The organism is Novosphingobium fluoreni (genome assembly GCF_014196615.1).
Lineage (GTDB): Bacteria > Pseudomonadota > Alphaproteobacteria > Sphingomonadales > Sphingomonadaceae > Novosphingobium > Novosphingobium fluoreni.
On the sequence record NZ_JACIDY010000002.1, the window covers coordinates 509316 to 566734 of the forward strand.

Here is a 57419-nt window from a genome sequence, read left to right on the forward strand (position 1 = left end):
GCCAGCCCAAATGGCGTTTGCGCCGGCAGCAGACCGGCTTCGGGGAATGTCTGCGCGAGATAGGCCATGATCGCCACATTCTCGGTGATGGGACCTTCATCGGTCACAAGAACGGGGACGAACCCGCGCGGACTGATCGCCAGGAATTCGGGCGTGCTGGTATCACCCTTCAGGACATTGACGGCGATGCCTTCGTATTGCGCGCCGCACTCTTCGAGCGTGATGTGCGAGGCCACCGGACATGCACCCGGCGCGTAGAAGAACTTCATCGGCATGGTTTTTCGCTCCGGCAATCTGGCTCGCCGCAAGGTATTCCTGCTCGATCACGGCTCGACAATGGCGGGCAGGGGCCGGCCACGCTCACATTTCACATGTGATGGCTTGCCGGCTCTATTGGATCGGCTCGACACGATAATCCGCCACGTAGCCCAGGTGATCTGACAGCTTGAAGCCGCCCGCCGCGATACCGAACGGCACGCGCACGTCCGTCAGCGTGAGCGAGGTTCCCGAAGCCGCGCGAAAGAACTGTTTGTCCTTGCCGCGTTTGATCACTGACTTGAGGTCGGCGTTAACGGGTCGGGGCGGGGCGGCGCCCGTTTCCTGCGCGATGACTTCCTGGCCGCCCGGCACCAGCGGAGCAGGACCCGTGGTCAGCGCGATCCGATTGGCGAAGTGGCCGATGTTGAAGTCTCCCCCGAACACCAGAGCCGTGTCGCGGTTGACCACGCGGCCCAGGAAAGCCCGGACTTCGCGGCATTGTTCGGCATAGGCCATGTCCGCGCGGGCGATGGAGACGCCGGTCGCCTTGCGTGAGTTAAGGTGCGTGTTCGCGATCGCGACCGGCTTTGACGCGCCGGGCACCCTGATCCACGTGACCAGCACGCCCTTGGCGGCAAGGCAATCATACCCGGCGCAGGCGTCGGGCGCGAAGGCCATCTTGGCGGTGCGCACGATCGGAAAGTCCGACAGGACGACCAGGCCGCTGTCCTGCCACTTGCCGATGGTCTCCCCCTTGATAAAGCTGGCGGCGCTGCGGAACACGCCGGGCATCGCGGTGCGATCGGTCTCGTTCGCGTCCGCCGCCGCCGGGCCGAAGGCGACATAGCGATATCCAGCCAGGGTCGCGATGGACTTGGCCTCGGGGGTGAAAGCTTCTTGCAGCAGCACCACGTGCGGCTGCGTTCCCTGTTCGCGCAGGTTGGCGAGGCGCAGGCCGATCTCTTGCAAGGAGCTTGTGCGATTTAACGCCACGGGGAAGGGCAGGCCGGCGACGTTGTACGTCATCACCGAAAGCGCGCCGGGGATCGCCTGGGGTATCGCGCCGCGTGGGATCGACACCTCCGCCGGAGCGGGCCCGGCGATGTTGCCCCCCAGAACCGCCAGAAACGCAGCCGCCATCAGCCAACGCGCACCAGACATGTGCAACTCCCGATATCCCCGCAGCAAAGCACCCACCTGCTTCGACGCCGCGCCCCGATAAAAGCCGCATGTGAAAGTTTGATGTGCGGGTGGTGACAAGCGGCGGCGTCACAGTGATGTCCGTGGCTTATTGCGCGGACGTGGGATGGAAACGGTGATGGAGCGCAGCCTGGCCTTGCATGACATAGCTGACAGCGGCTTGCGCACGTCATCCGCCGATGTGGGGCTGGCCGCTTGAGCGTGCGTGGCTCCCCGGCCGGGTCACCGGCACTTGTCGTCCCGGGCGCGACACGGCATGGGTCGCCGACGATGACGTCTCATGGTCAGGATATGCCGGCCCAGTCCGGCCTTCAACAGCTCAGCCTGGCGATGCGGCCAGAACTGCGGCGGTTCCTGCGCGCGCGTGGTTGCAGCGAGGCGGATGCCGAGGACCTGCTGCAAGAGCTGTTCATAAAGATCGCCACGACTACCACTGGACCGATCCGCACACCCAAGGCGTATCTCTTTCAGATACTCAACAACATGGCGCACACGCGCCGCCGCACCGAGATGCGGCGGCAGGCCCGCGATGCCGAATGGATCGGAGAGCGCCGCTTCGGCGATGATGCGGACGCTGCGCCCGATCCCGAAACCGCGCTCGCCGGACGTGACGAACTGGAGCGGGTGGAAGCGCAACTGGCTGATCTGCCCGAGCGGACGGCCTTCGTATTTCGCCAGTATCGCGTCGAAGGGCATTCGCAAAAGGCGATCGCGCTGGAACTGGGCATCAGCCTCAGCGCGGTCGAAAAGCATCTGCAGCGCGCTTACAAAGCCGTTCTGGTCATTCGGAACAGACAGGAACAGGGCGGCCTTGCGCCGGCTTCAAGCAAGGGAGGGATCGGAGATGCGGTTGACTGACGATCTCGTCCACGAGCAGGCGATCGCCTGGCACTTGCGCCTTACTGAAGATGGCTTCGACGAATGGGACGGCTTCGTGTCCTGGTTGGAAGCGGACGCTGCCCACAATAGCGCCTATGAGGCGGTGAGCGATGCCGATGCGGGGCTGGGGGAGCTTGCTGCTCCTGCCCCGTCGGTGGCTACGCATCCCGTTTCCTGGCCTGCCGCCTGGTCCGCGAACGACGAGCCTGACTCAGCCCCTGTGCAGCGGCGGCCTGGCAGGCTGATGGCAATGGCGGCCACGGTCGCGCTGGTTGCGATCGGTTCATGGGTCGGCTTTGGCGCGATGAACCAGACGTACGAAGTGCGCACGGCCCCGGGCGAGACGCGCACCCTGGCGCTGGCGGACGGCACCCGCATCGCCCTGAATGGCTCGACCGAGATCATGTTGGACAGGCAGGACCCGCGCTTCGCCGAATTGAAATCGGGCGAGGCGAAGTTTTCGGTCCACCATGATGCTGCCGATCCCTTCGAGCTGACGGTGGCGGACCAGAAGATTGTCGATGTCGGCACCGTCTTCAACGTGAAGAAGAGCCCGCAATCCCTGAAGGTCGAAGTGGCCGAAGGCGCGGTTCGCTACGAGGACGGACAAGTCCGGATGCGATTGGATGCGGGCGATACCCTGCAGGCCAGCGGCGCGAACGTCGTCGAAGGCACTTGTCCGCCCGAGGCGATCGGTAGCTGGACCAACGGGCGGCTGGTCTACGAAGGCGCACCTCTGGTTGAGGTAGCGGGCGATCTGGCGCGGGCGCGCGGTATTGCGGTTGAGCTTGCGCCTAACTTGGCGCAAGAGACCTTCTCTGGCGTGATTCAGCTCGACGGCGATGGAGACACGCTGCGGCAACGCGTAGCCCAACTGCTGAGGCTGAAGGTTTCCAAGACGTCCGATGGCTGGTCGATATCGAGGTGACATCGCGGCAGCCGTAAGTTGTGTAATGGCGCTCGGCGCACTCATCGCAACTCCCGCGCAAGCGCGCAGCGTTCGCCAGTTCTCCATCCCCGCGGGCTCGCTGTCCGGCGCGCTGTTGGTCTATGCCCAGCAGGCAGGCGTCTCGATCTCCATCAGCGATGCGCTGAAAATATCGCAGCGCACGGGCGGGCTGAAGGGACGCTACGAGATCTCCGATGCGCTTCGGCGGCTACTCAAGGGCAGCGGCCTGACGTTCACCTTTGTTGATCCCACTACAGTACGCATCGGCAGGATTTCTACCCCGCCGCCCAGACCGGCGGTGCGCCCAGTCGCCCCTGCGCCTTCTAAGCCGCCGCCGATGGTGAGCGCGCCCGACATCGTCGTGATCGGCACCAAGCAGCGCGCCACGCTGGCGGACTATCCGGCCAGCATATCGATCCTGCAACTGACTCCGGCCGACACCGCGCGGGGCGGGGCCGATGGTACCAGCGCCGTGCTGAATCACGTGCCGGGCCTGGCGTCCACCAACCTGGGCCCCGGACGCAACAAGGTGTTCATCCGCGGCATCGCCGATTCCAGCTTCAATGGTGAAAGCCAGGCCACGATCAGCCAGTATCTGGGCGATGCGCGGCTGATCTACAGCGCGCCCGATCCCAACCTGCTGCTCTACGATATCGAGCGGGTGGAGGTGCTCGAAGGTCCGCAAGGCACGCTATATGGCGCGGGCACGCTGGGCGGGATCATCCAACTGGTGCCGCGTGCCCCCGATCTGGAAAGCGCATCTGGCGCGGTCTCCGCTGGGCTCCGCCTCACGCAGCATGGCGCTCCGGGCTTCGATGCTTCGGCGGTGGCGAACCTGCCGATCGTCAGCGACCGGCTGGCAGCGCGGGTGGTGGCTTATGGATCACAGGAAGGCGGCTATATCGACGATACGTTGCGCCGACTGTCCAACATCAACCGCAATCGGATAACCGGCGTCAGGGCCGGGCTGCGCTGGAAGCCGGCTTCTGACTGGACGATCGACCTGGGATTGGTCAGCCAGAATATCTCCTCTCGCGATGGGCAATATGCGGATACTGCGATCGGTACCCTTTCGCGCGCATCCGCGATCGCCCAGCCGTTCGACAACGATTACCGCATGGTCAACTTCGCCATAAAGCATGCTGCCGGTGCGACGGAACTGGTTTCCTCCACCAGCTATGCGCGCCAGAATTATGACACAACGTTCGATGCCACGCGCATTCCCGGCGTCAGCGCGCCGCGCATTTACAGCGAACTGAACGACATCAGCCTGCTGGCGCATGAAACCCGCGCGTCTGGCCAGTTCAACGGTCGCGGGCGATGGATCGTAGGGGTGAGCGCGCTGTTCAACCAGGATCGATCCTCGCGCGAGCTGGGCCTTGTGGACCGGCCGCAGATGCTGGCCAGCGTCACCAACGATACTGTCGACACCGCCTTGTTCGGCGAGGGCACTTGGCCGCTGTTCCGGCATCTTGACGTCACACTGGGTGGCCGCCTGAGTTATGTGCGCCAAGTCAGCAAGCTTGCGGGCGCGGAAGATCGCAATTCGGAATCGCGTCGCACCCAGTTCCGGGGGTTGCCCAGTGCCGCGGTGTCCTGGCGACGTAACAACTGGCTGATCTACGCCCGCTATCAAGAGGGATACCGCCCGGGAGCCTTGCAGATTTCCGGTCTTGGCGGCCGATTGGCGGCGGAGCGGTTTGAGCGCGATCACATCAGCACGGTGGAACTGGGCATGCGCTTTGGCGTCCGTCCGGGGTCCCGGTTAACCGGCTCCATAGTTGGAGCGAACGCGTCGTGGGACGATATCCAGGCTGATCTCGTCAATCTGCAAGGGTTGCCCTACACGGCGAACATCGGTTCGGGGACCGTCCACACGCTGTCCGCGCAACTGGCGTGGAAGCCGCGACCGAACGTGTCGATCGACGCGTCGGGCTTCGTGACGGCCAGCAACTTGTCAGAGCTTGCGCCCGATTACGCCAGCGTGCGCAATCGCGACTTGCCTAATATCGCCGACGCCGGTTGGCGCCTGGCCGCCACGTATGACCACGACCTTGGCCGGGCACATCTGTGGCTGGATGCGGCGGTGCGGTACAACGGGAACTCGCGATTGGCCGTGCGTGAACCTTTCGACTTGCCGCAAGGCGGGTTCTACGATGCCTCCATCGGCGGCCGGCTGGCGCTGGGCAATCTTGGCTTCTCGCTGGATTTCAGCAACTTGTTCGATTCCCGGGCCAACACCTTCGCCTTTGGCAATCCCTTCTCCCTGGCGGGTGGCACGCAGACCACGCCGCTGCGTCCGCGTTCGGTCCGGTTCGGGATCGACGCTACTTTTTGATCGCAGGACCCGCCTGATGAAACGACTGCTGCTTTCCGTGCACGACGTCGCCCCCTGCTTCGAAAGCGAGGTGGATCGGCTGGCGGACCTGCTTTCCGGTCTGGCCGGTGGCCCGCGCCTGGCGATGCTAGTGGTGCCAGACCATTGGAGCCGTGCGCCGGTCGGCGCCGCACCCGCGTTCCAGGCCCGCTTGCGCGGCTGGGCCGATGCAGGCGTGGAAATGTTCGTCCACGGCTGGACTCACAAGGACAGCGCGGCCGACCGCCTGGGCCTTAGCGGAACAGCCGCCTTGAAGGCCAAGCACATGACGGCGGGGGAGGGGGAGTTCCTCAGCCTGTCTCGCACGGAGGCGGCGCGCCGCATGCGTGATGGGAAGGCGCTGGTGGAGGATATCACCGGCCGCCCCGCCGCCGGCTTCATCGCCCCGGCCTGGCTCTATTCCGACGGTGCGAAAGAGGCGTTGGTCGACTGTGGCTTTGCCCTGGCGGAAGATCACATGCGCGTGTGGCAACCGGGGGCGGAGGATCGACCGCTGGCGCGCGGGCCGGTGATCACCTGGGCCAGCCGCAGCACCGCACGTACCGCGTCCTCGCTCGCCTTCGCGGCGTTGGCGCGCCAGGCGCTGCATGGCTTGCAGACCGTACGCATCGCCGTCCACCCCGGCGATGTGACCAAGGACAGTCTGCTGCGCAGCATCGAACGCACCGTCACCGCCTTTGCGACGCGGCGCGCCGTTAGTCGCTATGCTGACTTGAATTTGATTTAGAGGCCACTCACGATACGCCCGATGCGGGTCGGGCTTGCGTGCGGAGTCTGTCGGGCATGGAACAGCCCTTATCGATCCTGATGCCGATCCACAGCTTCGAGCCGGGCGGCGTGGAGCGGGTCGGCCTCAATCTGGCGCGAAGCTGGCATGAGGCCGGGCACAAGGTGGTGGTTCTGCTGGGGCGGGACGAGGGCGCCGATCGCGCCAACGCGCCCCGGCTGCATTACGAACGGCGCCATACCCGGATGCGGACCGGGCCGTTTGAATCGCTGTGGCTGACGTGGTGCCTGCTGCTCTATTTACGCCGCCATCGGCCGGACGTGATTTTCTGCGCGGGCAATACTTACGCGGTGGTGTGCGCCGTGGCGCGGCTGTTCTACGGGCCGCAGTGTCCACCGATCGTGGTCAAGGTCAGCAACGATCTGGAACGGCGGGACAAGCCGAAGTTACGCCGCGCCGCTTATCATACGTGGCTGCGCGTGCAGGGCCTGATGTTCGACCGTTTCGTCGCGATCGCCGCGCCTGGCCGGGCCGAGATCATGCACCACATGGCGGTCGGCCCCCACCGCACGGCCGTGGTGCCGGACCCGGCGCTCACCACGCGGCGATTGCGGACGCTGATGGCCATCCCGCGAAGCGAGGCGCGGAGCATGGACGTGCGCTTCGTGGCCGTGGGGCGGCTGGTGCCGCAAAAGAACTTCGCGCTGCTGCTGGAGGCTTTCGCACGCGGCGCCCGCTCTGGTGATACGCTGACGATCGTGGGGGACGGCCCGCAACGCACCAAGCTGGAGGCGCAGGCCGTTCACTATGGCATCGAGCGGCAAGTGCGTTTGATCGGCCATGTCGCAGATCCCGATCCCTATCTGGCGCGGGCCGACTGCATGGTTCTAAGCTCGGATTACGAGGGCGTTCCCGCCGTGGTGATCGAGGCGATCGCGGCGGGTCTGCCGGTGATCTCTACAGACTGTTCGGCCAGCATGCGCGAATTGCTGGCCGGGCGCGGCGTGCTGGTGCCGGTGGGCGATGTCGATGGTCTGGCCCGCTGGATGACGGACGCGCTCTCACTTCCAATCGCCACGCGTGACACGCGCAGTTACGCCGCCGATTTCGTCATCGAAGAGTCGCGAGACAAGTATATCGCCATCATGCGCGAGGCGATCGACATTGCTCGTAACGATTTGTCGGTCTTCACGCCCTCGACAATGCGGAAGTGCCATATTCGCGGAGTCTAAGTTCGGCGAAGACAGCCAGAAGGGCCTCCTCTTGAACAACACCATTACTCTGGAACCTCGTGAGGTTCCAACGCTGAAGTTGCGCGCTCAAGATACAGCGTCCCGGATAAAGGGTGTGGCCATGTTGCCGCTGGCCTTCTCCGCGCTGATCGCGCTGGGCATCGTGCTGGAATTGCGTGGCATCAACATCCGCCAGATCGCATCGATGGTCCCGCGTTCGCCCGCGTTCTGGGTGATCTTCGCGGTTTTCTACATGACCGGGCCCGCAAGCGAATGGGTGATCTACCGCCGCCTGTGGGATCTGCCCGCCGGCTGCATGACCGCGCTGCTGCGCAAGCTGGTCTGTAACGAACTGCTGCTGGGGTATCTGGGCGAGGCCTATTTCTATGCTTGGGCGCGCCGCAAGACGCGGATGATCGCCGCGCCTTTTGCCGCGATCAAGGACGTCTCGATCCTGTCCGCCATGGTCGGCAACGGGGTGACGCTGGCGCTGCTGATCTGCACTTGGCCGTTCATCCGCTCGACGCCGCTGGGGCTGGAGAACGGGTCGGTGGTGCTATCGCTCAGCCTGGTGCTGCTGACTTCGATGGCGATGATGGCGTTTCGCCGCCGCCTGTTCTCTTTGGAGCGCGAGGAATTGAGTTTCATCGCCTTGGTCCACTTGGCGCGCATCATGCTGATGACGGGGCTTTCTGCGCTGCTGTGGCACATGGTGCTGCCCAACGTGCCACTGACCTGGTGGATGTTCCTGGCGACGCTTCGCCTGCTGATCTCGCGCCTGCCGTTCGTGCCCAACAAGGACATCGTGTTCGCCGGAGTCGCCGTGTTCACGCTGGGCCGCGAGACGGACATCGCCGCGCTGATGACGATGATGGCCTCGGCGATCCTGCTGGTCCACCTGGCGGTCGGCACGGGTTTGGTGATCAACGATCTGCTGCGGGTGGAGGAGGAGCGTTGATGCGCGCGGCATTTCTTCCGCTCGCCATTAGCCTTGCGGCGCCGACGGTTGCGGTGGCGATGCCCAGCTCACCCGATCTGGGCAAGGCCGAGGGCAAGTGCCGCGCTGATGAGAGCGGCCCCGCCTTTCTCGTCACGGTCTCAGGGCTGAAAGACCGCGTCGGACGGTTGAAGCTGGAAGTCTATCCCGCCACTCGGCAAGACTTCCTGGCGGACGACAATGTCTTGCTGGAAACCGGCAAGGTCTTCCGCCGGGTGGAGGAAATTGTGCCGACGGGCGATCCGGTGCGAATGTGCATCCGGGTGCCGCAACCCGGACCTTATGCGCTGTCCCTGCTGCATGACCGGGATATGGACCGCAAGTTCAAGTGGACGGTGGACGGCATCGGCTTTTCTGCCAATCCCCGGCTGGGCTGGGGCAAGCCCGACGCCGCCAGCGTGGTGACGCGGGCGGGCGGTGGGCTGACGCCTGTCACCATCGTGCTCAATTACCGTAGCGGCCTTGGCGTCGCTCCGCTGAAGCAACGCCCTCAATCCTAAGGCGGGAAGCTACCGACATGAAAATCGTGGACGTCTGCGCGTTCTACACGCCGCATGGTGGCGGTGTGCGCACTTATGCCGAGCAGAAACTGCGGATCGCGCCAAAGCTGGGGCATGACATCACGATCCTTGCGCCCGGTGACCGGGCCGAGGTGATCGAGCGTGGTCCCGGTGCACGGATCGTGATGCTGCCCGCGCCGCGTTTTCCGCTGGATCGCAACTATTGGTACTTCAACGATGAGCCCGCGTTGCACGATGCGCTGACGCAGCTGCGCCCAGACTTCGTGGAGGCATCGTCGCCCTGGCGCAGCGCTTCGATGGTCGGCCGCTGGCGGGGCACTGCGCCGCGCAGCCTGGTGATGCATGCCGATCCGCTATCGGCCTATGCCTATCGTTGGTTCGGGCCGATCCTGTCTCGCCCCAATATCGATCGCAGCTTCGCGCGGTATTGGAACCACTTGCGATCGCTGAACGGCGTTTTCGCCACCATGATCTGCGCCAATCGCGATCTGGGACGGCGGATGGCGGAAGGCGGCGTTTCCAGCGTGAAGGTGCTGCCGTTAGGCGTCGAGACCGGGGTGTTTTCGCCCGAGCGGCGCGACCCGGCGGTGCGCAACCTGCTGCTGGCGCAATGCGGCCTGTCGTCTGATGCCGTGCTCTTGGTGGGGGCCGGGAGGCTCGCCCCTGAAAAGCGCTGGCCGATGGTGGTGGAGGCCGTCGCCGCGGCAAGCCGGCATACCCCGGTGGGCCTGGCGCTGTTCGGTGACGGGCGTGAGAAAGCCTCGGTGCTGCGCGCTATCGCGGGCAATCCCCATATTCGCTTGTTCGCTCCGCAGCGCAATCGGGAGGCGTTCGCCGCGATCCTCGCCAGTGCGGATGCGGTGATCCATGGGTGCGAGGCGGAGACCTTCTGCCTCGTCGGGGCAGAGGCGCGGGCCAGCGGCACCCCGGTGATCGTACCTGATGCGGGCGGCGCGGCGGAGCACGCCGGTGGCGGCGGTGGTCTGACGTATCGCGCCGCTAACCGCTTCGCCGCGTCGCAGGCCGTGCGCAGCTTTTGCGAAAGCGCCGAAAATTGGACGCGGACGTCATCATCATTGATGAGCCATGAGCAGCATTTTGCCGCGCTGTTCCATCATTACGCGGCGTTGGGCCGGGCTTCGGTCGCCGCGTAAAGCCAAGCCCTAAGGGCACGCGAGAACAAATCGAAACACGATAAGCCCTATCGTCCGGAGATGACGGTCTACCTGCCATCTCCGAAGCGAAGAGTGTGCTCGCGTCTGTAACATTCGCGTGCTGCATTACGGAAATTTAACATGACAGACAGCGGCTCAGCGAGGGTGCCGGGCCATTGCATCCTCCGATCGTCGCACGTCCGAAACGGGCTGGCGGCATGATTCGTCCCTTCGAACTCGCAGAAAAGATGCCTTGCGATGAACTTTGACCACGCTGTGCCTGAGATGTCCCGGTCCAAGCAGATTCGGATACTCGCCATATCCGTCGCCGCGGTGGCGCTGGTGGTGGTGAGTGTCAGCGCGATCCATTCGTGGTTGAATCAGCCGCCACCGCCGCCCGTGCCGCTGCCGCCGGGGATCGTGCAACTGACCCAGGGGCAGGTCTCCAGCCTGAAGCTGGAGACGGCCGGGGCGGACGATGGCTATGCGCGCACGGGAGCCAGCGGGCAGATCGCGGTGGATGAGACGCGTTCGACCCCCGTGTTCCTGCCCTATTCGGGACAAGTGCAGCGCGTGTTCGTGCAGAACGGCGATCGCGTTACGGCGGGTACGCCGCTGCTGTCGGTGCGGACGACCGACATCGCCGACGCGCGCGATGCGCTGGCCGCTGCCGCGGCGCAGCGTTCCAGCGCTCTGGCGCAAGTGCGCGTCGCCAGTGAGAACACCGCACGCGCCGAGGAAATCTACCGCACGGCAGGCGGCGCGCTGAAGGACCTGCAACAAGCGCGCAGCGATCTGGTGGCGGCGCAGTCGCAGCTTGGCATTGCCAACGCAGCGATGACGGCGGCGCGCGCCAAGCTTTCGGTGTTTGGGGCCAGCGGTGGCGGCGGTGGAGAAGCGGTGATGCGCGCACCGATCAGCGGGATCGTGGTGACCCGCGCCATTTCGCAAGGGCAGTACGTGTCAGGGGGAGCCGGTGCCGGAGCCGGCGCTGCCCCCGCATTTCTGATCGCCGACTTGTCCCGCGTGTGGCTGGTGGCGCAAGTCGCAGAAAGCGACGCTTCGCGTGTGCATATCGGCGACCGCGTAGTGGTGACCGCTACCGCATATCCGGGCCGCAAGTTTGATGCGGTGATTAACAATGTCGGCGCGCAGATCGATCCGGTTTCGCATCGCCTGCAAGTGCGCGCCACGATCGCCAATCCCGATGGTGCGCTGAAGCCGCAGATGTTCGCGAACTTCACGATCGAAACCCCCGATCGCGAGGTGCAGTCCCTGGCCGCCGCGCCGCGCGCGCTAAGCCTGCCGACCGAAGCCGTGATACATGAAGGCGACACCGCGCGCGTCTGGGTGTGGCAAGGCAAGGGCCGCGTAAAGGTTCGCGACGTGGCGACCGGCGAGAGCCACGACGGCCGCGTGACGATCCTGGGTGGCCTGCGTCCCGGTGAGAAGGTGGTGACGCAAGGCGCGATCTTCGTGAACGAAGCAGGACTGGACTGATGATCAATCTGGTTCGCCATGCGCTGGCTCAGCGTATGACCGTCGTCGCGTTCTTCGTGGTGATGCTCATCGCTGGTGGGATCGCGTTCTACAACCTCAATATCGAGGCCTATCCCGACCCGGTTCCGCCGATGGTGGAAGTCGTCACGCAATCTTCGGGCCTTTCGGCCGAGGAGATCGAGCGTAACATTACCATTCCGATCGAAGTGCAGATGTCCGGCTTGCCGCACATGACGGCGATCCGCGCGATCTCGCTGTTCGGCCTGTCCGATGTGAAGATGCAGTTCACGTACGACTTCGACTATCAGCAGGCGCAGCAGCAGGTGATCAATCGCCTGGCGCAGTTGCCGCCGCTGCCCGGCGGGGCCGCGCCCACGATTTCGCCCACCAGCCCGGTCGGTGAGATCTATCGCTATCGCATTGCCGCGCCAAAGGGATACTCGGTTGAGGATCTGAAGACGCTGCAGGACTGGGTGCTGCAACGCCGCTTCCGCGCCATTCCCGGCGTGGCGGACGTAACCGGCTGGGGCGGCAAGCTGCGCAGCTATGACGTGGTGGTCGATAACGATCGCCTGCAGGCCCATCACCTCACCGTAGGCGCGGTGATCGAGGCGCTGGGCAAAGCCAATGCCAACGTCGGCGGCCAGACCATCAACTTCGGCGCGCAAAGCGCGATCGTGCGCGGCATCGGCCTGATCCAATCGGTCGAATCGCTGGAGACGACCCCGGTCGGCCGGGACGGTTCGGCTGCGGTGCTGGTGCGCGATGTCGCGACGGTGAAGATCGGCAACATGCCGCGCAACGGCATCGCCGGGCTGAACAAGGATGACGATGTCGTCGAGGGCATCGTCCTGATGCGTCGCGGCTCGCAATCGATGCCCACGATCCAGGCGGTCAAGGCCGAGATCGAGAATATCAATTCCAGCGGCATCCTGCCTCCCGGCGTCCATCTGGAGCGCATCTACGATCGCTCCGACCTGATCGGCGTCACCACGCACACCGTGATGGAAAACCTGATCGCCGGCGTGCTGCTGATCTTCTTCCTGCAGTGGGCGTTCTTGGGCAATCTGCGCAGCGCCCTGATCGTGGCCGCCACCATCCCCTTCGCGCTCGCCTTCGCGGTGCTGATCCTGACGTTGCAGGGCGAAAGCGCCAACCTGCTATCGGTGGGCGCGCTGGACTTCGGCCTTGTCGTGGATGCCACCGTCATCATGGTGGAAAATATATTCAGACACATGGCAGAGCGATCGCATCACGTGGAAACGCATGAGGGCGGCCGCTACACCATGGCCAGCCGCATCGGCGCTGTGCTGGGGGCCAGCAGCGAAGTGAGCCGCGGCATCTTCTTCGCCGCCGCGATCATCATCACCAGCTTCCTGCCGCTGTTCACGCTGACAGGCGTGGAAGGCCACATCTTTGGTCCGATGGCCAAGACGTACGCCTATGCGATCATCGGCGGTCTGCTGGCGACGTTCACGGTGGCGCCGGTGCTGTCCTCGATGATGCTGCCCGACAAACTGGACGAAGCCGAGACCTGGCTCGTCTCGCGCATACGCCGCCTGTATGAACCTGCCGCCGCCTTCTGCTTCCGCAATCAGGTGCTGGCGATCGGCGCGGGCGCGGTGATGGTGATCGGTGCGTTCATCGGCGTGCGCAGCCTGGGTGTGGAGTTCCTTCCGCACCTGGAAGAGGGCAACATGTATATCCGCGCGTCTCTGCCCGCGGCGATCTCGCTGGATGCAGGCGAGCCAACGGCGCGTGCGATCCGGCGTGACATCCTGAAGTATCCGGAAGTCACGGCAGTGCTTTCCGCGCATGGCCGCCCGGACGACGGCACGGACGCAACCGGATTTTTCAACATCGAATACTTCGTACCGCTGAAGCCGTTCGACGAATGGCCCAAAGGCATGGACAAGGAGAATCTGGTTTCCGAACTGTCCGCCAAGTTGCAAGCCAAGTATCCCGGCGTAGACTTCTCGTTCTCGCAGATCATCGAGGATAACGTCGAGGAAGCGGCGTCGGGTGTGAAAGGCGCGAACTCTGTCAAGCTGTTCGGGCCGGACCTGGTGACGCTGGAAAAGATCGCGAACCAGATGCGCGACCAGATGGCCAAGGTGCGCGGCATCACGGACCTCGGCATCTTCCAGTCGCTAGGCCAGCCCACGGTGCGCATCGATGTCGATCGCGAAAAGGCGGCGCGGTACGGTCTCTCGGTAGACGATGTGAATCAGACGGTGGCGGCCGCTATCGGCGGTACCTCCCCGGGCGACCTGTACGAGCCGCATACCGATCGCCACTTCCCGATCGTGGTGCGCCTGCAACCCGGCCAGCGTGACAGTCTGGAAACGGTGAAGCGGATCACCGTGGGCGCCACAACGCCGGACGGCACCGCGATCAGCGTGCCGCTTTCCGAACTGGCGGACATCCACCTGACGACGGGCGCAAGCTTCATCTATCGCGAGCATCAGCAGCGCTACATCCCGATCAAGTTCTCGGTCCGCGATCGAGACCTGGGCAGCGCGGTGGCCGAGGCGCAGCAGCGGATCGCCCAGAACGTCACCCTTCCACCGGGCTACAGCCTGGAGTGGGCGGGCGAGATGAGCAACTTGAAGAACGCCGTCGCCCGGCTTGAGATCGTGGTTCCGCTCAGCCTGATGCTGATGCTTGGGCTGCTCTACGTGAACTTCCGCTCGATTCGCGATGCGCTGCTGGCGTTCTCGGTGATCCCGATGGCGGTGGTGGGCGGTGTGCTGGGGCTGATGCTGACGGGAACGGCGTTCTCGATCTCGGCGGCGATCGGCTTTGTGGCGCTGTTCGGCATCGCGGTGATGGACGGCATTCTTCTGGTCACCAGCTTCAACCAGGCGATGGACGAGGGCAAGAGCCGGGTCGACGCGCTGCGCCATGCGACCACCAACTCGCTGCGTCCGGTGCTGATGACCTGCCTGGTCGCGGCGATCGGCCTGGCTCCAGCCGCGGTCGCAACCGGCATCGGCAGCCAGGTTCAAAAGCCGCTGGCGCTGGTGGTGGTGGGCGGCATGACCATGGCCCCGCTGCTGATCCTGCTGGTGCTGCCGCTGCTTATAAGCCGCTACTCCAGCCGCGTTGCCGGCAAGCGCAGGCTGGCTGAGCCCGACGAAACGGAAACCACGACGCTGCCCGCGCTGGATGATGGAGAACCGGCATGATCCGCAAGTCCCTGACCGTCCTGGCGCACGGCGCCGCGATGGGTGCGCTCGCCTTGTCGAGCATGGCGGCGGCGAAAGAGCGTCAGCCGGTGAGCAGCACAGTGGACGTGCCGATGCCGCCCGCGGTTTCAGGATCGGCGCTGCCGCCAGTGCCGGGTGCCCCCGTGGTGCCGGCGATGGCGTTGCCGCAGACAGTCCAGCCAGGCATGGCGCTGGCGCCCGGCTGGTGGCACGGCTTCGGCAGTCCGGCGCTGGACGCGCTGGTCGATCGCGCGCTGGCCGCCAACACCGATATCAAGGCGGCGCAGGCCCGGCTCGCGCAGGCCCAGGCGCTGGTCGGCGCAGCGCGAGGCGGATTGTTTCCGCAAGTCGACGCGGGGCTGACCAGCGAGCGCCAGCGATTGTCCCGCACGCTTTCCACGCCGCTCAGCAATCCCGATCCGCAAGTATTTTCGCTGCACACCGCGCAAGTCAGCGTCAGCTATTCACCGGACTTGTTCGGGGGCACTGCGGCGCGGGTCCGTTCCGCGAGGGCGCAGGCGGCGGTCGCTGCCGCGCAAGCGGACGGGGTGCGAAACATGGTGGCCGCCAATGCCGCTTTGGCGGTGATCCAGAACGCCGCGCTCGACGCAGAGATCGCCGCGACCGGCCAGGCGGTGGAGAACAATCGCCAGGTTCTGACGCTGTTGCAGACGCGCCAGCGGCTGGGCGCGGTCGGCTTGTCCGACGTTGCCGCACAGTCCGCCGCGCTGGCCGCGATCGAGGGCCAGTTGCCCCCGCTCCTACGCCAGCGGCAGGCCAATCTTTCCGCTCTTTCCGTTCTTCTCGCGGAGGCCCCCAACGCTCCGCTGGAGGGCGCGCCAGGTCAAGCCATCGGGCCAATGCCCCCGCTCGATGCCTTGACCCTGCCGGCACAAGTGCCGGTGGCGCTGCCCGCCGATCTGCTGGCCGCCCGGCCAGATGTCGCCGCATCGGCAGCCGCGCTGGAAGGCGCCGCAGCCGATGTGAAAGTGGCGATCGCCGCGCGGTTGCCGCAGATCAATCTGACGGCCAATGCTGGCGGCATCGCCGAGGATTTCGGCAAGATGTTCGCCAGCGGCAACCCGTTCTGGCAATTGATCGGCGGCATCGTCGGCCCAATCTTCCACGGCGGTACGCTTAAGAAGCAGGAGCAGGCCGCCAGGGATGCGCTGGAGGCAGCCAAGGCGCAGTACAAGGGCACCGCGCTGCAGGCATTTGCCGATGTCAGCAATTCGCTCACCGCTCTCTCCACCGACACGACTGCGCTGGACGTGGCGGCGCGGGGGGATCAGGCGGCAAGCCAGAGCCTGACTTTCGTGCGTCGCCAGCTCAGCCTGGGCAGTGTGGGCACGCTGCAGGTGCTGAACGCCACCGCCACCGCGCAGACCGCGCGCGTGCAGTACGTGGCTGCAAAGGCGGCGCGGCTGACCGACACCGTCGCGCTCTACGCCGCCCTGGGTGGTGGATTGCGCGCAGGAGCGGGTGCGGTGCTGGCCAATACTGACACGCCGCACAGCTAAAGGGCTTAGTCGCCCCGGGCCAGTTCGCTGTTCAGCCACAGCGCCACCAGGGTGGCCACTGCGCCAGACAGCAGATAGCCGCCCGAGGCCAGCAGGCCGTAGTGCGCCGAAAGCCACAGCGCCACCAGCGGGGCAAAGCCGGCACCGAACAGCCATGCCAAGTCGCTGGTGATGGCAGAGCCGGTATAGCGATGCTGCGAAGCGAAGTTGGCGGATACCGCGCCGGAAGATTGTCCGAAGGCGATGCCCAGCAGCACGAAGCCGGTGGCCATGAACACGATCTCGCCGCCTTCGCCCAGCGATAGCAGCTGGGGCGCAAAGCCGCTGAACACTGCGATGATGGCGGCGGATACGCCCAGCAGTGTGCGGCGGCCGAAGCGGTCCGCCAGTCTGCCCGATAGGATCATCGCCAGCACGCCCAGGCCCGCCGCCACCGCTTCGATCACCAGGAAGCGGGTCGGAGCTTCGCGGGTAAACAGGAACACCCAGGAAAGCGGAAACACCGTGACCATGTGAAACAGCGCGAAGCTGGCCAGCGGAGCCAGCGCGCCGATCACGATGGTGCGCCATTCGCGCTGCAGGGTGCGGGCGATCTTCTCAGGCTGCAGGTCGCGGGTTTTATAAAGGCGCTGGAATTCGGGCGTCACCACCAGCCGCAAGCGCGCGAACAGCGCGACAACGTTGATCGCGAAGGCAACGAAGAAAGGAAAGCGCCAGCCCCAGCTGAGGAAATCCGTGGCCGGCAGGGTGGACGTGAAGAAGGCGAACAGCAGGCTGGCGACGATGAGGCCCAGCGGCGCGCCCAGCTGCGGGATCATCGCGTACCAGCCGCGCCGGTCCGCCGGGGCGTTGAGCGCCAGCAGCGAGGCCAGACCGTCCCAGGTGCCGCCCAAGGCAAAACCCTGTCCCATGCGGAACAGCGCGAGGAGGGCGATGGCGGCGGGGCCGACATCTCGATAGCCGGGCAGAAAGGCGATCGCGGCGGTCGATCCGCCCAGCAGAAACAGCGCGATCGTCAGCTTCGCGGCGCGGCCATAGGCACGGTCGATCCCCATGAAGGCGATGGAGCCGACCGGGCGCGCCAGGAATGCCAGCGCGAAGACCATGAACGAATAGAGCGTGCCGGTCAGCGGGTCGACGAAGGGGAAGAAAAACCCCGGAAACACCAGCACCGAAGCGATGGCATAGACGAAAAAGTCGAAGAACTCCGACGTTCTGCCGATGATTACGCCGATGGCGATCTCTGCGGGCGAGACATCGTGCCCTTCGGCTTCGGGTGCATCCAGGACGGCGGCTGACATATCGATGCGAATCTCCGTGGGCGCCCGCGCGGGGGTACCGGTCATGATGTCTCTATCGGCCTGGATCGCGATCAGGGGGATTGGACAAAATGTCCAATCGGTTGGCCGGCCCGCCGGGTCTATTTGGCCCGGCATGCGTAATGATCGCCCCTCGTGTGCCGACCTGACCATCGAACCCGCTTCGCTCGATCGCCCCGCGCGCCGTCGGTGGGCGGCGATGGCGCTGCTGCCGCTGACGGCGCTGCTGGGGGGATGCGACTGGATCGTGCTGAACCCCGCCGGAGACGTGGCGCGCCAACAGGCGGATCTGGTGGTCATTTCCACTTGGCTGATGCTGCTGATCATCGTGCCGGTGATGGGGCTGACGGTGTTCTTCGCCTGGAAGTATCGCGCCGCCAATACCGAGGCGCAGTACGAGCCGGAATGGTCGCACTCCACGCAGCTGGAGCTGGTGATCTGGTCCGCGCCGCTGCTGATCATCATCGCCCTGGGCGCACTGACCTGGGTGGCGACGCACATGCTGGACCCGTACCGCACGATCAATCGCATCGGCCACGCGCGGCCCGTGCCGGCGACGGCGCAGCCGCTGGACGTGCAGGTTGTGGCGCTCAACTGGAAGTGGCTGTTCATCTATCCCCAGCAGGGCATCGCCACGGTAAACGAACTGGTGGTGCCGACCGATCGGCCATTGCGCTTTCGCATCACGTCTTCCGCGGTGATGAACTCATTCTATGCGCCCGCTCTGGCCGGACAGATCTATGCGATGCCCGGCATGGAGACGAAGCTGCACGCGGTGCTGAATCAGCCGGGCCGTTACGAGGGATTTTCGGCGAACTACAGCGGCGCGGGGTTTTCGCACATGCGCTTTGCGATACGGGGCATGGATGAGGCCGGGTTCGATCGCTGGGCCGCGGCGGTGCGCAAAGGTGCAGCCTCGCTGGATCGCACGGCCTATCTCACGCTGGAAAAGCCGAGCGAGAAGGAACCGATCCGCCACTACGCCAGTGTGACGCCCGATTTGTTCGACGCGGTGGTGAACTTGTGCGTTCGCCCCGGCAAGATGTGCATGAGCCAGATGATGGCGCTGGATGCCAGGGGCGGCATGGGTAACGCCGGCCGCTGGAACCTGGCCGCGCTCAGCTATGACAAGTTCGGCCATGAGGAAGTAAGCGCGGTGACGCCCGGCGGCCTGACCCAGGCGGACCAGGTGTTTATCAAGGCCTATTGCACCAACAACCGCCCGATGTCCGCCGCCGGGATGGAGACGCAGGCCCCCGCCGACACCTCGATCCTGCAAGGCGCGGGGCTGCCGATCCCGGGTAGCCCGGGCGCTGCGCCACCCGGCCTGAGCGTGCCCGCCCCCACCACCGAACCCACCGCCTTCTGATGTCCGGAACCCCGATCATGACCGCGCCAGACCAGCATTGGTCCTTCCTCCTTGGCAAGCTGTCCCTCGACGCGCTGCCGCTGCACGAGCCGATCCTCGTCGCCACTTTCGCCGCCGTCGCGCTGGGCGGCACCGCACTGGTGGGGGCGCTGACCTACTTCAAGGTATGGGGCTATCTATGGCGCGAATGGTTCACCAGCGTGGACCACAAGAAGATCGGGATCATGTACATGGTCCTGGGCCTGGTGATGTTCCTGCGCGGCTTTGCCGATGCGGTGATGATGCGCATCCAGCAGGCGATCGCCTTCAACGGGTCGGAAGGGTACCTGACCGCGCACCACTACGATCAGGTCTTCACCGCGCATGGCGTGATCATGATATTCTTCGTGGCGATGCCGTTCGTGACCGGCCTGATGAACTACGTGGTGCCGCTGCAGATCGGCGCGCGCGATGTGTCGTTCCCGTTCCTCAACAACTTCAGCTTCTGGATGACGACTGTGGGCGCGGCGCTGGTCATGGCATCGCTGTTCGTGGGAGAATTCGCGCAGACCGGGTGGCTGGCTTATCCGCCTCTGTCAGGACTGTCCTACAGCCCCGGCGTCGGCGTGGATTATTACATCTGGGCCTTGCAGATCGCGGGCGTGGGCACGACGCTATCGGGCATCAACCTGATCGCCACGATCCTGAAGCTGCGCGCGCCCGGCATGAATATGATGAAGATGCCGATCTTCACCTGGACGTCGCTGTGCACCAACGTGCTGATCGTGGCGTCGTTTCCGGTGTTGACCGCCGTCCTGGCCCTGCTGACGCTGGACCGGTACGTCGGCACCAATTTCTTCACCAACGATTTCGGCGGATCGCCGATGATGTACGTGAACCTGATCTGGATCTGGGGTCACCCGGAAGTCTACATCCTGGTGCTGCCGGTATTCGGCGTGTTCTCGGAAGTGACGGCTACGTTCTGCGGCAAGAAGCTCTTCGGCTATTCCTCGATGGTCTATGCCACGGTGGTCATTACCATCCTGTCCTACGTCGTGTGGCTGCACCACTTCTTCACCATGGGATCGGGCGCCAGCGTCAACAGCTTCTTCGGGATCACCACGATGGTCATCTCCATCCCGACGGGCGCGAAGCTGTTCAACTGGCTGTTCACGATGTACCGCGCACGCATCCGCTTCGACTTGCCGATGATGTGGACGCTGGCCTTCATGCTGACCTTTACGATCGGCGGGATGACCGGCGTGCTGCTGGCCGTGCCCCCGGCGGACTTCGTGCTGCACAACTCGCTGTTCCTGATCGCGCATTTCCACAACGTGATCATCGGCGGCGTGGTGTTCGGCGTGTTCGCCGCGATCAATTACTGGTGGCCCAAGGCGTTCGGCTTCAAGCTGGAGCCGTTCTGGGGCAAGGTCAGCTTCTGGTGCTGGGTGGTGGGCTTCTGGATGGCGTTCACGCCGCTGTACGCGATGGGCCTGATGGGCGTGACGCGCCGGATGCGGGTGTTCGACGATCCTTCGTTGCAGATCTGGTTCGTCATCGCCGGCATCGGCGCGGCGCTGATCGCCTGCGGCATCGCCACGATGCTGCTGCAATACGCCGTCTCGATCATCCGCCGCGACCAGAACCGCGACCTGACCGGCGACCCGTGGAACGGGCGGACGCTGGAATGGTCCACCAGTTCGCCCCCGCCTGAATACAACTTCGCGTTCACGCCGATCGTCCACGATCTGGATGCCTGGGCGGACATGAAGCGCGCCGGGGTGGGCCGGCCGGAGGAGGGCTTCCGCCCGATCCACATGCCGCGCAACACCGGTGCGGGCGTGGTGCTGGCGGGCCTGAGCGGCATCTGCGGCTTCGCACTGATCTGGCACATCTGGTGGCTCGCCGCCGTCAGCTTTGCCGCGGTGCTGGCCACGGCCATCGTCCACACGTTCAATTCCAAGCGCGATTTCCACATCCCGGCAGACCATGTGGTCGAAACGGAGCGGGCGCGCGGCCAGCAACTCGCCCTAGCCACAGGTGCAGCATGAGCGCTTCCGTAACCACTCCGGCCCCGACGAACCGGGCCCCGGCGAACCTGGCGCGCTGGTACGATCTGGACGAGCACGACCATCCCGAAGGCGGCAGCACCATGCTGGGCTTCTGGATCTACCTGATGAGCGACTGCCTGATCTTCGCCATGCTGTTCGCGGCATTCGGCGTGCTGGGCGGCAATTACGCGGCGGGGCCGGGGCCGAGGGATTTGTTCGACCTGCCGCTGGTGGCGCTCAACACTTCGATGCTGTTGTTCTCGTCCATCACTTATGGCTTTGCGATGCTGGCGATGCAGCGCGGGCATGTGCGGGGCGTGCAGGGCTGGCTGGTTGTGACCGCGCTGTTCGGCGCGGCGTTCCTCTCGATCGAGTTCTATGAGTTCGCCCACCTGATCCACGAAGGCGCGACGCCGCAGCGCAGCGCTTTCCTGTCCGCCTTCTTCACACTGGTCGGTACCCATGGCCTTCACGTCACCTTCGGCCTGATCTGGCTTGGCGTGCTGCTGGTGCAAGTGGGGAAACGCGGCCTGGTCGCGGCTAATCAGCGGCGATTGATGTGCCTCAGCCTGTTCTGGCACTTCCTGGACGTCATCTGGATCGGCGTCTTCACCTTCGTCTATCTGCTGGGAGTGCTGCGATGAGTGCGGCTCATGATAGCCATGCAAGTGGCGAGGATCACGGCTCGTTGAGGGGCTATGTCATCGGCTTCCTGCTGTCGGTGGTGCTGACGGCGATCCCGTTCGCCCTGGTGATGACCGGCGCGGTGGCGGACAAGGGCCTGACCGGCATGCTCGTCGTCGGGGCGGCGGTGGTGCAGATCGTGGTGCACATGATCTTCTTCCTGCACATGAACACCAAGTCCGAGGGCGGGTGGAACATGCTGGCCTTGCTGTTCACGATCGTGCTGATCGTGATCGTTCTTTCCGGTTCGCTCTGGGTCATGCATCATCTCAATGCGAACATGATGCCCATGTCGCATGAGATGTCGGAGATGCCGTGACCGAGGTGAGGGCGAAGCGCCCTGTTGTCTTGTGCCTGACCCTGCTGGTGCTGGCGGCTGTGTTCGCCGCGTTGTCGGTCTGGCAGGTGGAGCGGCTGCATTGGAAGGAAGCGCTGATCGCGCGTGTGGAGGCGGGCACGAAGGCCGCACCGCTGCCGGTGGCGCAATTGCCGACGGGTGCGCTAGATCAACTGGAGTATCGCCGCGTCGGGCTGCGCGGCCATTATCTGCCGCAAGGTTCGGCGCTGGTGACCGGCGTTTCCACGCTAGGCTCCGGATATTGGGTGATGACCCCGATGCGGGTTGACGGAGCGGGGCGGGGACCGGCGACCTACGTCAACCGCGGCTTCGTGCCAATGGGCACCCGGATCGAGGCGGTCCGCGCCCGGACGCCGCAGGGGCCTGTATCCGTGATCGGCCTGCTGCGCCTGACGCAGCCGGGCGGCGGTTTCCTGCGTGCCAACCGCCCGCAGGAGAACCGCTGGTATTCGCGCGACGTGGCGCAGATCGCGGCGCGGCATGGCATGGCGGCGGATGCGCGCTATTTTGTCGACGCTTCGCAGGAGACGCCCAGCGCGGCGGGCGGGCCAGTGCCGGGGCTGACCGTGATCAACTTCCCCAACAATCACTTGTCCTACGCGCTGACGTGGGCGGCGATGGCGCTGCTCTCCATCGGAACGGCGGTGGTGTTATGGCGCAAGCTGCGATGACGGCGCTGCCATCGTCAGCCGGGTATCCGCCGGGCAGCGCGCGCAACATGGCGCTGCTGCTGCAATTGCGCTGGATGGCGGTGATCGGCCAGTTGGTGACGATCTGGGCCACGGTGGAATTGCTGGGCGTGCGCCTGCCGCTCGCCCATCTGATCGCCGTGCCGGTGCTGCTGGCCCTGATCAACTGGGCGACGATCATCATCGGCCGCCAGCGCGGCGGATACAGCCACCTCGAGTTGCTGGCCGCGCTGATGTTGGATGTCGGCTCGCTTACCTGGCAGTTGTATTTCAGCGGCGGCACGACCAATCCCTTCGCGTTCCTGTTCCTTCTCCAGATCGTGATCGGGGCTATCCTGCTGCCGCCCGGCTGGAGCTGGATCGTCGCCGCGATGTCAGCCGCGGCGGTGGCGGGGCTGACTTTCGACTATCGCCCGCTCGATCTCCCCGCGTCGTTCGCGCAGACGCCGATGCAGCTTTACTTGGCGGGAAGCCTGATCTGCTTTCTGCTGATTGCGGTGCTGCTGGTGTTCTTCGTCATCCGCATCGATCGCAATCGCCGCCAGAGCGACCTGGCGCTGGCGGCGCTGCGCCAGCAGGCGGCGGAAGAGCATCACATCGTGCGCATGGGCCTGCTCGCGTCCGGTGCGGCGCATGAACTGGGGACGCCGCTTTCCACGATCTCCGTGCTGCTGGGGGACTGGCGGCAACATCCAGCGCTGGCCGCCATTCCCGATTTCGCCGCTGAAGTGGAAGAGATGGATGCCCAGCTTCAGCGCTGCAAGACGATCGTAACCGGCATCCTCCAATCCGCCGGCGAAGCGCGAGGGGAAAGCCCGGAGGTCACCTCGCTGCATGCCTTCGCGCAGGCGATCGCCGGCGAATGGTCTGGCCGGACAGGCGGCATCGTGATGCTGGACGATCGCATCGGCGAGAGTGATCCGACTATCGTGTCCGATGCGGCGCTGCGTCAGGTGATCGGCAACGTCATCGATAACGCGCTGGAGGTTTCGCCCCATTTCGTGCTGTTGGTGGCCTCGATCGAAAGGGAGCAGGCGGTGATCGAAGTGCGCGATCGCGGCCCCGGCTTCGCGCCCGAGATGCTGGAGGCGTTCGGTCGCCCCTATTCCTCCACCAAGGGCCGACCGGGCGGAGGGCTTGGCCTGTTCCTGGTGGTCAACGTGCTGCGCAAGCTGGGTGGCAAGGTGGAAGTGGGGAACCTGCCGGAAGGCGGCGCGCAAGTGCGCATGTCCCTGCCGCTCGCTTCGCTGGCCTACCAACCCCGGATGGTATCATGAGCAGCCCTGAAAACGACCCCGCCGATGCTCCCAGCCTCGTCATCGTGGAGGATGATCCGGCGTTTGCCCGCACGCTGGCGCGATCGTTCGAGCGGCGCGGCTACAGCGTGCGCCATGCCGCCAGCCCCGATCAGCTGACGGCGCTGCTGGCCGAGCAGGAGTTCGAATATGCCGTGGTCGACCTGAAGCTGGGCACGTCTTCAGGGCTGACTTGCGTGGAGATGATCCACGCGCGCGATCCCTTGACGCGCATCGTCGTGCTGACGGGCTTTGCCAGCATCGCCACGGCGGTGGAGGCCATCAAGCTGGGCGCGGCGCATTACCTGGCCAAACCGGCGAACACCGACGATATCGAAGAAGCTTTCGGCCGATTGCAAGGCGATGCCACGGTGCCGCTGGATGGACGCAAAAGCTCGATCAAGACGGTGGAGTGGGAATATATCCACGCCACGCTGAAAGAGTGTGACTTCAACATTTCCGAAGCCGCGCGACGATTGGGGATGCACCGCCGGACGCTGGCCCGAAAGCTGGACAAGCGGCGCATCACCTGATCGTTCAGCGGTTTAAAGCTCAGCGCTGGGGCGGGGCGGACCACATCTCCGCATCGTCGACATAGGCCTTCTGCGTACGCTTGTTGTAGAGGCACAGCTTCGACATGCTGGAGCCGCGCGTCCGGTCGGACACCAGCATCGCCACCATGCCGGTCCGGTCATCGAAGCCGACGATGGTGGATGGGCGCGCGTTGCGGATGCCGCTGGCGGCCACGCAGGCGCGTGTCACGCGCTTGTCGAACTGGGCCCAGGCGGCGGGGCTGGAAGCGTGGGCGATACCGCCGGCCACAGTGGCAGTGGTGGCCAAAGTGACGGTGGCGGCCAGGGCGATCAGGCGTCGAGTCATGCGAAGGTCTCCTGTCTGTGACGTTCTTGAACGCACGAGCTGCCGCTTCGTGATCGAACGAGGGATGAACATCATCGTCGGGCGCGCGACAGGGTTCAGAAGACGGGTGGCTTTTCGGCAGAGGGCATTGGCACGCCTAGCACGCGCGCGACGGATGGTGCGATGGCGCGCATGTCCACCACGCCCAGGTCGCCGCGCTTCTTGAGTGAAGGCCCCGATACGATCAGCGTGGAGCGCATCTGCGGCAGATCGGGCATATAGCCATGCATGCCCTTGTAGCCGGAAGGTGCGGACAAGGCCGCCGCAGGATCGCGCCCGGTTTCGAATCCCGGCTCCATGGCGATCGTCAGCACCGCTTCTGCCGGGCCGCCGCTGCGCTGGGTCTCGGCACGGTCCAGCACGCGGGCGATGTGATAGCGCGGATCGGCGGCGAGCTTCTTCACCAGCATCGTGACTTGTCCGGTCAGCGCGGCGTCGTCAGGCCGGGCCGTCACCACGAAGGCGGTGCCGCCTGCGATCCACGGCTCCGCCTGCCAGGACGAAACCTTGCCATCCGCACCCAGGCTGATGAGGCCCGCTGCCACGAACGGCGCGAAGAGGTTGATGTCCGTGGTGATCGGCTGAAACCCATGGTCGGAGACGACCACCACGGTGACATCCGGCATCGCCTTGCGCGCGGCGGAAACCAGATCGCCGACAAGGGCGTCGGTCTTCTCGATCGTGGCGATCGCGGCGGGCGAGCCGGGGCCGCTGCGATGCTCCTCGTGATCGATACCGGCCAGGTACACGGTGGTGAGGGCGGGGCGATCGGCCAGCAGCGCCTGCGCGAACTTCACGCGCGCGGCGTCACCTTCCACCGTCTCGTCGATGCCTTGCACGTACGGGCTCAGCTGCGCTTCCAGCCGTGGCAGCAGGCCGGGCGTGGCGAGCGCGGCCATCAGCTTCGCATCGTCCGCCGTGCCCGTCCGCCAGATCTGCGGCAGGTTGGCGTCGATCCCGTCCGCGCCCACGCTGACCGGCCAATGCAAGTTCGCGGTCTTCAAGCCGGCGGAATGCGCGATCTGCCATAGCGTGGGCACGCGGATATCGCTGGCGTACCAGTACCAGCCTTGCTGGTTCCTGGCTTGCGGATCGAACGTCAGGTTGTTGGACACGCCATGCCGTGCGGGCGCCGCCCCGGTAATCAGCGTGGTGTGGCTGGGGTAAGTCAGCGTGGGCAGCACGCCGACCACGCCCGAGGCATACGCCCCTTCCTGCATCAGGGCGCGCAGCTGCGGCACCTTGATCCCGCGCGCTTGCGCCTGCGTCACGTCGTCCGGCCTCAGGCCGTCGAGCGAGATCATCAGGACGGGGGAGGCTTGCACCGCCCCCGCGCTTAGCGCCAGCGAAGCCAGCGCCGCCGCCAGCACGCGCGTCAAAGTGCCACGCGCCACGATCAGAAGCCCTTCTTGATCGAGACGAAGAACTGGCGCGGCGCGCCTGCCAGCAGCGTCTGGTTGTCTCCGCTGGCGATGAAGCCGTTGGAGCCGATGGTGGAGATGTACTTCTTGTCCGTCAGGTTGGTGACGCTGCCTTCGATGCCTACACCGTGCAGCACGCCTTCGCCCTGGAACTGATAGCCGATGCTGGCGTCCACCAGCACGCGCGATCCCACCGTAACGTCATTCAGGTAAGTGACGTAGCGCTTGCTCATGTAGTCCGCGCCGACGCGGGCGGTGAACCCGTCCTGCTCGAACACGATCTCACCCTTCACCATGTGGCGCGGGGTATCGACTACGGCCATGCCGTCCGTCGCCACCAGCACCGTGCCCTGCGCGTTCACCACGTCGTTCGCGTACTCGGAGTGATTGTAGGAATAGCTGGCGAACAGCGAGAGCGGCGGCAGCACGCGCCAGTTGGCGGAGACTTCCGCGCCGTAGGTGTGGACGCTGCCCACGTTGTTCAGCGTGGCCGGATTGCCGACGATGCCCGCGCCGTTGGCGAAGGCGAGCAAGCGGTTGGAAAAGTCCACATAATAACCCACGGCGGAGGCCTGGAACGGCCCGCTACGCACGCGAAGACCGCCTTCCACCGTCTTCGACCGCTCGGGCTTCAACTGGCCGCGAATGGCATTGAAGCCCGCCTGCGTCGTGGAGAACGGACCCGTCGTGGCGGAAGACACGAAGGCGCGCATGTTTTCGGTATAGTCGGCGAACAGCTCGGCCATCGGGTTCAGCTTGAACAGTACGCTGACCTGGGGCTGGAACATGTCGCGCGCGGTGATGCGGCCGGTGGCCAGCGGCGAGGTCGTATCCGGCAGCATGATCGCGCGATTGACGACATAGACGCCCTTCCAACCCGCGTTCAGCACCAGCCGCTCGTCCATCAGGCGCACGGTGTCCTCAATATGGTATTGCAGCGTATCGGTGCCGTATTTGCCGTCCCACTGGGTGAAATAGGGGTTGCTCTGGAACTTCAGCACGTCGCGGTTGGGCGCGGCGCTGTCGGTCATGCCATAGAAGCGGCGGGCCTGGACGAACTTGTTGTTTTCAAACCAGCCGCCGATCTCCAGCCGATTTACGCCAACGTCATAGGCAAGCGTGCTGACCATGCCGAAGCGCTTCATCCGGTATTCCGTCGTGCGGAAACCTACCGGGCTGCGCGCGGTGATCACCGAGCCGTCCGCATTCAAGGCGCCGACAGGCGTGGGGGAGTAGGGCGTGATCCACGAACCCTGGCCCTTGTTCTCGTGATAATAGCCCGTCGTCACCATGGTGAGGTTGGGCGTCAGGTTGGCGTTGAAGGTGACGCCGCCCACGTAGTCTTGCCGGATCCCGGCCGCATCGAAATAGGCATCGTCCACGGTGCCGAAGCCTGCCGGGAACGTGGTGCCAACGCCGGGCCAGGGCTGCGCGTTCGCGGGGGCCTGCTGGTTCTGGTAGACCTTGGCGATCTTCAGCGCGAGCGGATAGTCGTTGGCAATGTTGTCATTGCGCAGGCCACGGCGCGCGATGATGTCGTAGCTGAGGTCCTGGTAGTCCTGCTCGCGACGGTCGGAAAAGTTCAGGAAGCCGGTGATGCTGCCCAGCGCGCCCAGATCCTTCATGATCTTGCCGTTGGCCTGGTGCTGGCGCTGCGTGCCGTAACCCTTCCACTTGTCGGTGGTGAGGTAGGCGTAGCTGAGATAACCCTTCAGGCCGCCGCCGATATCGCCGCTGTCGATGCGGGCGAATGCGCGCCAGGTATCGTCCGAACCGTAGGTGCCGCCGCCGGTCACGTTGGCCATGTCACGCGGGGTGTCGCTGAAGAATTCGATCGTGCCGCCCAGGTTGCTGGTGGAGGCGGTGCCCAGCGCGCCCGCGCCTTGCGCCACTTCGGTGCGCGCCACGTTTTCCGAGATGATGGCGCGGCTGATGTGCAGGCCGTTGACGTTGCCGTAGGTCATGTCGCCCAGCGGCACGCCGTCGAGGGTGAAGCCCAGCTGGTTCTGGTTGAACCCGCGCAGCGAGATGCGCACCGCCCACTCGTAGGCGCCGAAAGGATCGGCGGCCTGGAAGTTCACGCCCGGCAGCTTCGAGATCGCCTTCAGCGGGCTGGAGCCCGGCGTCAGGCGGGCAATATCGTCGGCGCTGACGCTTTGCACCTGGCGGCTCTGGCCAAAGCCGAGCACGACGATGTCCTGATCGTCCGCCGCGGTCTGGGCGGCGTCGGCGGCCAGCGCGGACTTGTCGGCGATTGCGGTCTGGGCGTTCGCGGCAAGCGGAAGTGCGAGCGCGGTGAAGGCGGCGCCGCTCAGAAGGCGATGTGCGATTCTCATGATGATTCCCCTGGGCCGGGTGTGGCTCGCCGCGCCCATGGGATCGCAAGGTTACAATGCAGCGTCCGTTGGATGACGGTTCAAAGATTGCCGATTTGTAACCATCGCGCCGACCTGCCCCGCACTTACGGTCATTCGGAGTGCTCTATGGCTGTCATCAGGGGAACTGATTTCTATCTTAGGGCTTGGCGGGGTTAGATCATCCCACGTCAATCGACCGATCAGGAGAGTGAACCATGGACGCAGAAACCGGTAGCCCGCTGCACGGCTGCCCGATGAAGGAGGGCGCGGCCATGCGCAAGCTCCTGGGCAAGGCCAACCGTGAGTGGTGGCCCAATCAACTTTCGATCGACATCCTGCCGCAGCAGGGCGCCAGCGGCAGCCCCTATGGCGATGATTTCAACTATGCGCAGGCGTTCAAGAAGCTCGACCTTGCGGCGGTGAAGCGCGATCTCCACGCGCTCATGACCGATAGCCAGCCCTGGTGGCCGGCGGACTATGGCCACTACGGCCCTTTCTTCATCCGCATGGCTTGGCACAGCGCCGGTACCTACCGCACCGGTGACGGTCGCGGCGGCGCATCGTCGGGATCGCAGCGGTTCGCGCCGCTCAACTCCTGGCCGGATAACGGCAACCTCGACAAGGCCCGCCGGCTGCTCTGGCCGATCAAGCAGAAGTACGGCCGCAGCCTTTCCTGGGCGGACCTGATGATCCTGGCCGGAAACGTCGCCATCGAATCGATGGGTGGCCCCGTGTTCGGCTTTGGCGGCGGCCGCGCCGATGTGTTCGAGCCGGAGAAGGACATCTACTGGGGCACCGAAGAGGAATGGCTGGGCCAGACCCGCATCGATGAGAAGTCCGGCCTGGCGCTGGAAAACCCGCTCGCCGCGATCCAGCTGGGCTTGATCTACGTCAATCCCGAAGGCCCGGGCGGTGAGCCCGATCCGGTCGGTTCCGCGCGAGACATCCGCGAGACGTTCCACCGCATGGGCATGAACGACGAGGAAGTCGTGGCGCTCACCGCGGGCGGCCACACGTTCGGCAAGTGCCACGGCGCGGGTGACGTGAACCTGGTGGGCGCAGAGCCCGAAGGCGCTGACGTCGCCATGCAGGGCCTTGGCTGGCAGTCCGGCCATGAAAGCGGCATGGGCGATCACACGATCACCAGCGGCATCGAGGGCGCGTGGACGGCCAACCCGATCAAGTGGGACATGGGCTATTTCGACAACCTGCTGAACCATGAATACGAGCTGGAAAAGAGCCCGGCCGGCGCGTGGCAGTGGCATCCGGTGGGCAATCCGGAAGAGACGCAGGCCCCCAAGGCGCACACCGCCGGCGTCAAGGTGCCCACGATCATGACCACCGCCGACATGGCGATGAAGGTCGACCCGGAATATCGCAAGATTTCCGAGCGGTTCCACAAGAACCCCGATCAGTTCGCCGATGCCTTCGCGCGGGCCTGGTTCAAGCTGTGCCACCGCGACATGGGGCCAAAGGCGCGGTATCTGGGCCCGGATGTTCCGGCCGAAGACCTGATCTGGCAGGACCCGATCCCCAAGGCGACCTACAAGACCGTGGACGCGGCGGACGTGGCGCTGCTGGAGCAGAAGATCCTGGCGTCCGGCCTCACCGTGGCGGAACTGGTTTCCACCGCCTGGGCCTCGGCCTCGACGTATCGCCGGTCGGACCATCGCGGCGGCGCCAACGGCGGTCGCATCCGCTTGGAGCCGCAGCGGAGCTGGCACGTCAACGAGCCTACCAAGCTGAAGAAGGTCCTCGACGTTTATGAGAACATCAAGGCCAAGTTCGATCAGCTGAACAAGCGCATCTCGATCGCGGACCTCGTCGTTCTGGGTGGCGCGGTCGGCGTGGAAAAGGCAATCAGGGATGCCGGGTACGCTGTGCCCGTGCCGTTCACCCCGGGCCGCACCGATGCCTCGCAGGAGCAGACCGACATCGAGAACTTCGAGTGGCTGGAACCCAAGGCCGACGGCTTCCGCAACTATCTGCCGACGCGGATGGCCGTTCCCACCGAGGAACTGCTGGTCGATCGCGCCTCGCTGCTGGGTCTCAGCGCGCCGGAGATGACGGTGTTGCTGGGCGGCCTGCGCGTGCTGGGTGCGAACTTCGGCGATACCAAGGAAGGCGTTCTCACCGATCGCCCGGGCCAGCTGACGAACGATTTCTTCGTCAACCTGCTGGACATGGGCACGGCGTGGAAGGTGATCGACGAAAGCGGCGACCAGATCTTCGCGGGCACCGATCGCAAGACCGACCAGCAGAAGTGGACCGCCACCCGTACCGACCTCGCGTTCGGCTCAAACTCGCAGTTGCGCGCGATTGCCGAGGTCTATGCAATGAAGGACGCGGGCGAACTGTTCGTGAAGGAGTTCGTCGCCGCCTGGACCAAGGTGATGAACGCGGATCGGTTTGACCTGACCGCGTGAGGCGAGGGCGGAGGGGGAGGGCTCTTGAAGGGGCCTTCCTACTCCGCCCGCGTCCATATCCACGGGCCTAGCACCAGCAGCACCGCCAGCGGGATCAGCACCGCCGGAAAACCCAGCGTGAAGAAGACGAACGGTACGCTGGCACTCATCGCCAGGATCGCCGAAACCTTGCCCTTGCGGCTGATCGCCCGCCGATCCCGCCACGCCACAAGATGCGGGCCATAGCGCTTATGCGCGTAGAGCTTGTCCGCCAGATGCGGGTGGCTTTTGGAAAAGCACCAGGCCGCCAACAGGTAGAACACGACGGTTGGCAACAGGGGCAGGAATATGCCCAGCGTTCCCAGCCCTACGAAGAACCAGCCCGATCCCGCCCACAGAAGCCGCGCCCCTTTACCGATCGGCACTGTGTCGACCGATTTAGGCCCGATAGGCGGGGCAGCGTCCGGCTCGTCAGCCGGCATAGCGTGCGGCGGTCTCGCGGATCAGCGCGATCATGTTCGGCACGCCCTGGGTGCGGTTGGAGGACAACTGGTTGCGCAAGTCGAACGGTTCCAGCTTCGCCGCGATATCGGTAGCGGCCACTTCGGATGCGGGACGGTCCTGCACGGCGGCCAGCACCAGCGCGACGATACCCTTGGTGATCGCCGCGTTGCTATCTGCCAGGAAGTGCAGGGTGCCATCATCTACCTGGGTGGGATAGACCCAGACGCTGGCCGAGCAGCCGCGCACCTTTGTGGCGTCCGTCTTCAAGGCATCGGGCATTGCATCGAGTTCGCGGCCCAATTCGATCAACATGCGATAGCGCTCATCCCCATCGAGGAATTCGTACTCTTCGCGGATATCGTCGAGGCTGCGCATGCCGAGGGCATGTAAGGCCAACCTCGCGGGGAACAAGTCAAATCCTGCTGTTCTTCTTACGCCCGGATAGAGTGGGCGTTGCGTTACAAGCCCAGCAATGTCAGGTCCGTTGCATGACCGATCACCCCTTTTACGACATGCATCGCCACGGCTTCGTCCGCGTCGCGACTTCCACGCCCAAGGTCCGCACCGCCGATGTCGCCTACAATCGCGATGGCATCATCGCCGAGGCGCGCCGCGCGCATGAGGCGGGGGTGGACTTGCTGGTCTATCCCGAGCTGTGCCTGTCCTCCTACGCGATCGACGATCTGCACTTGCAGCAGGCGATGATCGAGGCGGTGGAGGAGGCCATCGGCGCGATTGTCGAGGCGAGCCGGGGCCTCTCACCCGTGCTGCTGATCGGCGCGGCGCTGGCCGACCGGGGGCGGCTTTATAACTGCGGCCTGGCCATCGCCGATGGAAAGCTGCTGGGCGTTGTGCCCAAGTCTTACCTGCCCAATTACCGTGAGTTCTACGAGAAGCGCTGGTTCGTCAGCGGCATCGGCGTGACCGGGCGCACGATCCGGGTGGGTGCGGAGGACGTGCCGTTCGGCACCGACCTGGTATTCGCCTCCAACCGCCAGCGCGACTTTCGCTTCTTCATCGAAATCTGCGAGGACTTCTGGGCACCGACGCCGCCATCCTCGCTGGGGGCGCTCGCCGGGGCGACGATCCTGTGCAACTTGTCCGCCTCCAACATCGTGATCGGCAAGGCGGATGACCGACACTTGCTGTGCAGTTCGCAATCGGCGCGCACCGCGTCGGCCTACGTCTATTCGGCGGGCGGCCATGGTGAGAGCACCACCGATCTGGCGTGGGACGGGCAGGGCGTGATCTACGAACTGGGCGGCCTGCTGGCGCAGTCGGAGCGGTTTTCGCTGGAGCCCGAATTGTGCATCGCCGATATCGACTGCGCGCGCATCGCCAACGATCGCCTGCGGCTGCCGACTTATGCCGATGCCGCCCGCGCAGTCGGCAACCCGGAGCAGGCCTTCCGCACTATCGGTTTCGATCATCAGCCCGCCAGCGGTGACATCAGCCTGCAGCGCCCGATGCGGCGCTATCCCTTCGTGCCCGATCGTGCCGACAAGCTGGATGCGGACTGCTATGAGGCGTTCAACATCCAGGTCGACGGGCTGATGCGGCGCGTGGAGTCCGCCAAGGCCAAGAGCCTGATCATCGGCGTTTCCGGCGGGCTCGATTCCACCCATGCGCTGATTGTGATGGCCAAGACCTGTGACCGGCTGGGCATGCCACGCAGCGCGATCCGGGGCTACACCATGCCCGGTTTCGGCACCAGCGAGGGAACCCGGACCAACGCCTGGAAGCTGATGAAAGCACTGGGCATCACCGCCGACGAGATCGATATTCGCCCCACGGCGACCACGATGCTGAAAGACATCGGCCACCCCTATGGCCGGGGCGAGCCGGTCTATGACGTCACGTTCGAGAATGTGCAGGCGGGCCTGCGCACCGATTACCTGTTCCGCCTGGCCGGGCAGCATTCGGGCTTTGTCGTCGGCACCGGGGACTTGTCCGAACTGGCGCTGGGCTGGTGTACCTACGGCGTGGGCGATCACATGAGCCATTATGCGGTGAACGCGGGCGTCCCCAAGACGCTGATGCAATACCTCATCCGCTGGACGGCCGAAACCCAAGTCGATACCGAGACGCGCGAGGTGCTGCTGGCGATCCTCAACACCGAGATTTCGCCCGAACTGGTTCCGGCGGGAGAGAACGGCGAAATCCAAAGCACGGAGGACAAGGTAGGGCCTTACGCGCTCAACGATTTTTTCCTGCACCACATCATGCGTTTCGGGCAGAAGCCGTCGAAGGTGGCGTTCCTGGCCTGGCATGCCTGGCACGATGCCGCGCGCGGTGAATGGCCCGCAGGACTGCCGGACGAGGCGCGCACGGCTTACGACTTGCCGACGATCGCCCACTGGCTGGAGGCCTTCTGCCAGCGCTTCTTCGCTTTCGCGCAATACAAGCGTTCTGCCATTCCCAATGGCCCGAAGGTATCGAGCGGCGGCGCGCTCAGCCCGCGCGGCGACTGGCGCGCGCCATCCGATGCCAGTGCTGAAGTGTGGCTGGCGGAACTGCGGCGGGCGTTGCCTTGAGCGGGGCCTTACAACACGTTCGGACCGACTGAGTTTTCACGCAGCGGGATGCCATCTGTGCCCTTCGTGTCGAGCGAAGTCGAGACACCGGAGCGCAACGCCAGCGTGTCTCGACTTCGTTCGACACGGACGGGAGCGGATGCCCCCATTCCACCCATTCCCAAACCTTCGTTATTCCCGCCTGCATGGGAATGACGAAGTGGGAGGCGTATCGAACGCTCCCACCCCCTTCAGTCTCGCAGCGCCTCGATCTCACGCGCCAGGCGGTCGCCGCCGCGTTCTTCTATGGCGATGCGTTCCAGCACCGCGATGCGCTTGCGCAACTGCTCGATCTCGCGCTCCAGCTCCGGTTCACGCGAAATCTCGCCACCGGTCTTGGGACCGAACGCGCGGGACTGTTGCGCCCGGACCCAGGCAAAGGCGCAAATCGCGACGATGGCGACGACGGCGCTCCAGAAACTCATGACGTCTAACTCCTGCGACCTCGGCAGAGGTCCTTAATTGATCGCGGCGCCGCGCGTGGTTCCGCGCTGTTCCTCCACCTCGCGCTTGTCGCGCAAGGCTTCGATTTGCAGCGCGGTATCATAGCCCCCGTCGGTCACGATACGCTCCAGCACGCGGATGCGCTCTTCCAACTCGCGGGAGTGCGAGGCGTACTGCGCGGCCTTTTCGGCGGTGTTGGCCATCTGCATTTCGGCAAGCTTGCGCTGATGCTTGGTCCACACGATGAAGCAGACCATCATGAACGGGGCTAGCGGGACGAGGACACCAATGAATTCCATGTCGGATTACTCCTGAAAGAGTCGATCAGCGCAGGCTGTCGATTTCGGCGGCGAGGCGGGCGTTGCTGCTGGAATAGCGCGCTTCGATATCGGCCACGCGGCGGTCCATGTCGGACAGTTCCGAACGGTAGCGGTTCTTCGAGCGTGAGCGGTCCAGCTTGCGCAGCAGCCGCAGTTCCTCGCCTTCGCTGTAGAGCGCCATCGGCCGCTTGTTCGCGGCGAAAGCGGCGATGATATAGATCGGGATAGTGATGAACGAGACGAACAGCGTCAGGAACACCGTTGCGATCCGCACCCACAGCGCGTCGGTGCCGGTGTAATCGGCGATGCCCGCACAGACGCCGGCGAGCTTGGCGTTCGACTTGTCGAGGTAGAATTCACCGCGTGACATGATCGTGATCCCCTTGCTTTTCGTGGCGGCGCGTCAGTTGGACGGCGTGGTGGTTGTAGTGGAAGCGGCGGCGGGCTTGGCATCGCCCATCTTGCGCTTCAGTTCGGCGAGTTCGGCCTCCACGCTGTCACCCTCGTGCAAGGCGGCGATCTCCTCGGCCAGGGTGGGCTGGCGGCTGTCGCCCAGGCTCATCGCATCGGCGCGGCCCTCTGCATAGTCGACGCGGCGTTCCAGCTGATCGAAGCGCACCATCGCCTCGTCCACGCGCTCGCTGGAAAGCAGCGTGCGCAGCTTGACGCGGTTCTCGGCGCTTTGCAGGCGTGCGGCGATCGAAGACTGGCGGCTGCGGGCTTCGCGCAGGCGGCTCTGCAGCTTCTCGATATCCTGCTCGTAAGCGCGCAGCGCATCGTCCAGCACGTCGATCTCGGCCTTGAGCTGATCCGCCATGTCGCCGGCCTTTTTCTTTTCGACCAGCGCGCCGCGGGCCAGATCCTCACGGTCCTTGCTGAGCGCCAGCTGCGCCTTGTCGGCCCAGTCGGCCTGGAGCTTGTCCAGCTTGACTAGGTGGCGGCGCATTTCCTTCTGATCGGCGATGGTCCGCGCGCTGGAGGTGCGAACCTCCACCAGCGTCTCTTCCATTTCCATGATGATCAGGCGGATCATCTTGGCCGGATCTTCCGCCTTTTCGAGCAGATCGTTGAAATTGGCGGCGACGATGTCGCGAGTCCGCGAGAAGATACCCATGGCGGCTGTGCCCTTTCTGGTCAGGTGCTGGTCGGCTGGTGAATAGTAATACGCTTTTTGATGGTCTTGCGTCGAGTGGTGCGCGGCGCGCGGTTCGTCCTCGATCCCGTCCAGCGTCAGCAGGGCGGGGCGGGACGCGTCATCGCGGCGCAGATCGGCGATGTGGGCGTCGAACCGAGTCATGCCAGCGCGATCCCCGCAGGGGCGCAGCGGCACGGTGCGGCGGCGTAGGCCTTCGACGGGCCGATCAGGTCCGCCATCACCAGCACGTTGAGCGTGCCGATCGCCAGGACGCTGGCGATGATCGCAGCGTCGAGCTTGAAGCGGGCGGGGGTGGTGCCGGCGGAAGCATCGTTGCGGGGAAGCATGATCTGATCCTTGCGAAAGCGGGGTGGCGTGGTCTGTAAAAAGCTTGTGCGAACGATACAGCAAAGGTCGTGCCAAATCGCACAAGCCGCATTTTCGCGGGGTTTCCGCTCTGCGTCCTGTCCGTTTGGATAAAGCAACTTGCCGATACTTGGGAAAATCCGCTAACATTTGGCAATGGACCGGAACACGCATTTCATAGGGCAGTCGACCGCGTTTCTGGACGCGGTGGAGCGGGCCTCGCGCGCGGCGAATACGGCGCGGCCGGTGCTGGTCATAGGTGAGCGCGGGACGGGCAAGGAATTGATCGCCCAACGCCTGCACCACCTCGGCCCGCGCTGGGGTGAGCCGCTGATGGTGCTGAACTGCGCCGCCTTGCCCGAGACGCTGATCGAGGCCGAGCTGTTCGGGCATGAGGCGGGCGCGTTCACCGGCGCGACGCGAGCGCGGCCAGGTCGATTTGAGGAGGCCGATCGCGGCACGCTGTTCCTGGATGAATTGGGCACCTTGTCCATGGCGGCGCAGGAGCGCCTGCTGCGCGCGGTGGAGTATGGCGAGGTAACGCGGATCGGATCGTCGCGCCCGGTGCAGGTGGACGTGCGCATCGTCGGCGCCACCAACGCCGATCTGCCGCGTGCCGCCGCGGAAGGGCGGTTTCGGGCGGACTTGCTCGATCGCCTGAGTTTCGAGGTCATCACCCTGCCACCCTTGCGCGCACGGGAAGGCGATGTGCCAGAGCTTGCCGAATGCTACGGCCGCCGCATGGCGACCGAGCTGGCCTGGGAGCGCTGGCCCGGCTTCACCTCCGCCGCCATGGAGGCGTTGGAGGCCTACGCCTGGCCCGGCAACGTGCGTGAACTGCGCAATGTGGTGGAACGCGCGGTCTATCGCTGGGATGATCAGGGCCGGCCGATCGGCGCGATCGTGTTCGACCCCTTCGAAAGCCTCTGGGCCCCGCGTGAGGAGGATTCGACCCCATCGGCTGCGGTCTCGGAGACGCCGCAGCCCTGCGTCCCGCCACCCGTCACGCACTTGCGAGCCGCAGTCGAGGCGCATGAGCGTGGGCTGATTTCATCGGCGTTGGAGCATCATCGTTGGAATCAACGCCGAACCGCCTCGGCGCTGGGGCTCACTTACGATCAGCTGCGGCACTGCATGCGCAAGCACAAGCTGACGGTGCCGGGCTGAGCCGAGGGTTCATCGGCAAAAACGCCACACGTTCCACTTGCGTTTCGCTGGCAATGGGCCTACCTGGCCACACATCCCGACATTGGTAATGCAAGACTCGGGCTGGCGCCGGAAGGGGCCGGCGCGAAGTGGCTTTGCCGCATTGGAGCTTTCACTTGGTTGATATCGCGCGGATTACGGAGGTTGTTGAGCCTGAGGTGCAAGCCCTGGGTTTCGATCTCGTGCGCGTGCGCGTATTCGGCAAAAGCGAAGTGGGCGATGATGAGATCGCGCTGCAGATCATGGCCGAGAATCCGAAGACCGGGCAATTGGTGCTGGATGATTGCGCCGCGCTGTCACGCCGCATCTCGGACAAGTTCGATGAGCTGGAAGAAGCGGGTGAGACGCTGATCGAAGAGGCCTATCGCCTGGAAGTCAGCTCGCCGGGTATCGATCGTCCACTGACGCGCCCCAGCGATTTTGCCAACTGGGCCGGGCACGAAGCCAAGATCACGCTGAGCGAGCCGATCGAGGGCAACCGCAAGGGTCTGCATGGCGATCTTGCCGGGCTTGAAGGTGATACGGTCCAGTTCGACGATCGCAAATCGGGCCGGGTCAGCTTCCCGCTGGACCACGTCGTTTCCGCCAGGCTGATTCTGACGGACAAGCTGATTGCTGCCACGCGCCCGATCGAAACGGACGGCGCAGACGAAATTCTTGAGGAACAGGAAGACTAATCCCATGGCCAGTGCGATTTCCGCCAACCGCGCCGAGCTGCTCGCGATCGCGAACTCCGTCGCTTCTGAGAAGATGATCGACAAGTCGATCGTCATCGAGGCGATGGAAGAGGCGATCCAGAAGTCCGCGCGCAATCGTTACGGCGCCGAGAACGACATCCGCGCCAAGCTCGATCCGCGCACCGGCGACTTGCGCTTGTGGCGCGTGGTCGAGGTGGTCGAAGAGGTTGAGGACTACTTCAAGCAGGTCGATCTGGCGCAGGCGCAAAAGCTGCAGAAGGACGCCAAGATCGGTGACTTCATCGTCGATCCGCTGCCTCCGGTAGACCTGGGCCGCATTGATGCGCAGTCCGCCAAGCAAGTGATCTTCCAGAAGGTCCGCGATGCCGAGCGTGATCGTCAGTACGAAGAGTTCAAGGATCGCGCGGGCGAGATCATCACCGGCGTCATCAAGTCGGTCGAATTCGGCCACGTGATCGTCAATTTGGGCCGCGCCGAAGGCGTGATCCGCCGCGATCAGCAGATCCCGCGTGAGGCCGCCCGCGTCGGTGAGCGTGTCCGCGCCATCGTCTTGAAGGTCGAGCGGCAGAACCGTGGCCCGCAGATCTTCCTCAGCCGCGCGCATCCTGAATTCATGAAGAAGCTGTTCGCGCAGGAAGTGCCCGAGATCTATGACGGCATCATCGAGATCAAGGCCGCTGCCCGCGATCCGGGTTCGCGCGCCAAGATCGGCGTGATCAGCCATGACAACTCTATCGACCCGGTCGGCGCTTGCGTCGGCATGAAGGGCAGCCGCGTTCAGGCGGTCGTGCAGGAACTGCAGGGTGAGAAGATCGACATCATCCCCTGGAGCGAGGACACCGCGACGTTCGTGGTCAACGGCCTCCAGCCCGCCACCGTCAGCCGCGTCGTAATCGACGAAGAGGAAAGCCGCATCGAAGTGGTGGTGCCCGATGACCAGCTGTCGCTGGCGATCGGTCGCCGTGGTCAGAACGTGCGTCTGGCCAGCCAGCTGACCGCTTCGCAGATCGACATCATGACCGAGCAGGAAAGCTCGGAGAAGCGCCAGAAGGAATTCGTCGAGCGCTCCAAGATGTTCGAGGAAGAGCTGGACGTTGACGAGACGCTTTCGCAGCTGCTGGTGGCCGAAGGCTTCAGTGAGCTGGAGGAAGTGGCCTACATCGACCTGGGCGAACTGGCGAACATCGAAGGTTTCGACGAGGAACTGGGTGAAGAGTTGCAGAGCCGCGCGCAGGAAGCGCTTCAGCGCCGCGAGGAAGCCCATCGCGAACAGCGCCGCGCGCTGGGCGTCGAAGATGCCCTGGCCGAGCTGCCGCACCTGACCGAAGCGATGCTGGTCACGCTGGGCAAGGCCAAGATCTGCACGCTGGACGATCTGGCCGACCTCGCCACCGATGAACTTATCGCCAAGAAGCGCCAGGAGCAGCGCCGCCGCGACGGCACCGTCAATCGCCGCGCCCGCGACGAGGACAAGGGCGGGGTTCTGGGCGAGTATGGTCTGAACGAAGAACAGGGCAACGAGATCATCATGGCCGCCCGCGCGCACTGGTTCGACGAAGAACCGGCGGCAGCGTCGGCCGAAACAGAGGAGGCCGCCCATGCGGAATCCTCACAATGATCGCGTAAGTTCCGACAATTCGGCAAACGTTACCGGTACCTCCGGTGAGGGGCCGGAGAGGACCTGTGTCCTTTCCGGCGAAGCGGCCCCGCGCGATGCGCTGATCCGGCTGGCGGTATCCCCGCCCGGACCGGATGGTGCGTGCGTGGTGCTGCCCGATGTCCACGCGCGGGCTCCAGGGCGCGGCGCGTGGATCGGCGTGTCTCGCGAAGCCCTTGAAAAAGCGCAGGCGAAGGGCAAACTAAAGGGAGCGCTGCTGCGGGCCTTTGGCAAGTCTCTTGCCAAGGATTACGGGGACGGCACACCGCTTACCATCCCCGACGACCTGGCCGAGCGGATCGATACCGCTCTTGTGCGTGCATTCACCGATCGTCTCGGTCTTGAGACCAAGTCGGGTCGACTGCTGGTTGGTTCGGACCGGATCGCCGAGAACGCGCGCAACGGCAAGGTGCGCTGGCTGGGGCACGCCGCCGATGCCGCGGAGGACGGTTCGCGCAAGCTGGACCAGGCCTGGCGCGTCGGCAGCGATGCCGAAGGCTCAGGTTTACGCGGCACGGTGTTGCCACTGGACCGGGCGACGCTGTCTGTGGCATTGGGCCGCGACAACGTCGTTCACCTGGCGCTGGCAGATGGCAAGGCGGCCGAAAGAGTCGCCGCGCCGCTCCGGCGCCTGCTGCATTTTCGCGGTCTGGCTGAAACGGCCGGCGCAGACGCTGCAACAAACATGGGCACGGATGCGGCGCAAGCCGTGGCTGCGGCCGCAACGACGAATTGATTCGAAGGGCGAATAGAGACTTATGAGCGAGACCGACAACAAGCCTACCCTCGGACGCAAACCGCTTGGCATTAAGCGGTCGGTCGAGGCTGGCGAGGTCAAGCAGACCTTCAGCCACGGCCGGACCAACAAGGTCGTGGTCGAGGTGAAGCGCCGCAAGGTGCTGGGCCGTCCGGGCGAAGCGGTGGAAACCAAGCCCGAGCCGGTGGCTTCCGCGCCCGAGCCGGTCGCGGCTCCGCGCCCCGCACCGCCGCCGCCGCCCGTTGCCCCGCGCCGCGTGGATACGCCCTCGAACGAGACCCCGCAGGAGCGCGTGGCCCGTCTGCAGCGCGAGGCGGAGGAAGATCGCCTGCGCGTGGCCGAGGAAATGCGCCGCCGTGAGGAGGACGCTCGTCTCAAGGCCATCGAGGACGAAAAGCGCCGTGCGGAAGAAGCGAGTCGCGAGGCTGAGGAAGCTGCCGCTGCGGCCGCCGCTGCGCCGGAACCTGTGGCCGAAGCGCCTGCTCCGGCCGAGCCTGCGGCTGCGGAAACCCCGCCCGTGGAAGCGACTGCAAGCGCACCTGCGGAGCCTGCGGCTTCCCAGACGCCTGCCGCTGCGACCGAGCAGCCGGAGGCCCGTGCGCCCGAGCCTGCCGCTCCCCCGCAGCCGGCCGAGGTCATGCCCGCGCCGCGTCGTTTCACGCCGGTCGCCCGTCCCGAAATCCGCCGTGCCGAGCCGGCTGCCGCCGCGTCGAGTGGCGGTAACGCATCGTCCGCCGGGGCGTCTGCCGGAGCCAAGAAGCCTGGCGCGCTCAAGAGCGCTGCGCCTGCCGCGCCTGCCCGTCCGGGTGATCGCAGCAAGGGCGCCGCGCCCGATCGCCGCCAGTCCGGCAAGCTGACCGTCACCCGTGCCCTGAATGAGGACGAAGGCGCCCGCGCCCGCAGCCTCGCCGCGCTCAAGCGTGCTCGCGAGAAAGAGCGCCGTGCGCACTTCGGCGGCAAAGCCCAGCAGCGTGAGAAGCAGGTGCGCGACGTGATCGTGCCGGAAGCGATCACCGTGCAGGAACTGGCCAACCGCATGGCCGAAAAGGGCGCGGACCTGGTGAAGGCCATGTTCAAGATGGGCATGATGGTCACCGTCAACCAGACGATCGACCAGGATACCGCCGAACTGCTCGTGACCGAATTCGGCCACAACATCGAGCGCGTGTCGGAAAGCGATATCGATCTGGACACGTCCTACGATGTGGACGCGGACGAGACGCTGAAGACGCGCCCGCCGGTCGTCACCATCATGGGCCACGTCGATCACGGCAAGACCAGCCTGCTCGATGCTCTGCGCGGCACCGACGTGGTGCGCGGCGAAGCGGGCGGCATCACCCAGCACATGGGCGCCTATCAGATCAAGACGAAGGGCGGCGATCTCGTCACCTTCCTCGATACGCCGGGCCACGCCGCGTTCACGCAGATGCGCATGCGCGGTGCGAACGTGACCGACATCGTCGTGCTGGTGGTGGCCGCGGACGATGGCATCATGCCGCAGACGGTCGAGGCCATCAATCACACCAAGGCCGCCGGCGTGCCGATGATCGTGGCGATCAACAAGATCGACAAGCCCGAGGCCAATGCACAGAAGGTGCGCGAGCGCCTGCTGGAGCATGAGATCGTCGTCGAGGACATGTCGGGCGACGTGCAGGATGTCGAGGTTTCGGCCAAGACCGGCGCGGGCCTGGACGAGTTGATCGAGAAGATCCTGCTGCAGGCCGAACTGCTAGAACTGAAGGCCAACCCCGATCGCACCGCGGACGCGACCGTGATCGAGGCCAAGCTGGACAAGGGCAAGGGCCCGCTCGCCACCGTGTTGGTGCGCCGCGGTACGCTGAAGGTGGGCGATATCTTCGTCGTCGGCACCGAGAGCGGCCGCGTTCGCGCCATGCATGACGACAAGGGCCGCCAGATCAAGGAAGCGCCACCGGCCCTCCCGGTCGAGGTGCTGGGCCTTGGCGGTGTGCCGATGGCAGGCGATATGCTGTCTGTGGTGGAAAGCGAACAGCGCGCTCGCGAGGTCGCCCTGTATCGTCACGAGCAGGCCACCGCAAAGCGCACCGCGATGGCTCCGGCCAGCCTCGACACGATGTTCTCGGCGCTGCAGGACAAGCAGAAGGTCATCGAATACCCGGTGGTGATCAAGGCCGACGTGCATGGCTCGATGGAAGCGATCAACCAGGCGCTGCATGCCTTGTCGAACGACGAGATCAAGGTGCGCGTGCTAAGCTCCGGCGTAGGTGCGATCACCGAGAGCGACGTGACGCTCGCCGCCGCCAGCGGTGCGCCGATCGTAGGCTTCAACGTCCGCCCGAACGCCAAGGCGCGCGAGCAGGTCGAGAAGACTAAGACGCCGATGCTCTACTACGACATCATCTATGAGCTGACGGCCGAGATCGCGAAGCAGATGGCCGGCATCTGGGGCCCCGAGCGGATCGAAACCGTTGTCGGCCGCGCCGAGGTCAAGCAGGTGTTCCCCGCGGGCAAGAAGGACAAGGCGGCCGGTCTGCTGGTCGTCGAAGGCCTCATCCGCAAGGGTATCCACGCCCGTCTTACGCGCAACGACGTCATCATCTCGGCCACGCTCATCCAGTCGCTGCGGCGCTTCAAGGACGATGTGGACGAGGTTCGCGCCGGCATGGAATGCGGCGTGGTCCTGGCAGACACCAACGACATCCGTGCGGGCGACCAGCTGGAAGTCTTCGAGGTCAGCTATCGCGATCGCACGATCGGCTAAAGGTATGATCCCCGGCGCGCCTTCATACAGGGGGTGCGCGGCGGGGATCGGTACGATCGCCTGATGACCCGTTACGTCGCCTTGTTCGGCAGCATCAACGTCGGCGCCAATCGGTTGAAGATGGCCGATTTGCGCTATGCGTTCGAGCGTGAAGAATTCGAGGACGTCGAAACCGTGGTAGCCAGCGGGAACGTGCTGTTCTCGTTCGATGAGCGCCCGACCGACGGGCTGGAGGACTTGTTCCGCCACATGATGCGGGAACGGTTCGATATCGATAGCTTCGTCGCCGTGCGATCACGCGAAGAACTGCGTGAGGGCGTGGAGGGCAATCCCTTTCACGCCGATGGCGCGGCTGAGCAGGTTCACACGCATTTCCTGTCCGGCGATCCGGGTCAGGATCGGTTCGATGCGATGGTGGCAGCGTACCAGGGCCGGGGCGCGGAGCGTCTGGCGCTGGGCAAGCGGGCGCTGTTCGTGGACTATGTCGAGGGCATGGGGCGATCGCGGCTGACGGGGGATTTCATCACCCGACGTCTGGGTTGCCAGGGGACGGCACGCAACCTGCGCTCGCTCCAGCGCATCGTCGACAAGATGGCGTAGCGGCCATGCGCCAGGGCCGTGGCGCCCTGGGTCTTGTCGGCAAAGGTCGTGTCACAGGGGGTGAGGCCGGGCGCAATCCCGCAATCCCGTCTTGCAAATCGGCCCGCACCGGCCACATGAGGATCTACGATGTCTCGCCAGCAGATCACGCCTGAACAGCACTCGGTCCGCCTGCTCAAGGTAGGTGAGCGCGTGCGCCATGTGCTTTCCGAAATCCTTACGCGGCAGCAGGTCCACAGCGATACGCTGAGCGCGCATTCGGTCAGCGTTACCGAAGTTCGCATGTCTCCCGATCTTCGCCTGGCGACCGCTTATGTGAAGCCGCTGCTAGGCTCGAACGAGGACGAAGTGCTGACTGCGCTGCGCCAGAACACCGCCTTCTTCCAGAAGGAAGTGGCGCGGAACCTGGGGCTGAAATCCGCGGCCAAGCTTCGTTTCCGCGCGGATCAGACCTTCGAGGAGGCCGACCGGATCGAGCGCTTGCTGGCCGATCCGCGCGTGCGTCGCGATCTCGACGAGTGATGGACCGGCCGACCGGCGCCTGACTCATGCAGCAGACCATTCTCCAGGCCGCGGCGCTGATCGTGCCGCTGATCATCGCCATCGTCTTCCATGAAGTGGCGCATGGCTGGGTGGCCCGTGCGCTGGGCGATCCGACCGCGCAAGAGCGGCGGCGGCTGAGCCTGAACCCGCTGCGCCATGTCGATCCGGTGGGCACGATCCTGGTGCCCGGCGGGCTGGCGCTGGCCGGTATTCCCGCGTTCGGTTGGGCTAAGCCGGTGCCGGTGGACCAGCGCCGCCTGCGCAATCCGCGCTATGGCATGATGGCGGTGGCGGCCGCCGGGCCGCTGACCAATCTGGTGCTGGCGACGGTGGGCGCGGTGGCTTTGGGGCTGCTCGTCCGCGCACAGCCGAGCGGTGGCGTGGCGCAGTTCGCGGCGCTTAGCGTGTCGTCGTTCATCTTCATCAACGTGTCTCTTGCACTGTTCAACTTGCTGCCGATCCCCCCGTTCGATGGCTCGCATATCGTGGAGGGCCTGCTGCCCCGTCCGGCGGCGCGGGCCTATGCGCGGCTGCGGCCTTTCGGCTTTCCGCTGTTGTTCATCCTGCTGCTGGTGATCCCCTATTTCTGGCCGAGCCTGGGCGTGATGCGCAATGTCGTGATGCCGCCGGTGTTGTGGACGTTGGGGCATTTCGACGATCTGGTGCGAGTGATCGCCGGGGTATGAGCGGACCGTCAGGCTGGATCATCCTCGACAAGCCGCTGGGCATGGGTTCCACGCAGGCGGTGGCGGCGGTGAAGCGCAACTTGCGCGAAGCCGGCTTCGGCAAGGGCACGAAAGTGGGCCATGGCGGCACGCTGGACCCGCTGGCCACAGGTGTCTTGCCGATCGCTCTGGGCGAGGCGACCAAGCTGACCGGACGGATGCAGGATGCCGACAAGGCTTACGAATTCACAGTCCGGTTCGGCGAGGAAACCGACACGCTGGACCTGGAAGGCGCGGTGATCGCCACCAGCGACGTGCGGCCGACGATGCCTGATATCGAGGCTGTTCTGCCGCGCTTTACCGGCCCGATCGCGCAGGTTCCCCCGGCCTATTCGGCGCTGAAGGTGGATGGCCAGCGGGCCTACGACCTGGCGCGGGCAGGGGAGGCGGTCGAACTGGCGAGCCGCTCGGTCGTCGTCCATGCGCTGGACATCGTGCATGTCGATACGGTTGCGGGCGGGGATCGCATCCACGCCCTCACGCTGCTGGCCAAAGTGTCCAAGGGCACCTATATACGCAGCCTTGCGCGAGACACCGCGCAGGCACTGGGCACATGCGGCACCGTGACCATGTTGCGCCGGATTAAGGCCGGGCCGTTCGACTTGTCCCATGCGATATCGCTGGACAAACTGAACGAAATCGGTAAGGGCGCGCCACTTGAACATGTGACTTTGCCGCTGGAGGCGGGGCTGGACGACATCCCGGCCATCGACCTCGACCCGGAGCAGGCAAAGGCGGTCCGACAGGGCCGTGTTCTGACCGGATTGCCCTTTTCCGATGGGCTTCATTGCGCAAGGCTGGGCCTGGTTCCCGTCGCGCTGATGGACTTGTCGGATGGCGACGCCCGTGTCGTCAGGGGGTTCAACATCATGGATGTCGCGGAGTAATGATATGTCGGTAACCGCCGAAAAGAAGTCTGAGATCATCACCGACAACGCCCGCCAGTCGGGCGACACCGGTTCGCCGGAAGTGCAAGTCGCGATCCTGACCGAGCGGATCAAGAACCTGACCGAGCACTTCAAGGCTCACCACAAGGACAACCACTCGCGCCGCGGTCTGCTGGCGATGGTCAACAAGCGGCGCTCGCTGCTGGACTATCTCAAGAAGCGCGATGTCGCGCGGTACAACGCGCTGATCCAGAAGCTGGGTCTTCGCAAGTAAGTTTCACGGCGGCTCCGGGAAACCGGGGCCGCTGCTCTATTGGGCGTTCGAGAATAACGACGCCTGAAGGCCAGCGCTGCAATCCGGCGGCAAGGCCCGGAGCCACGACAGGCTCCACACCGGACCGGGACGGGATCCCCGGCAGTAAACCCCGCCGGCAATAGGGCCGATGGGCTGAGGAAATATCGAATGTTCGACGTAAAGACTGTATCCATGGAGTGGGGCGGCAAGACCCTCACGCTGGAAACCGGCCGCATCGCCCGTCAGGCCGACGGCGCCGTGCTGGCAACCCTGGGCGACACCGTGGTGCTGTGCGCCGTGACCGCCGCCAAGTCGGTGAAGGAAGGGCAGGACTTCTTCCCGCTCACCGTTCACTACCAGGAAAAGTTCTCCGCCGCCGGCCGTATTCCGGGCGGTTTCTTCAAGCGTGAGCGTGGCGCGACCGAAAAGGAGACGCTGACCAGCCGTCTCATCGATCGCCCGATCCGCCCGCTTTTCCCAGAGGGCTTCTACAACGAGATCAACGTCATCGCTCAGGTCATGAGCTATGATGGCGAGAACGAGCCCGATATCGTCGCGATGATCGCCGCTTCGGCTGCGCTGACCATCTCGGGCGTGCCGTTCATGGGTCCGATCGCGGCTGCCCGCGTCGGCTTCGTCGATGGCGAATACACGCTCAACCCGAAGCAGGACCAGACCCTGGCCGGTGAAGGCCGCCTCGATCTCGTCGTCGCCGCCACCGGCGATGCCGTGATGATGGTGGAATCGGAAGCCAAGGAACTTTCCGAGGACGAGATGCTGGGCGCCGTCATGTTCGCGCATGACGAGATCAAGAAGGTCGTCGACCTGATCATCGACCTCGCCGAGGAAGCGGCCAAGGATCCCTGGGATGTCGATATCTCGGACAACACCGCCGACATCAAGAAGAAGCTCAAGTCCGCAGTCGGCAAGGATGTCGCCGCGGCTTACAAGCTGACCGACAAGTCGGCCCGCTCCAACGCGCTGAACGAAGCGCGCGCCAAGGCGAAGAAGGCGTTCGCGGAAGAAACCCCGCAAACCCAGATGGTCGCCAACAAGACCATGAAGAAGGTCGAGGCGGACATCGTTCGCACCGCCATCCTCAAGGACGGTTCGCGTATCGACGGCCGCAAGCTCGACCAGATCCGCCCGATCGAGGCGATCGTCGGCTTCCTGCCGCGCACGCACGGTTCGTCGCTGTTCACGCGCGGTGAAACGCAGGCGATCTGCACCACCACGCTGGGCACCAAGGACGCCGAGCAGATGATCGACAGCCTCGATGGCCTGTCGTACTCCAACTTCATGCTGCACTATAACTTCCCGCCGTACTCGGTTGGCGAAGTTGGGCGCTTCGGTGCTCCGGGCCGTCGTGAAGTCGGCCACGGCAAGCTGGCATGGCGCGCGCTGCACCCGGTGCTGCCGACCAAAGCGGACTTCCCGTACACCATCCGCGTCCTGTCCGACATCACCGAGTCCAACGGTTCGTCCTCGATGGCGACGGTCTGCGGCGGCTGTCTGTCGATGATGGACGCGGGCGTTCCGATCGAGCGTCCGGTGGCCGGCATCGCCATGGGCCTGATCCTGGAAGGCAAGGACTTCGCGGTCCTGTCCGACATCCTGGGTGACGAGGATCACCTGGGCGACATGGACTTCAAGGTCGCGGGCACCGAGGCCGGCATCACCACGATGCAGATGGACATCAAGATCGCCGGCATCACTAAGGAAATCATGGCCAAGGCGCTCGAGCAGGCGAAGGCCGGCCGCACGCACATCCTGGGTGAGATGCAGAAGGCGCTGGGTTCGGCTCGTACCGAGCTTTCCGCCCACGCTCCGCGTATCGAGACGATCAAGATCGACAAGTCGAAGATCCGTGACATCATCGGCACCGGCGGCAAGGTCATTCGCGAGATCGTCGCGGAGACTGGCGCCAAGGTGGACATCGACGATGAGGGCGTGATCAAGATCTCCTCCTCCGACGTCAGCCAGATCGAGGCCGCGAAGGCCTGGATCCTGGGCATCGTCGAGGAAGCGGAAGTCGGCAAGATCTACGACGGCAAGGTCGTCAACATCGTCGACTTCGGTGCCTTCGTAAACTTCATGGGTGGCAAGGACGGCCTCGTCCACGTGTCCGAGATGAAGAACGAGCGCGTGGAAAAGCCGACCGACGTGGTCAAGGAAGGCCAGGCCGTGAAGGTCAAGGTCCTCGAGATTGACAACCGCGGCAAGGTTCGCCTGTCGATGCGCGTCGTCGACCAGGAGACCGGTGCCGAGTTGGAAGACACCCGTCCTGCCCGCGAACCGCGTGAGCCGCGTGGTGGTGGCGACCGTTCCGGCGGTGGTGATCGCGGTGGCAGCGGTGGCGGTGATCGTCGTCGCCCGCGCGGTGATCGCAATGACCGCGGTGGTGATCGTGGCGGCCGTGGCGGCGATCGTGGCCCGCGCCGCGATGGCAACGGCGGTGGTGATCCCGATCACATGCCGGCCTTCCTCAAGGAAGATTGAGCCGCAGCTTGGCTGACAAAGAGGCCGCGCCGGGCAACCGGCGCGGCTTTTTTGTTGTCGGGACGTGAGGTTGGGGGTGCCACGCAAGCCGGATCGCTGCCCGAGCGGAGCCAGCTTTCCCTCGCCCCCCGCAGGCGCCCTATCTCGCTCTCCGCACTTTTGCGGCTTATACTTGCGTGGGTTTGGCAAAACGGGGTTCTGGAGGGTGCGCTCAAGGCGTGGAGAGGCTAGCACGTCTTGACCTAACTAACCAGATAGGCTAAATGCGACACCCGTTGGAGCAATCCGACACGGCGGGTGCGGGTGAACGAAGGCCTCGTTCTACACTCCCCGCATCATGCGGCCGGTGCTCAAGACGGGCGCCTGCACCGCGATGTGAGACTTTGACCCGCCGGCACTAGCGTCGGAAATGGGGCTGGCGGGCTTTTGCGAGCTTTTCCCGTTGGTTGTCTTGCACCTTGAAAGCCGAGCGTGTGGTCCTGCTTTCGCATTCCCCCACTCGCCGGTCGCACGATGGAATGCCGAGCCAAGCCTGTCGCGCCAGGCCCGCGCCGGCCGCAACGCTTGGCCGTTGAACACTTCCCGGCGTTATCCCGCGCTCGCCAGCGGGTGCGAACGCGTGCCTGGCGGCCTCGGCCTCAGCCGGTCACCGTCAGGCGCGGCGGGGCGAGATCGTCGCGCGTAACTCGCTTCTCCACGCTGCGGACGCAGTTCTTGCCCGCTTTCTTCGCCTCGTACAGCGCGGTGTCGGCCATGGGCACCACATCGCTCGCGCTGGTCGATGTCTCGGGCACGGTGGCGACGCCGAACGATGCGCTGATCGACGTATCGTGCGCTTCGGAAAGTCCCTCGATCCGGGCGCGCAGCAATTCGGCTTTCATCATGGCATCGTCCAGCCCGCAGTTGGGCAGGATGACCATCAGTTCCTCGCCACCGTACCGCGCCACGACGTCGGAAGGTCGCAGCGCGGAAATGAGCTGCGCCGCCACGTCGCGCAACACGCTGTCACCCTTGGCGTGGCCGTTCTCGTCGTTGAGGTGCTTGAAGTTGTCCAGGTCGATCATGATGACCGAGGTCGCGCCGCCAGAGCGTTCTGCCAAGCTGATATAGCGCTCCAGCGCGTCTTCCATGTAGCGCCGGTTGTAGAGCCCGGTCAGCGGATCGCGCAGCGATTGCGTGCGCAGCTTGTCCCGCAGGGCGATGTTGGAGATCGCCAGCGACATCGAATCCGACAAGGCGCGCGCGATACGGCGCACGTCCATCAGTCGGGACATCGCCTGCTCGCCATCGTAGGACAGGATCAGCAGGCCATGCACTTGCCCCCGCGCCATCATCGGCACTTCCACCGTGGCGGCCGAGCCCATGGCATGCATGCAGCACAGCGTGTTGGTGCCGGGATCGTTGATATGCGGCTTGCCGCGCTTCAGCGCCCAGCACTGGCTGGGCAGCAACGTTGCACCGGGGCGGAAGGATTCGTTGCCGTTCCAGGACTTTGCCAGGTCCAGCCGATCGCGCGAGTTGTTGAACACATAGAGCGCGCCGCCATATTCGGGCAGCAGGCGTTCGGATGTGGCCATCAGGATCGAGCCGGCATCGTCGTGATCCTCCGCCGCCTGAAGCATGTCGGTCATCGCGAACAGCTCTTCGATCTGATGCTTGGTGGCGGCGGCCTTGTCATAGCTGGTCTGCTGTTGCCGCACTTGCCGCGCGCCGCGCAGGCACAGTGCGATCGACCCCATCATGAACAGGATCGAACCGATCAGCGCGATGCGGGAGGCGGCCTGCGCGTTCTCCAACGGGCCGAACCCGGCGTAGGCTTGGACCGTCGCGATCACCGCGTGCAGCCCGGTGATGCCAACGCCCAGCACGATCGTCGGCTTCATGTTAGCCGCTATGGATGCATTCTGGGGCACAAGCCGCTGTCCTCTTCCCTCGCCGGCGGCGTAATAGGACGAAAACCCTAACGATGCGTGAGCGGCGAACGGTTAGGGGACAAGAGACCGAGACAAGTAGTTGGTGGGCATAATTTCAATGGCAAAAAATAATTGTACTCCCCGCTGTTTTACTTGCCGTGGATGTTGCGGGTCTGGAACTCGTCCCTGCAACGAAAGCGTTGTTGCTCGAAATATAAGATGGCTTCCTTGAGGTGCGCGGCTTGCAGCCAAATGGCCGCACGGTGGTTCTAACTTGCGACAAACACGGTGGGTTCGCCGCCCCCCTGGGAGGAGAAGACGAACGTGCGTGCAATTGCCTGGATGATCCCGCTGGCCCTGATCTCGCTGCCTGGCTGCAATGACAGGGGGGCGGACAAGGGGAATGCGCAACAGCAGCCCGGTGCCACCAAGAGTGCGGCCACCCCCGCCAGCGGCGCTGACGCCATGGCCTCGCAGGATCCAGGGCCGGGCCAGGCGGTGCGGCCCGCCGTTGCCGATACCGAGCAGCGCCCGGTAATGCAGATGCAGGTGGTGCTGGACCGGCTCGGCTTTTCGCCCGGCGTGATCGACGGGAAGGAGGGGCTATCCCTTGGCAATGCGCTGGGCGGCTTCCAAAAGGCGAACAACCTGCCGCAGACCGGCAAGCCCGATCAGGCGACCTTGCAGATGCTGTCGCGCTGGTCGAATATCCCGGCCACCCGGGTCGTGACCATTCCCGAGGATTTCGCGCGCGGTCCCTTCGCGCCGGTGCCCAAGGAGCCGGCCGATCAGGCCAAGATGCCGCAACTGGGTTATGCCAGCCTGGATGAGAAGCTGGCCGAACGCTTCCACACCACGATCGAGACGCTGCACATGCTGAACCCGGGTGGCGCCCCGGCAGGAGCGCAGGCTGCGCCGGTTGCCGCAGCGCAGCCGGCACCCGCTCCTTCGCCGAACGCATCATCAGCACCGGGCACTCCGCCGCCCCCGATGTTCCGCGCCGGGCAGCAGATTCGCGTTCCCAATACCGGTGCCGACGCGCTCGATCCGGCAGGTATCGATGACCAGACCTGGCTAGGCACGCTGCGCGATCTGGGAGTCGGCAGCAGCCAGCCCAAGGTCGATAAGGTGGTGGTGAGCAAGTCGAAGGGCACGCTCAGCGCCTATGACGGAGACAAGCTTGTGGCCGTGTTCACCGTCACCACCGGGTCCAGCCACGATCCGCTGCCGATCGGCAAGTGGGAGGTGAAGGGCGTCGCCCACAATCCGCCGTTCCACTACAACCCGGACTTGTTCTGGGATGCGGACTCGAAGGAGGAAAAGCAGAAGCTGCCGCCGGGGCCGAACGGTCCGGTCGGCGTGGTCTGGATCGACTTGTCGAAGCCTCACTACGGTATCCACGGCACGCCTGAGCCCCAGACGATCGGCCGGGCCCAAAGCCATGGCTGCGTACGCTTGACCAACTGGGATGCGGCACGCTTGGCGCAGATGGTCCATTCGGGGACCGTTGCCTTGTTCGAGAAGTAACATGCAAGTCGGCTGGCCGGGATTGAGCCGCGCGATCGCGGCCAGCATCGTGCTGACCTCGATCTTCTGGATCGCCCTGGGCGTTTGGCTGTACCGCAATCACCTTGCCGCGGATCGCAGCTTGCGCGGCGCTGCTGTCGAAGCCGCCAGCACCGCGGCCACGGTCAGCGGCGTCGTGGGGGCTTTGAGCGGAAACGCGTCGCAAAGCCATGACAGAGGCGCAAGGTCGCTACCGCCTACGGTGATGCCCAGCGGACTGGCGATTCCCGTGGCTGGGGTCAAGCCCGCTCAATTGACGGATACGTTCTCGCAAGGCCGGGCGGAAGGTGCCCGCCATCACGATGCGATCGATATCCTGGCGACGGAGGGCACCGCGGTGCAGGCCGCCGCGCCGGGGCGGGTGGAAAAGCTGTTCTATTCGGCCGATGGCGGCAACACGATCTACGTCCGCTCTGCCGACCGACGGCTGATCTATTACTACGCGCATCTGCTTGCCTACGACCCCTCTCTGCGCGAGGGCGAGATGGTGCGGCAGGGGCAGTCATTGGGGCAGGTGGGGCATACCGGCAATGCCGACGCCGCGGCCCCACACTTGCACTTTGCGATCTGGAGCGTCGATCAAGCGGGCGACTGGTCGCAACAGGGGGTGGCGATTAACCCCTACCCGCTGCTGCATAATGGCGCGGAGCGGCGGTAGGGGGCTGTGTCTCGACTTCGCTCGACACGAACGAAGGAGGGGTGTCACCGGGACAAATGATGCCCGCCGCGTGAATACCTATCGCGCACCAACTTCCGTTCGTGTCGAGCGAAGTCGAGACACATTCGCACCACCCCGTCGGTGATGCCCTCACCATCAAGGAATAGCCGGCACCGCAAATGGAGGCGCAACCGCCGGGGCAGCGGGAGGGGCCGGAGGCGCGGCCACGCGCTTCATGCTGATGATGCGCACCGGCGGATCGAGCATCTGGCCTTTCATCACCCCTACGCCCTTGGTGACAGAGCGGGGCATACCGAAGATCTTTTCCACCACGTCCATCCCGCTGACGACCTGCCCGAAAGCCGCAAATCCGGCCTTGGCGTCAGCATCCGGAGCGTCGGGCTTGGCGTCCAGGCCCGGCTGATCGGACAGCATGATCGAAAAGTCGCCCGTGGCCGTTCCCGGCGCGAAACGGGCCATCGAGATCGTGCCACGCTTATGGAGGATGCCCGTCTGGCTGGTGGGCTCATGCGCGACCGGCTTCAGAATACGCTTGGGATCGTTCTGGGTGCCGCCCTGGATTAGCCCGTTGGGCGGCGTACCCCATTCCAGATGCATGGCGCGATAGAACGCGGTGCCATCGAACCGCTTGCCGTCCACGTACTTCAGGAAGTTGCCCGTCGTCAGCGGCGCGTGCGCGGCGTCCAGGTCGAGAGTGATCGTTCCGGCGCTAGTCTGGACCGTGACGTAGACGTCAGCGGGCGATGAGCCTTGCGGCGCGGGGGATGCCGCTGCCAATAGCATCAGGATGGGTGCAGAAAACGCGAATCGCTTGATCATGCAGCGATCTTGCCTGCGCGGCGCGCGACTGGGAACAGCCCAATCGCAGCGCCAGCGCTGACTTTTTTAGATCAGCGGACCCGTGGGCCGCCGAACGGCATCGGCGGGGGAGGACGGCGCGCACCACGTGGCAGCTGTGCCTGATAGGCCCGGCCGCAATGCTCTACGCAATAGGGGAAGCCGGGGTTCACCTTGTCACCGCAGAAGTGGAAATCCGGCTCGCCCGGGTGACCCATCGGCCAGCGGCAGATGCGATCGTTCAGGTCCAGCAGACTAGTCTTGTCCGCAATCTCGGCGCTGGGCTTGGCCGGGATCAAGCGACGCGGCGGTGCGGGCGGGATCGGCTGCTGCTGATCGCTCGGACCCTGGCGCAGGAAGCCGCCCGGGCCGACCGAGACGATGCGTGTCTGCGGCTTGGGGGCCACTTCCGGATCGGCATTTTCCGTCGTCGCGGCCGCGCTGGGCGCGGGCGACGGGCTGGCGATCGGTGCCGGGCGCTCGGCCGCAATCGGTGCCGGTGCCGCCGGTGCAGCGGCAGCCGATTCGGTCTCAAACGGGGGCGCCTCGTCACGTGGGCGCTTGGCTGCGGCGACGGGAGCGGGCGCGGGGCGCGCCGGCTTCTCGTTCGGCTTCACCGGGGAAGGGCGGGCCTTCAGGCTGAGGCGGTGGGCCTTTCCGATCACCGCGTTGCGGCTGACGCCACCCAGTTCATCGGCGATCTGGCTGGCGGTGGCGCCGCCCTCCCACATCTTCCTCAGCTTCTCGATCCGCTCGTCCGTCCAGCTCATCTGCATTCCATTCGTTCTGGCCCCGGTGGGTGCCGTACACTCTGCCCAGGCACCGTGGTGCCCAACTCAGTCGTCGCCATCGTGCCTGCGGGGCTTGCCTGCGGAGCGGTCAGCCGATAGGCGCGGGACCATGGCCGATCAACCCTCTTCGGCGGACCTCATTTCGCCCGCCGCCATTCCGCAACCCCGGTCGTTTCCGGCCCGCACGTTTCCGGCTATGGGTGAGCCCGTGATTCACCAAGTCAACTGGGTGGGGCTCAAGACCCTTTATATGAAGGAAGTGCGCCGGTTCTTCAAGGTGCAGACCCAGACGATCTGGGCCCCCGCCATCACGACGATGTTGTTCCTGGTGATCTTCACCGTCGCACTGGGGCGGGGCGGCAAGGAAGTGCTGGGCGTGAATTTCGCCACCTTCGTCGCGCCGGGCCTCATCGTGATGGGGATGATGCAGAACGCCTTTGCCAACGCCAGCTTCTCGTTCCTGGCGGGCAAGATCCAGGGCACGATCATCGATTTCCTGATGCCCCCGCTGACCGAGGGCGAACTGATGCTGGCGATGACGGCGGCGGCGATGACCCGCGCTTTGCTGGTCGGCCTGGCGCTGACCGGTGGGATGCTTCTGTGGCCGCAGGTTCATCTGCACGTTGCGCACCCCTGGGCCGTCATCTGGTTCGCGCTGATGGGGTCGGGGTTCCTGGCGCTGCTGGGGTTGCTCTCTTCCGTCTGGGCGGAAAAGTTCGACCATAACGCCGCCATCACGAACTTTGTGATCGCACCGCTGTCGCTGCTATCTGGCACGTTCTACGTGATTGATAACCTGGCGCCCGCGTTTCAAACGGTCAGCCGCTTCAACCCGTTCTTCTATGTGATCTCAGGCTTCCGCTTCGGCTTCCTAGGGCGCAGCGACATCGGCGATACCAATATGGCGGTGCTGCATTCCGCCATCGGCCTGGGTGTGCTAAACGCCGTGCTATGCCTGACCACCTATCTGGTGCTGCGCTCGGGCTGGAAGCTGAAGAGCTGAGCCTCCAGCCGCCGCGGTCAATCTCACGGCTGACCTGCCTCAGTGCGCCATGCCGCGCCGGATCTGATAGTGCCCGTCCGCGAAGTCGTCGAAGATCTGCGTGATGGAGGGATGGTCCACCGGTCCGCCATCACCGTCCTCCAGCAAGTTCTGCTGGCTGACATAGGCCACGTAGCTGGAATCGTCGCTCTCGGCCAAAAGGTGATAGAACGGCTGCTCGCGCAGCGGCCGCAGCTCTGCCGGGATGGATTCGTACCACTCCTCGCTGTTGGCGAAGACGGGATCGATATCGAAGACCACACCGCGAAAATCGTGAGACTTGTGCCGCACGATATCGCCGATGGCGAAGCGGGCCCGCGCCTTGCGCGGCGCTTCGATGATGCGGCCAGCCTGGGGGGAGAAGAAAGAAGCACGGTTCATGCATGAAGATATAGGCCCGCCCCCGGGGCCAAACAAGCGAGGGACTAGCGCTCATCCCCCGCGATCGCGATAAAGGGCTTGGCAAGCGGCCAACCTTGAGCTAACCGCGCCCCTCGCTCGACCAGCGGGACACCCCGCACAGCGCAAGACCTCTGCGGAGAGGTGGCAGAGTGGTCGAATGCGCCGCACTCGAAATGCGGTGTACGGGAGACCGTACCGTGGGTTCGAATCCCACCCTCTCCGCCAGTAGGCTTCGGTCTCCTTTAAATCGAACTTATGGCCAATGGTGCCTGTGCGGATTGCGTAATCGTTCTGATTTATGGGTTGTCTATTAGCGCAGGTTGCCCAGTCCCGTTTGCGCTCTTATTTCTGCCGCCGACAGCTTCAGCGATGCTCGTTATTGGTCGTGCGTTTCGAATTTCGATATTTCACCGGTTGTGAAAAACTGATTGCCCCAGGGTGCAGCACAGCCAATATCGACTTCGGCTTGATTACTGTGCCTATGGATGACATGCAGCGTCGAGATCGCGGCTTCGGTGTGCTTGAGCCAATCGGCAGCGGCCATTTGCGCGCGCAAGAGTTGGCCGATCAATCGTCGACATTGGGAAATAGGTAATTCTGACCTACGGACGCCCTCGATAGCTTCCGTAGAGAAGCGCAAATGTTCCACATACGCGCTAATTAGTGCTTCGACCGCGGTGTTTGCTTCCGCCGCAACAACGACGACAGCCGCTTTGTCCAGATTAATCATAAACCCTCCTTCTCAAACGCGCTTCGAGACGACATTTTTATGCTGATTTTGATCGGCCGTGAATCTCCTCTCCTAGCGTCGGCCTTTATTCGGCATTGAATATGTGGCTATTTCGAAGTGCCTGTAGACTCAGCTCGGCATC

52 protein-coding genes and 1 tRNA gene (1 of these 53 only partly in view) are annotated in these 57419 nt (G+C 64.8%); 35 read left to right on the forward strand and 18 right to left on the reverse strand.

What is annotated here, in order from left to right:
* Both GGR39_RS06180 and GGR39_RS06185 read right to left on the reverse strand, forming a co-directional pair.
* Positions 1 to 275: the beginning of a glutathione S-transferase family protein gene (locus GGR39_RS06180; protein WP_183616305.1), read on the reverse strand. The gene continues 457 nt to the left of window position 1, outside the view; 275 of the gene's 732 nt are visible here — the first part of the coding sequence; its start codon is at positions 273 to 275; its stop codon lies off the left edge, out of view.
* Positions 276 to 390: 115 nt separating this feature from the next.
* Positions 391 to 1419, reverse strand: coding sequence for an endonuclease/exonuclease/phosphatase family protein (locus GGR39_RS06185; protein ID WP_183616306.1), 1029 nt, complete (start codon positions 1417 to 1419; stop codon positions 391 to 393).
* Positions 1420 to 1728: 309 nt separating this feature from the next.
* On the opposite strand from GGR39_RS06185, the gene GGR39_RS06190 reads away from it, so the two are divergent.
* From GGR39_RS06190 to GGR39_RS06240, 11 genes are all read left to right on the forward strand, one after another.
* Complete coding sequence (locus tag GGR39_RS06190) at positions 1729 to 2316, forward strand: RNA polymerase sigma factor (protein ID WP_183616307.1); 588 nt, start codon at positions 1729 to 1731, stop codon at positions 2314 to 2316.
* On the forward strand, positions 2303 to 3265 hold the full coding sequence (locus GGR39_RS06195; protein WP_183616308.1) for a FecR family protein: 963 nt from the start codon (positions 2303 to 2305) through the stop codon (positions 3263 to 3265). The genes GGR39_RS06190 and GGR39_RS06195 overlap by 14 nt, the downstream gene beginning before the upstream one ends.
* 25 nt (positions 3266 to 3290) lie before the next feature.
* The gene (locus tag GGR39_RS06200; protein ID WP_183616309.1) at positions 3291 to 5624 is read left to right on the forward strand and encodes a TonB-dependent receptor; all 2334 of its coding nucleotides are present in this window, start codon (positions 3291 to 3293) and stop codon (positions 5622 to 5624) included.
* A gap of 16 nt (positions 5625 to 5640) precedes the next feature.
* A complete protein-coding gene (locus GGR39_RS06205) occupies positions 5641 to 6390 on the forward strand; it encodes a DUF2334 domain-containing protein (protein WP_183616310.1) in 750 nt (249 codons plus the stop codon).
* A gap of 56 nt (positions 6391 to 6446) precedes the next feature.
* Entirely contained in the window at positions 6447 to 7622 is a 1176-nt protein-coding gene (locus tag GGR39_RS06210; protein WP_183616311.1) for a glycosyltransferase, read from the forward strand.
* A 121-nt stretch (positions 7623 to 7743) separates the two neighbouring features.
* Complete coding sequence (locus GGR39_RS06215; RefSeq protein WP_183616312.1) at positions 7744 to 8580, forward strand: hypothetical protein; 837 nt, start codon at positions 7744 to 7746, stop codon at positions 8578 to 8580.
* Entirely contained in the window at positions 8580 to 9119 is a 540-nt protein-coding gene (locus tag GGR39_RS06220; protein WP_183616313.1) for a DUF2141 domain-containing protein, read from the forward strand. The genes GGR39_RS06215 and GGR39_RS06220 overlap by 1 nt, the downstream gene beginning before the upstream one ends.
* A 17-nt stretch (positions 9120 to 9136) precedes the next feature.
* Complete coding sequence (locus GGR39_RS06225; RefSeq protein WP_183616315.1) at positions 9137 to 10294, forward strand: glycosyltransferase; 1158 nt, start codon at positions 9137 to 9139, stop codon at positions 10292 to 10294.
* 258 nt (positions 10295 to 10552) lie between these two features.
* Positions 10553 to 11794, forward strand: a complete 1242-nt coding sequence (locus GGR39_RS06230; RefSeq protein WP_183616316.1) for an efflux RND transporter periplasmic adaptor subunit — start codon at positions 10553 to 10555, stop codon at positions 11792 to 11794.
* A complete protein-coding gene (locus GGR39_RS06235; RefSeq protein WP_183616317.1) occupies positions 11794 to 14982 on the forward strand; it encodes an efflux RND transporter permease subunit in 3189 nt (1062 codons plus the stop codon). The genes GGR39_RS06230 and GGR39_RS06235 overlap by 1 nt, the downstream gene beginning before the upstream one ends.
* Positions 14979 to 16523 (forward strand): efflux transporter outer membrane subunit, encoded by a 1545-nt coding sequence (locus GGR39_RS06240; RefSeq protein WP_246388370.1) that lies wholly within the window; start codon positions 14979 to 14981, stop codon positions 16521 to 16523. Before GGR39_RS06235 ends, GGR39_RS06240 begins: the two co-directional genes overlap by 4 nt.
* A 5-nt stretch (positions 16524 to 16528) precedes the next feature.
* On the opposite strand, the gene GGR39_RS06245 is transcribed toward GGR39_RS06240, so the two are convergent.
* On the reverse strand, positions 16529 to 17824 hold the full coding sequence (locus GGR39_RS06245; protein ID WP_183616519.1) for an MFS transporter: 1296 nt from the start codon (positions 17822 to 17824) through the stop codon (positions 16529 to 16531).
* 133 nt (positions 17825 to 17957) lie between these two features.
* Between GGR39_RS06245 and cyoA the strand changes: the two genes are divergently transcribed.
* From cyoA to GGR39_RS06280, 7 genes are read left to right on the forward strand one after another with little or no spacing between them, the layout of a single operon-like run.
* The gene (gene cyoA, locus GGR39_RS06250; protein WP_183616318.1) at positions 17958 to 19211 is read left to right on the forward strand and encodes a ubiquinol oxidase subunit II; all 1254 of its coding nucleotides are present in this window, start codon (positions 17958 to 17960) and stop codon (positions 19209 to 19211) included.
* A gap of 17 nt (positions 19212 to 19228) precedes the next feature.
* The gene (gene cyoB, locus GGR39_RS06255; RefSeq protein ID WP_183616319.1) at positions 19229 to 21241 is read left to right on the forward strand and encodes a cytochrome o ubiquinol oxidase subunit I; all 2013 of its coding nucleotides are present in this window, start codon (positions 19229 to 19231) and stop codon (positions 21239 to 21241) included.
* Positions 21238 to 21885 (forward strand): cytochrome o ubiquinol oxidase subunit III, encoded by a 648-nt coding sequence (gene cyoC / locus GGR39_RS06260; RefSeq protein WP_183616320.1) that lies wholly within the window; start codon positions 21238 to 21240, stop codon positions 21883 to 21885. Before cyoB ends, cyoC begins: the two co-directional genes overlap by 4 nt.
* Entirely contained in the window at positions 21882 to 22244 is a 363-nt protein-coding gene (cyoD, locus tag GGR39_RS06265) for a cytochrome o ubiquinol oxidase subunit IV (RefSeq protein WP_183616321.1), read from the forward strand. The genes cyoC and cyoD overlap by 4 nt, the downstream gene beginning before the upstream one ends.
* On the forward strand, positions 22241 to 22954 hold the full coding sequence (locus GGR39_RS06270; RefSeq protein ID WP_343055797.1) for an SURF1 family protein: 714 nt from the start codon (positions 22241 to 22243) through the stop codon (positions 22952 to 22954). The genes cyoD and GGR39_RS06270 overlap by 4 nt, the downstream gene beginning before the upstream one ends.
* Positions 22936 to 24249: an ATP-binding protein gene (locus GGR39_RS06275; protein WP_221225974.1), complete on the forward strand. Its 1314-nt coding sequence runs from the start codon at positions 22936 to 22938 to the stop codon at positions 24247 to 24249. The genes GGR39_RS06270 and GGR39_RS06275 overlap by 19 nt, the downstream gene beginning before the upstream one ends.
* Positions 24246 to 24800, forward strand: coding sequence for a response regulator transcription factor (locus tag GGR39_RS06280; protein ID WP_183616322.1), 555 nt, complete (start codon positions 24246 to 24248; stop codon positions 24798 to 24800). The genes GGR39_RS06275 and GGR39_RS06280 overlap by 4 nt, the downstream gene beginning before the upstream one ends.
* A 19-nt stretch (positions 24801 to 24819) precedes the next feature.
* Here the strand turns inward: GGR39_RS06280 and GGR39_RS06285 are convergent, their stop codons facing one another.
* The 3 genes from GGR39_RS06285 to GGR39_RS06295 form a co-directional block, all read right to left on the reverse strand.
* Positions 24820 to 25146 (reverse strand): hypothetical protein, encoded by a 327-nt coding sequence (locus GGR39_RS06285; RefSeq protein WP_221225975.1) that lies wholly within the window; start codon positions 25144 to 25146, stop codon positions 24820 to 24822.
* 95 nt (positions 25147 to 25241) lie between these two features.
* On the reverse strand, positions 25242 to 26579 hold the full coding sequence (locus tag GGR39_RS06290; RefSeq protein WP_425490585.1) for an alkaline phosphatase family protein: 1338 nt from the start codon (positions 26577 to 26579) through the stop codon (positions 25242 to 25244).
* A 2-nt stretch (positions 26580 to 26581) separates the two neighbouring features.
* Positions 26582 to 28942 carry a TonB-dependent receptor gene (locus GGR39_RS06295; protein ID WP_183616323.1) on the reverse strand — a complete coding sequence of 787 codons (2361 nt, stop codon included), beginning with the start codon at positions 28940 to 28942 and terminating at the stop codon, positions 26582 to 26584.
* Between the two features lie 236 nt (positions 28943 to 29178).
* On the opposite strand from GGR39_RS06295, the gene katG reads away from it, so the two are divergent.
* Entirely contained in the window at positions 29179 to 31389 is a 2211-nt protein-coding gene (katG, locus tag GGR39_RS06300) for a catalase/peroxidase HPI (RefSeq protein WP_183616324.1), read from the forward strand.
* 38 nt (positions 31390 to 31427) lie between these two features.
* Here katG and GGR39_RS06305 read toward each other — a convergent pair whose 3' ends face one another.
* Together GGR39_RS06305 and GGR39_RS06310 are read right to left on the reverse strand one after the other, a co-directional pair.
* Positions 31428 to 31850, reverse strand: a complete 423-nt coding sequence (locus GGR39_RS06305) for a YbaN family protein (protein ID WP_183616325.1) — start codon at positions 31848 to 31850, stop codon at positions 31428 to 31430.
* Entirely contained in the window at positions 31840 to 32247 is a 408-nt protein-coding gene (locus tag GGR39_RS06310) for a SufE family protein (protein WP_183616326.1), read from the reverse strand. Before GGR39_RS06310 ends, GGR39_RS06305 begins: the two co-directional genes overlap by 11 nt.
* Before the next feature lie 113 nt (positions 32248 to 32360).
* Here GGR39_RS06310 and GGR39_RS06315 point away from each other — a divergent pair, with 113 nt between their 5' ends.
* Positions 32361 to 34406: an NAD(+) synthase gene (locus GGR39_RS06315; RefSeq protein ID WP_183616327.1), complete on the forward strand. Its 2046-nt coding sequence runs from the start codon at positions 32361 to 32363 to the stop codon at positions 34404 to 34406.
* Between the two features lie 230 nt (positions 34407 to 34636).
* On the opposite strand, the gene GGR39_RS06320 is transcribed toward GGR39_RS06315, so the two are convergent.
* From GGR39_RS06320 to GGR39_RS06340, 5 genes are read right to left on the reverse strand one after another with little or no spacing between them, the layout of a single operon-like run.
* A complete protein-coding gene (locus GGR39_RS06320) occupies positions 34637 to 34870 on the reverse strand; it encodes a hypothetical protein (protein WP_058735870.1) in 234 nt (77 codons plus the stop codon).
* Positions 34871 to 34903: 33 nt separating this feature from the next.
* Positions 34904 to 35188, reverse strand: coding sequence for a hypothetical protein (locus GGR39_RS06325; protein WP_183616328.1), 285 nt, complete (start codon positions 35186 to 35188; stop codon positions 34904 to 34906).
* A gap of 25 nt (positions 35189 to 35213) precedes the next feature.
* A complete protein-coding gene (locus tag GGR39_RS06330) occupies positions 35214 to 35579 on the reverse strand; it encodes a PspC domain-containing protein (protein ID WP_183616329.1) in 366 nt (121 codons plus the stop codon).
* A 33-nt stretch (positions 35580 to 35612) separates the two neighbouring features.
* Complete coding sequence (pspA, locus tag GGR39_RS06335; protein WP_246388375.1) at positions 35613 to 36506, reverse strand: phage shock protein PspA; 894 nt, start codon at positions 36504 to 36506, stop codon at positions 35613 to 35615.
* A complete protein-coding gene (locus tag GGR39_RS06340) occupies positions 36503 to 36691 on the reverse strand; it encodes a hypothetical protein (protein WP_183616330.1) in 189 nt (62 codons plus the stop codon). Before GGR39_RS06340 ends, pspA begins: the two co-directional genes overlap by 4 nt.
* Positions 36692 to 36866: 175 nt before the next feature.
* On the opposite strand from GGR39_RS06340, the gene pspF reads away from it, so the two are divergent.
* From pspF to pnp, 11 genes are all read left to right on the forward strand, one after another.
* The gene (gene pspF, locus GGR39_RS06345; protein ID WP_183616331.1) at positions 36867 to 37877 is read left to right on the forward strand and encodes a phage shock protein operon transcriptional activator; all 1011 of its coding nucleotides are present in this window, start codon (positions 36867 to 36869) and stop codon (positions 37875 to 37877) included.
* 155 nt (positions 37878 to 38032) lie between these two features.
* The gene (gene rimP, locus GGR39_RS06350; protein WP_183616332.1) at positions 38033 to 38593 is read left to right on the forward strand and encodes a ribosome maturation protein RimP; all 561 of its coding nucleotides are present in this window, start codon (positions 38033 to 38035) and stop codon (positions 38591 to 38593) included.
* Between the two features lie 4 nt (positions 38594 to 38597).
* Positions 38598 to 40232 carry a transcription termination factor NusA gene (gene nusA / locus GGR39_RS06355; RefSeq protein ID WP_183616333.1) on the forward strand — a complete coding sequence of 545 codons (1635 nt, stop codon included), beginning with the start codon at positions 38598 to 38600 and terminating at the stop codon, positions 40230 to 40232.
* The gene (locus GGR39_RS06360) at positions 40213 to 41007 is read left to right on the forward strand and encodes a DUF448 domain-containing protein (RefSeq protein ID WP_183616334.1); all 795 of its coding nucleotides are present in this window, start codon (positions 40213 to 40215) and stop codon (positions 41005 to 41007) included. The genes nusA and GGR39_RS06360 overlap by 20 nt, the downstream gene beginning before the upstream one ends.
* Positions 41008 to 41029: 22 nt before the next feature.
* Positions 41030 to 43768: a translation initiation factor IF-2 gene (infB, locus tag GGR39_RS06365; protein ID WP_183616335.1), complete on the forward strand. Its 2739-nt coding sequence runs from the start codon at positions 41030 to 41032 to the stop codon at positions 43766 to 43768.
* A 63-nt stretch (positions 43769 to 43831) separates the two neighbouring features.
* Positions 43832 to 44368: a DUF1697 domain-containing protein gene (locus GGR39_RS06370; protein ID WP_183616336.1), complete on the forward strand. Its 537-nt coding sequence runs from the start codon at positions 43832 to 43834 to the stop codon at positions 44366 to 44368.
* Positions 44369 to 44497: 129 nt separating this feature from the next.
* Complete coding sequence (rbfA, locus tag GGR39_RS06375; RefSeq protein WP_183616337.1) at positions 44498 to 44890, forward strand: 30S ribosome-binding factor RbfA; 393 nt, start codon at positions 44498 to 44500, stop codon at positions 44888 to 44890.
* Positions 44891 to 44916: 26 nt separating this feature from the next.
* Positions 44917 to 45597 (forward strand): site-2 protease family protein, encoded by a 681-nt coding sequence (locus GGR39_RS06380; protein WP_183616338.1) that lies wholly within the window; start codon positions 44917 to 44919, stop codon positions 45595 to 45597.
* Positions 45594 to 46523: a tRNA pseudouridine(55) synthase TruB gene (truB, locus tag GGR39_RS06385; protein WP_183616339.1), complete on the forward strand. Its 930-nt coding sequence runs from the start codon at positions 45594 to 45596 to the stop codon at positions 46521 to 46523. Before GGR39_RS06380 ends, truB begins: the two co-directional genes overlap by 4 nt.
* 4 nt (positions 46524 to 46527) lie before the next feature.
* Entirely contained in the window at positions 46528 to 46797 is a 270-nt protein-coding gene (gene rpsO / locus GGR39_RS06390) for a 30S ribosomal protein S15 (protein WP_058735857.1), read from the forward strand.
* 189 nt (positions 46798 to 46986) lie between these two features.
* Positions 46987 to 49317, forward strand: coding sequence for a polyribonucleotide nucleotidyltransferase (pnp, locus tag GGR39_RS06395; RefSeq protein ID WP_183616340.1), 2331 nt, complete (start codon positions 46987 to 46989; stop codon positions 49315 to 49317).
* A 638-nt stretch (positions 49318 to 49955) separates the two neighbouring features.
* On the opposite strand, the gene GGR39_RS06400 is transcribed toward pnp, so the two are convergent.
* A complete protein-coding gene (locus tag GGR39_RS06400) occupies positions 49956 to 51200 on the reverse strand; it encodes a sensor domain-containing diguanylate cyclase (protein WP_183616341.1) in 1245 nt (414 codons plus the stop codon).
* Between the two features lie 354 nt (positions 51201 to 51554).
* On the opposite strand from GGR39_RS06400, the gene GGR39_RS06405 reads away from it, so the two are divergent.
* Entirely contained in the window at positions 51555 to 52757 is a 1203-nt protein-coding gene (locus GGR39_RS06405) for a L,D-transpeptidase family protein (protein WP_343055798.1), read from the forward strand.
* Position 52758: 1 nt separating this feature from the next.
* A complete protein-coding gene (locus GGR39_RS06410) occupies positions 52759 to 53454 on the forward strand; it encodes a M23 family metallopeptidase (RefSeq protein ID WP_246388377.1) in 696 nt (231 codons plus the stop codon).
* 156 nt (positions 53455 to 53610) lie between these two features.
* On the opposite strand, the gene GGR39_RS06415 is transcribed toward GGR39_RS06410, so the two are convergent.
* Positions 53611 to 54294 (reverse strand): peptidylprolyl isomerase, encoded by a 684-nt coding sequence (locus tag GGR39_RS06415; protein WP_183616342.1) that lies wholly within the window; start codon positions 54292 to 54294, stop codon positions 53611 to 53613.
* A gap of 71 nt (positions 54295 to 54365) precedes the next feature.
* A complete protein-coding gene (locus tag GGR39_RS06420; protein ID WP_183616343.1) occupies positions 54366 to 55082 on the reverse strand; it encodes a GcrA family cell cycle regulator in 717 nt (238 codons plus the stop codon).
* 130 nt (positions 55083 to 55212) lie between these two features.
* Here GGR39_RS06420 and GGR39_RS06425 point away from each other — a divergent pair, with 130 nt between their 5' ends.
* A complete protein-coding gene (locus GGR39_RS06425; protein WP_183616344.1) occupies positions 55213 to 56106 on the forward strand; it encodes an ABC transporter permease in 894 nt (297 codons plus the stop codon).
* Between the two features lie 39 nt (positions 56107 to 56145).
* Here the strand turns inward: GGR39_RS06425 and hspQ are convergent, their stop codons facing one another.
* The gene (hspQ, locus tag GGR39_RS06430) at positions 56146 to 56526 is read right to left on the reverse strand and encodes a heat shock protein HspQ (protein ID WP_183616345.1); all 381 of its coding nucleotides are present in this window, start codon (positions 56524 to 56526) and stop codon (positions 56146 to 56148) included.
* A 156-nt stretch (positions 56527 to 56682) separates the two neighbouring features.
* Between hspQ and GGR39_RS06435 the strand changes: the two genes are divergently transcribed.
* Positions 56683 to 56772, forward strand: a tRNA-Ser gene (locus GGR39_RS06435).
* Between the two features lie 151 nt (positions 56773 to 56923).
* On the opposite strand, the gene GGR39_RS06440 is transcribed toward GGR39_RS06435, so the two are convergent.
* Entirely contained in the window at positions 56924 to 57277 is a 354-nt protein-coding gene (locus GGR39_RS06440) for a hypothetical protein (RefSeq protein WP_183616346.1), read from the reverse strand.
* Positions 57278 to 57419: the final 142 nt, after the last annotated feature.

Bases quoted from the DNA above. Each gene is read 5' to 3' on its own strand.
- GGR39_RS06235 (WP_183616317.1), top strand. From the start codon at position 11,794: ATGATCAATCTGGTTCGCCATGCGCTGGCTCAGCGTATGACCGTCGTC.
- GGR39_RS06370 (WP_183616336.1), top strand. From the start codon at position 43,832: ATGACCCGTTACGTCGCCTTGTTCGGCAGCATCAACGTCGGCGCCAAT.
- rbfA (WP_183616337.1), top strand. From the start codon at position 44,498: ATGTCTCGCCAGCAGATCACGCCTGAACAGCACTCGGTCCGCCTGCTC.
- GGR39_RS06440 (WP_183616346.1), bottom strand. From the start codon at position 57,277: ATGATTAATCTGGACAAAGCGGCTGTCGTCGTTGTTGCGGCGGAAGCA.
- nusA (WP_183616333.1), top strand. From the start codon at position 38,598: ATGGCCAGTGCGATTTCCGCCAACCGCGCCGAGCTGCTCGCGATCGCG.
- GGR39_RS06330 (WP_183616329.1), bottom strand. From the start codon at position 35,579: ATGTCACGCGGTGAATTCTACCTCGACAAGTCGAACGCCAAGCTCGCC.
- GGR39_RS06325 (WP_183616328.1), bottom strand. From the start codon at position 35,188: ATGGAATTCATTGGTGTCCTCGTCCCGCTAGCCCCGTTCATGATGGTC.
- GGR39_RS06275 (WP_221225974.1), top strand. From the start codon at position 22,936: ATGGCGCAAGCTGCGATGACGGCGCTGCCATCGTCAGCCGGGTATCCG.
- GGR39_RS06315 (WP_183616327.1), top strand. From the start codon at position 32,361: ATGACCGATCACCCCTTTTACGACATGCATCGCCACGGCTTCGTCCGC.
- rpsO (WP_058735857.1), top strand. From the start codon at position 46,528: ATGTCGGTAACCGCCGAAAAGAAGTCTGAGATCATCACCGACAACGCC.
- GGR39_RS06240 (WP_246388370.1), top strand. From the start codon at position 14,979: ATGATCCGCAAGTCCCTGACCGTCCTGGCGCACGGCGCCGCGATGGGT.
- cyoB (WP_183616319.1), top strand. From the start codon at position 19,229: ATGACCGCGCCAGACCAGCATTGGTCCTTCCTCCTTGGCAAGCTGTCC.
- GGR39_RS06245 (WP_183616519.1), bottom strand. From the start codon at position 17,824: ATGTCAGCCGCCGTCCTGGATGCACCCGAAGCCGAAGGGCACGATGTC.
- GGR39_RS06415 (WP_183616342.1), bottom strand. From the start codon at position 54,294: ATGATCAAGCGATTCGCGTTTTCTGCACCCATCCTGATGCTATTGGCA.
- GGR39_RS06210 (WP_183616311.1), top strand. From the start codon at position 6,447: ATGGAACAGCCCTTATCGATCCTGATGCCGATCCACAGCTTCGAGCCG.
- GGR39_RS06420 (WP_183616343.1), bottom strand. From the start codon at position 55,082: ATGAGCTGGACGGACGAGCGGATCGAGAAGCTGAGGAAGATGTGGGAG.
- cyoA (WP_183616318.1), top strand. From the start codon at position 17,958: ATGCGTAATGATCGCCCCTCGTGTGCCGACCTGACCATCGAACCCGCT.
- GGR39_RS06380 (WP_183616338.1), top strand. From the start codon at position 44,917: ATGCAGCAGACCATTCTCCAGGCCGCGGCGCTGATCGTGCCGCTGATC.
- GGR39_RS06310 (WP_183616326.1), bottom strand. From the start codon at position 32,247: ATGCGCAGCCTCGACGATATCCGCGAAGAGTACGAATTCCTCGATGGG.
- GGR39_RS06225 (WP_183616315.1), top strand. From the start codon at position 9,137: ATGAAAATCGTGGACGTCTGCGCGTTCTACACGCCGCATGGTGGCGGT.
- cyoD (WP_183616321.1), top strand. From the start codon at position 21,882: ATGAGTGCGGCTCATGATAGCCATGCAAGTGGCGAGGATCACGGCTCG.
- pspF (WP_183616331.1), top strand. From the start codon at position 36,867: ATGGACCGGAACACGCATTTCATAGGGCAGTCGACCGCGTTTCTGGAC.
- GGR39_RS06205 (WP_183616310.1), top strand. From the start codon at position 5,641: ATGAAACGACTGCTGCTTTCCGTGCACGACGTCGCCCCCTGCTTCGAA.
- GGR39_RS06305 (WP_183616325.1), bottom strand. From the start codon at position 31,850: ATGCCGGCTGACGAGCCGGACGCTGCCCCGCCTATCGGGCCTAAATCG.
- GGR39_RS06190 (WP_183616307.1), top strand. From the start codon at position 1,729: ATGACGTCTCATGGTCAGGATATGCCGGCCCAGTCCGGCCTTCAACAG.
- GGR39_RS06320 (WP_058735870.1), bottom strand. From the start codon at position 34,870: ATGAGTTTCTGGAGCGCCGTCGTCGCCATCGTCGCGATTTGCGCCTTT.
- GGR39_RS06195 (WP_183616308.1), top strand. From the start codon at position 2,303: ATGCGGTTGACTGACGATCTCGTCCACGAGCAGGCGATCGCCTGGCAC.
- pnp (WP_183616340.1), top strand. From the start codon at position 46,987: ATGTTCGACGTAAAGACTGTATCCATGGAGTGGGGCGGCAAGACCCTC.
- cyoC (WP_183616320.1), top strand. From the start codon at position 21,238: ATGAGCGCTTCCGTAACCACTCCGGCCCCGACGAACCGGGCCCCGGCG.
- infB (WP_183616335.1), top strand. From the start codon at position 41,030: ATGAGCGAGACCGACAACAAGCCTACCCTCGGACGCAAACCGCTTGGC.
- GGR39_RS06400 (WP_183616341.1), bottom strand. From the start codon at position 51,200: ATGAAGCCGACGATCGTGCTGGGCGTTGGCATCACCGGGCTGCACGCG.
- GGR39_RS06230 (WP_183616316.1), top strand. From the start codon at position 10,553: ATGAACTTTGACCACGCTGTGCCTGAGATGTCCCGGTCCAAGCAGATT.
- hspQ (WP_183616345.1), bottom strand. From the start codon at position 56,526: ATGAACCGTGCTTCTTTCTTCTCCCCCCAGGCTGGCCGCATCATCGAA.
- GGR39_RS06285 (WP_221225975.1), bottom strand. From the start codon at position 25,146: ATGACTCGACGCCTGATCGCCCTGGCCGCCACCGTCACTTTGGCCACC.
- GGR39_RS06340 (WP_183616330.1), bottom strand. From the start codon at position 36,691: ATGCTTCCCCGCAACGATGCTTCCGCCGGCACCACCCCCGCCCGCTTC.
- GGR39_RS06200 (WP_183616309.1), top strand. From the start codon at position 3,291: ATGGCGCTCGGCGCACTCATCGCAACTCCCGCGCAAGCGCGCAGCGTT.
- pspA (WP_246388375.1), bottom strand. From the start codon at position 36,506: ATGACTCGGTTCGACGCCCACATCGCCGATCTGCGCCGCGATGACGCG.
- GGR39_RS06360 (WP_183616334.1), top strand. From the start codon at position 40,213: ATGCGGAATCCTCACAATGATCGCGTAAGTTCCGACAATTCGGCAAAC.
- GGR39_RS06185 (WP_183616306.1), bottom strand. From the start codon at position 1,419: ATGTCTGGTGCGCGTTGGCTGATGGCGGCTGCGTTTCTGGCGGTTCTG.
- GGR39_RS06425 (WP_183616344.1), top strand. From the start codon at position 55,213: ATGGCCGATCAACCCTCTTCGGCGGACCTCATTTCGCCCGCCGCCATT.
- GGR39_RS06280 (WP_183616322.1), top strand. From the start codon at position 24,246: ATGAGCAGCCCTGAAAACGACCCCGCCGATGCTCCCAGCCTCGTCATC.
- GGR39_RS06215 (WP_183616312.1), top strand. From the start codon at position 7,744: ATGTTGCCGCTGGCCTTCTCCGCGCTGATCGCGCTGGGCATCGTGCTG.
- GGR39_RS06295 (WP_183616323.1), bottom strand. From the start codon at position 28,942: ATGAGAATCGCACATCGCCTTCTGAGCGGCGCCGCCTTCACCGCGCTC.
- GGR39_RS06410 (WP_246388377.1), top strand. From the start codon at position 52,759: ATGCAAGTCGGCTGGCCGGGATTGAGCCGCGCGATCGCGGCCAGCATC.
- truB (WP_183616339.1), top strand. From the start codon at position 45,594: ATGAGCGGACCGTCAGGCTGGATCATCCTCGACAAGCCGCTGGGCATG.
- GGR39_RS06220 (WP_183616313.1), top strand. From the start codon at position 8,580: ATGCGCGCGGCATTTCTTCCGCTCGCCATTAGCCTTGCGGCGCCGACG.
- katG (WP_183616324.1), top strand. From the start codon at position 29,179: ATGGACGCAGAAACCGGTAGCCCGCTGCACGGCTGCCCGATGAAGGAG.